At 65.3% G+C, this 55,803-nt stretch carries 58 protein-coding genes, 3 tRNA genes and 3 pseudogenes (2 of these 64 running past the window's edge); 34 read left to right on the forward strand and 30 right to left on the reverse strand.

Features of this window, described 5'->3' with window-relative positions; all coding sequences use genetic code 11:
* The 3 genes in view from GFY24_RS17310 to GFY24_RS17320 are tightly spaced (each overlapping or abutting the next) and all read right to left on the reverse strand, a layout consistent with a single transcriptional unit that may run on beyond the window.
* Positions 1–1,297 carry the 5' portion of a serine/threonine-protein kinase gene (locus GFY24_RS17310; RefSeq protein WP_153806069.1) on the reverse strand. Its footprint begins 884 nt before the window's first position, so only the first 1,297 of its 2,181 coding nucleotides appear in the window; its start codon is at positions 1,295–1,297; its stop codon lies off the left edge, out of view.
* Positions 1,294–2,550 (reverse strand): hypothetical protein, encoded by a 1,257-nt coding sequence (locus tag GFY24_RS17315; protein ID WP_153806070.1) that lies wholly within the window; start codon positions 2,548–2,550, stop codon positions 1,294–1,296. The genes GFY24_RS17310 and GFY24_RS17315 overlap by 4 nt, the downstream gene beginning before the upstream one ends.
* On the reverse strand, positions 2,547–2,981 hold the full coding sequence (locus GFY24_RS17320; RefSeq protein WP_153806071.1) for a hypothetical protein: 435 nt from the start codon (positions 2,979–2,981) through the stop codon (positions 2,547–2,549). Before GFY24_RS17320 ends, GFY24_RS17315 begins: the two co-directional genes overlap by 4 nt.
* 262 nt (positions 2,982–3,243) lie before the next feature.
* Here GFY24_RS17320 and GFY24_RS17325 point away from each other — a divergent pair, with 262 nt between their 5' ends.
* The 7 genes from GFY24_RS17325 to GFY24_RS17355 all read left to right on the forward strand — a co-directional run bounded on the left by GFY24_RS17325 (position 3,244) and on the right by GFY24_RS17355 (position 9,804).
* Complete coding sequence (locus GFY24_RS17325; protein WP_153806072.1) at positions 3,244–3,615, forward strand: hypothetical protein; 372 nt, start codon at positions 3,244–3,246, stop codon at positions 3,613–3,615.
* A gap of 469 nt (positions 3,616–4,084) precedes the next feature.
* Positions 4,085–6,388 (forward strand): FdhF/YdeP family oxidoreductase, encoded by a 2,304-nt coding sequence (locus GFY24_RS17330; RefSeq protein WP_153806073.1) that lies wholly within the window; start codon positions 4,085–4,087, stop codon positions 6,386–6,388.
* A complete protein-coding gene (gene fdhD / locus GFY24_RS17335) occupies positions 6,385–7,197 on the forward strand; it encodes a formate dehydrogenase accessory sulfurtransferase FdhD (RefSeq protein WP_309230962.1) in 813 nt (270 codons plus the stop codon). The genes GFY24_RS17330 and fdhD overlap by 4 nt, the downstream gene beginning before the upstream one ends.
* Positions 7,198–7,293: 96 nt before the next feature.
* Positions 7,294–7,668, forward strand: a complete 375-nt coding sequence (locus tag GFY24_RS17340; RefSeq protein WP_153806074.1) for a nuclear transport factor 2 family protein — start codon at positions 7,294–7,296, stop codon at positions 7,666–7,668.
* 79 nt (positions 7,669–7,747) lie between these two features.
* Positions 7,748–8,299: a hypothetical protein gene (locus GFY24_RS17345; RefSeq protein WP_194852906.1), complete on the forward strand. Its 552-nt coding sequence runs from the start codon at positions 7,748–7,750 to the stop codon at positions 8,297–8,299.
* 237 nt (positions 8,300–8,536) lie between these two features.
* Positions 8,537–9,151 carry a dihydrofolate reductase family protein gene (locus tag GFY24_RS17350; protein WP_309230963.1) on the forward strand — a complete coding sequence of 205 codons (615 nt, stop codon included), beginning with the start codon at positions 8,537–8,539 and terminating at the stop codon, positions 9,149–9,151.
* A gap of 83 nt (positions 9,152–9,234) precedes the next feature.
* The gene (locus GFY24_RS17355; RefSeq protein ID WP_153806075.1) at positions 9,235–9,804 is read left to right on the forward strand and encodes a carboxymuconolactone decarboxylase family protein; all 570 of its coding nucleotides are present in this window, start codon (positions 9,235–9,237) and stop codon (positions 9,802–9,804) included.
* A gap of 192 nt (positions 9,805–9,996) precedes the next feature.
* Here the strand turns inward: GFY24_RS17355 and GFY24_RS43735 are convergent, their stop codons facing one another.
* The 6 genes from GFY24_RS43735 to GFY24_RS17385 form a co-directional block, all read right to left on the reverse strand.
* Positions 9,997–10,233: a hypothetical protein gene (locus GFY24_RS43735; protein WP_194852907.1), complete on the reverse strand. Its 237-nt coding sequence runs from the start codon at positions 10,231–10,233 to the stop codon at positions 9,997–9,999.
* 333 nt (positions 10,234–10,566) lie between these two features.
* Positions 10,567–11,847 (reverse strand): ATP-dependent Clp protease ATP-binding subunit ClpX, encoded by a 1,281-nt coding sequence (gene clpX, locus GFY24_RS17365; protein ID WP_153806076.1) that lies wholly within the window; start codon positions 11,845–11,847, stop codon positions 10,567–10,569.
* Between the two features lie 267 nt (positions 11,848–12,114).
* Positions 12,115–12,732, reverse strand: a complete 618-nt coding sequence (locus GFY24_RS17370; RefSeq protein WP_375336061.1) for an ATP-dependent Clp protease proteolytic subunit — start codon at positions 12,730–12,732, stop codon at positions 12,115–12,117.
* Between the two features lie 95 nt (positions 12,733–12,827).
* A complete protein-coding gene (locus GFY24_RS17375) occupies positions 12,828–13,406 on the reverse strand; it encodes an ATP-dependent Clp protease proteolytic subunit (RefSeq protein WP_153806078.1) in 579 nt (192 codons plus the stop codon).
* Between the two features lie 222 nt (positions 13,407–13,628).
* Positions 13,629–15,032, reverse strand: a complete 1,404-nt coding sequence (gene tig, locus GFY24_RS17380) for a trigger factor (RefSeq protein WP_309230964.1) — start codon at positions 15,030–15,032, stop codon at positions 13,629–13,631.
* 249 nt (positions 15,033–15,281) lie between these two features.
* Positions 15,282–15,839, reverse strand: coding sequence for an FKBP-type peptidyl-prolyl cis-trans isomerase (locus GFY24_RS17385; RefSeq protein ID WP_153806080.1), 558 nt, complete (start codon positions 15,837–15,839; stop codon positions 15,282–15,284).
* A gap of 72 nt (positions 15,840–15,911) precedes the next feature.
* Between GFY24_RS17385 and GFY24_RS17390 the strand changes: the two genes are divergently transcribed.
* Both GFY24_RS17390 and GFY24_RS17395 read left to right on the forward strand, forming a co-directional pair.
* Positions 15,912–17,639 (forward strand): 3' terminal RNA ribose 2'-O-methyltransferase Hen1, encoded by a 1,728-nt coding sequence (locus tag GFY24_RS17390; protein ID WP_153806081.1) that lies wholly within the window; start codon positions 15,912–15,914, stop codon positions 17,637–17,639.
* Complete coding sequence (locus tag GFY24_RS17395) at positions 17,639–20,215, forward strand: polynucleotide kinase-phosphatase (RefSeq protein WP_153806082.1); 2,577 nt, start codon at positions 17,639–17,641, stop codon at positions 20,213–20,215. Before GFY24_RS17390 ends, GFY24_RS17395 begins: the two co-directional genes overlap by 1 nt.
* A gap of 139 nt (positions 20,216–20,354) precedes the next feature.
* On the opposite strand, the gene GFY24_RS17400 is transcribed toward GFY24_RS17395, so the two are convergent.
* Both GFY24_RS17400 and GFY24_RS17405 read right to left on the reverse strand, forming a co-directional pair.
* Complete coding sequence (locus GFY24_RS17400; RefSeq protein WP_153806083.1) at positions 20,355–20,717, reverse strand: hypothetical protein; 363 nt, start codon at positions 20,715–20,717, stop codon at positions 20,355–20,357.
* 48 nt (positions 20,718–20,765) lie between these two features.
* Positions 20,766–21,245: an NUDIX domain-containing protein gene (locus tag GFY24_RS17405; RefSeq protein ID WP_153806084.1), complete on the reverse strand. Its 480-nt coding sequence runs from the start codon at positions 21,243–21,245 to the stop codon at positions 20,766–20,768.
* A gap of 211 nt (positions 21,246–21,456) precedes the next feature.
* On the opposite strand from GFY24_RS17405, the gene GFY24_RS17410 reads away from it, so the two are divergent.
* Complete coding sequence (locus GFY24_RS17410; protein WP_153806085.1) at positions 21,457–22,254, forward strand: hypothetical protein; 798 nt, start codon at positions 21,457–21,459, stop codon at positions 22,252–22,254.
* Between the two features lie 287 nt (positions 22,255–22,541).
* Here GFY24_RS17410 and GFY24_RS17415 read toward each other — a convergent pair.
* Positions 22,542–22,646, reverse strand: a tRNA-Pro gene (locus GFY24_RS17415).
* A gap of 129 nt (positions 22,647–22,775) precedes the next feature.
* Between GFY24_RS17415 and GFY24_RS17420 the strand changes: the two genes are divergently transcribed.
* Positions 22,776–23,312: an NUDIX hydrolase gene (locus GFY24_RS17420; protein WP_309230965.1), complete on the forward strand. Its 537-nt coding sequence runs from the start codon at positions 22,776–22,778 to the stop codon at positions 23,310–23,312.
* Here the strand turns inward: GFY24_RS17420 and GFY24_RS17425 are convergent.
* Positions 23,296–24,663 (reverse strand): hypothetical protein, encoded by a 1,368-nt coding sequence (locus GFY24_RS17425; RefSeq protein ID WP_153806086.1) that lies wholly within the window; start codon positions 24,661–24,663, stop codon positions 23,296–23,298. The genes GFY24_RS17420 and GFY24_RS17425 overlap by 17 nt on opposite strands.
* A 231-nt stretch (positions 24,664–24,894) precedes the next feature.
* Between GFY24_RS17425 and GFY24_RS17430 the strand changes: the two genes are divergently transcribed.
* The 6 genes from GFY24_RS17430 (at position 24,895) to GFY24_RS17455 (ending at position 27,074) form a co-directional block, all read left to right on the forward strand.
* The gene (locus GFY24_RS17430; RefSeq protein ID WP_153806087.1) at positions 24,895–25,086 is read left to right on the forward strand and encodes a hypothetical protein; all 192 of its coding nucleotides are present in this window, start codon (positions 24,895–24,897) and stop codon (positions 25,084–25,086) included.
* A complete protein-coding gene (locus GFY24_RS17435; protein ID WP_153806088.1) occupies positions 25,062–25,331 on the forward strand; it encodes a hypothetical protein in 270 nt (89 codons plus the stop codon). The genes GFY24_RS17430 and GFY24_RS17435 overlap by 25 nt, the downstream gene beginning before the upstream one ends.
* Positions 25,328–25,690, forward strand: coding sequence for a hypothetical protein (locus GFY24_RS17440; RefSeq protein WP_309230966.1), 363 nt, complete (start codon positions 25,328–25,330; stop codon positions 25,688–25,690). Before GFY24_RS17435 ends, GFY24_RS17440 begins: the two co-directional genes overlap by 4 nt.
* A 366-nt stretch (positions 25,691–26,056) precedes the next feature.
* Complete coding sequence (locus GFY24_RS17445; protein WP_153806089.1) at positions 26,057–26,431, forward strand: hypothetical protein; 375 nt, start codon at positions 26,057–26,059, stop codon at positions 26,429–26,431.
* A gap of 10 nt (positions 26,432–26,441) precedes the next feature.
* Complete coding sequence (locus GFY24_RS17450; RefSeq protein ID WP_153806090.1) at positions 26,442–26,684, forward strand: hypothetical protein; 243 nt, start codon at positions 26,442–26,444, stop codon at positions 26,682–26,684.
* A 240-nt stretch (positions 26,685–26,924) separates the two neighbouring features.
* Positions 26,925–27,074, forward strand: a complete 150-nt coding sequence (locus GFY24_RS17455) for a hypothetical protein (RefSeq protein WP_153806091.1) — start codon at positions 26,925–26,927, stop codon at positions 27,072–27,074.
* Between the two features lie 425 nt (positions 27,075–27,499).
* Here the strand turns inward: GFY24_RS17455 and GFY24_RS17460 are convergent, their stop codons facing one another.
* Both GFY24_RS17460 and GFY24_RS17465 read right to left on the reverse strand, forming a co-directional pair.
* Positions 27,500–28,771 (reverse strand): tyrosine-type recombinase/integrase, encoded by a 1,272-nt coding sequence (locus tag GFY24_RS17460; RefSeq protein WP_194852908.1) that lies wholly within the window; start codon positions 28,769–28,771, stop codon positions 27,500–27,502.
* A gap of 21 nt (positions 28,772–28,792) precedes the next feature.
* A tRNA-Pro gene (locus tag GFY24_RS17465) sits at positions 28,793–28,869 on the reverse strand.
* A gap of 220 nt (positions 28,870–29,089) precedes the next feature.
* On the opposite strand from GFY24_RS17465, the gene GFY24_RS17470 reads away from it, so the two are divergent.
* The gene (locus GFY24_RS17470) at positions 29,090–29,902 is read left to right on the forward strand and encodes an alpha/beta fold hydrolase (protein WP_194852909.1); all 813 of its coding nucleotides are present in this window, start codon (positions 29,090–29,092) and stop codon (positions 29,900–29,902) included.
* Here the strand turns inward: GFY24_RS17470 and GFY24_RS17475 are convergent.
* The gene (locus GFY24_RS17475; RefSeq protein WP_153806094.1) at positions 29,899–30,621 is read right to left on the reverse strand and encodes a helix-turn-helix domain-containing protein; all 723 of its coding nucleotides are present in this window, start codon (positions 30,619–30,621) and stop codon (positions 29,899–29,901) included. The genes GFY24_RS17470 and GFY24_RS17475 overlap by 4 nt on opposite strands.
* A 478-nt stretch (positions 30,622–31,099) precedes the next feature.
* Positions 31,100–31,170, reverse strand: a tRNA-Gly gene (locus GFY24_RS17480).
* 403 nt (positions 31,171–31,573) lie between these two features.
* On the opposite strand from GFY24_RS17480, the gene GFY24_RS17485 reads away from it, so the two are divergent.
* From GFY24_RS17485 to GFY24_RS17510, 6 genes are all read left to right on the forward strand, one after another.
* Positions 31,574–32,578 (forward strand): GGDEF domain-containing protein, encoded by a 1,005-nt coding sequence (locus GFY24_RS17485; protein WP_153806095.1) that lies wholly within the window; start codon positions 31,574–31,576, stop codon positions 32,576–32,578.
* An 83-nt stretch (positions 32,579–32,661) separates the two neighbouring features.
* Positions 32,662–33,549 (forward strand): DUF1542 domain-containing protein, encoded by an 888-nt coding sequence (locus GFY24_RS17490; RefSeq protein WP_153806247.1) that lies wholly within the window; start codon positions 32,662–32,664, stop codon positions 33,547–33,549.
* 354 nt (positions 33,550–33,903) lie between these two features.
* Positions 33,904–35,235, forward strand: a complete 1,332-nt coding sequence (locus tag GFY24_RS17495) for a phosphatase PAP2 family protein (protein ID WP_309230967.1) — start codon at positions 33,904–33,906, stop codon at positions 35,233–35,235.
* 10 nt (positions 35,236–35,245) lie between these two features.
* Positions 35,246–36,520, forward strand: a complete 1,275-nt coding sequence (locus tag GFY24_RS17500) for a glycosyltransferase family 87 protein (RefSeq protein WP_153806096.1) — start codon at positions 35,246–35,248, stop codon at positions 36,518–36,520.
* A 40-nt stretch (positions 36,521–36,560) separates the two neighbouring features.
* A complete protein-coding gene (locus GFY24_RS17505; RefSeq protein WP_309230968.1) occupies positions 36,561–37,127 on the forward strand; it encodes a sigma-70 family RNA polymerase sigma factor in 567 nt (188 codons plus the stop codon).
* A gap of 37 nt (positions 37,128–37,164) precedes the next feature.
* Positions 37,165–37,641: a peroxiredoxin gene (locus GFY24_RS17510; protein WP_153806097.1), complete on the forward strand. Its 477-nt coding sequence runs from the start codon at positions 37,165–37,167 to the stop codon at positions 37,639–37,641.
* Positions 37,642–37,646: 5 nt separating this feature from the next.
* On the opposite strand, the gene GFY24_RS17515 is transcribed toward GFY24_RS17510, so the two are convergent.
* Entirely contained in the window at positions 37,647–38,765 is a 1,119-nt protein-coding gene (locus GFY24_RS17515; protein ID WP_153806098.1) for a serine hydrolase, read from the reverse strand.
* A gap of 7 nt (positions 38,766–38,772) precedes the next feature.
* Complete coding sequence (locus tag GFY24_RS17520) at positions 38,773–39,639, reverse strand: helix-turn-helix domain-containing protein (protein WP_309230969.1); 867 nt, start codon at positions 39,637–39,639, stop codon at positions 38,773–38,775.
* Between the two features lie 135 nt (positions 39,640–39,774).
* On the opposite strand from GFY24_RS17520, the gene GFY24_RS17525 reads away from it, so the two are divergent.
* Positions 39,775–40,230 (forward strand): hypothetical protein, encoded by a 456-nt coding sequence (locus tag GFY24_RS17525; RefSeq protein WP_153806099.1) that lies wholly within the window; start codon positions 39,775–39,777, stop codon positions 40,228–40,230.
* A 158-nt stretch (positions 40,231–40,388) separates the two neighbouring features.
* Here the strand turns inward: GFY24_RS17525 and GFY24_RS17530 are convergent, their stop codons facing one another.
* Positions 40,389–40,871 carry a hypothetical protein gene (locus GFY24_RS17530; RefSeq protein ID WP_153806100.1) on the reverse strand — a complete coding sequence of 161 codons (483 nt, stop codon included), beginning with the start codon at positions 40,869–40,871 and terminating at the stop codon, positions 40,389–40,391.
* A 264-nt stretch (positions 40,872–41,135) separates the two neighbouring features.
* Between GFY24_RS17530 and GFY24_RS17535 the strand changes: the two genes are divergently transcribed.
* Positions 41,136–41,411: a hypothetical protein gene (locus tag GFY24_RS17535; RefSeq protein WP_153806101.1), complete on the forward strand. Its 276-nt coding sequence runs from the start codon at positions 41,136–41,138 to the stop codon at positions 41,409–41,411.
* A 13-nt stretch (positions 41,412–41,424) separates the two neighbouring features.
* Here the strand turns inward: GFY24_RS17535 and GFY24_RS17540 are convergent.
* The 4 genes and pseudogenes from GFY24_RS17540 to GFY24_RS17555 all read right to left on the reverse strand — a co-directional run.
* Positions 41,425–41,757: pseudogene (locus GFY24_RS17540) on the reverse strand (zinc finger domain-containing protein); the annotation flags it as partial.
* Positions 41,758–41,790: 33 nt separating this feature from the next.
* On the reverse strand, positions 41,791–42,216 hold the full coding sequence (locus GFY24_RS17545; RefSeq protein WP_153806103.1) for a PIN domain-containing protein: 426 nt from the start codon (positions 42,214–42,216) through the stop codon (positions 41,791–41,793).
* The gene (locus GFY24_RS17550) at positions 42,217–42,432 is read right to left on the reverse strand and encodes a hypothetical protein (RefSeq protein ID WP_153806104.1); all 216 of its coding nucleotides are present in this window, start codon (positions 42,430–42,432) and stop codon (positions 42,217–42,219) included.
* A 626-nt stretch (positions 42,433–43,058) separates the two neighbouring features.
* Positions 43,059–43,394 (reverse strand): annotated as a pseudogene (locus tag GFY24_RS17555) (zinc finger domain-containing protein); the annotation flags it as partial.
* A gap of 189 nt (positions 43,395–43,583) precedes the next feature.
* Between GFY24_RS17555 and GFY24_RS17560 the strand changes: the two are divergent.
* Positions 43,584–44,900, forward strand: a complete 1,317-nt coding sequence (locus GFY24_RS17560; protein ID WP_153806106.1) for a tetratricopeptide repeat protein — start codon at positions 43,584–43,586, stop codon at positions 44,898–44,900.
* A gap of 9 nt (positions 44,901–44,909) precedes the next feature.
* Here the strand turns inward: GFY24_RS17560 and GFY24_RS17565 are convergent, their stop codons facing one another.
* Both GFY24_RS17565 and GFY24_RS17570 read right to left on the reverse strand, forming a co-directional pair.
* Positions 44,910–45,722: a DNA-formamidopyrimidine glycosylase family protein gene (locus GFY24_RS17565; RefSeq protein ID WP_309230970.1), complete on the reverse strand. Its 813-nt coding sequence runs from the start codon at positions 45,720–45,722 to the stop codon at positions 44,910–44,912.
* Between the two features lie 81 nt (positions 45,723–45,803).
* The gene (locus tag GFY24_RS17570; protein WP_153806107.1) at positions 45,804–46,277 is read right to left on the reverse strand and encodes a ribose-5-phosphate isomerase; all 474 of its coding nucleotides are present in this window, start codon (positions 46,275–46,277) and stop codon (positions 45,804–45,806) included.
* A 104-nt stretch (positions 46,278–46,381) separates the two neighbouring features.
* Here GFY24_RS17570 and GFY24_RS17575 point away from each other — a divergent pair, with 104 nt between their 5' ends.
* Positions 46,382–47,389: a M48 family metallopeptidase gene (locus GFY24_RS17575; RefSeq protein WP_153806108.1), complete on the forward strand. Its 1,008-nt coding sequence runs from the start codon at positions 46,382–46,384 to the stop codon at positions 47,387–47,389.
* Positions 47,390–47,489: 100 nt separating this feature from the next.
* Positions 47,490–48,473, forward strand: coding sequence for a M48 family metallopeptidase (locus tag GFY24_RS17580; RefSeq protein ID WP_153806251.1), 984 nt, complete (start codon positions 47,490–47,492; stop codon positions 48,471–48,473).
* 60 nt (positions 48,474–48,533) lie between these two features.
* Here GFY24_RS17580 and GFY24_RS17585 read toward each other — a convergent pair whose 3' ends face one another.
* Positions 48,534–49,178: a DsbA family protein gene (locus GFY24_RS17585; protein ID WP_309230971.1), complete on the reverse strand. Its 645-nt coding sequence runs from the start codon at positions 49,176–49,178 to the stop codon at positions 48,534–48,536.
* Between the two features lie 162 nt (positions 49,179–49,340).
* Between GFY24_RS17585 and GFY24_RS17590 the strand changes: the two genes are divergently transcribed.
* From GFY24_RS17590 to GFY24_RS17600, 3 genes are all read left to right on the forward strand, one after another.
* Positions 49,341–50,561 (forward strand): NAD(P)/FAD-dependent oxidoreductase, encoded by a 1,221-nt coding sequence (locus GFY24_RS17590; RefSeq protein ID WP_153806109.1) that lies wholly within the window; start codon positions 49,341–49,343, stop codon positions 50,559–50,561.
* 104 nt (positions 50,562–50,665) lie between these two features.
* Entirely contained in the window at positions 50,666–51,067 is a 402-nt protein-coding gene (locus GFY24_RS17595) for a YciI family protein (RefSeq protein ID WP_309230972.1), read from the forward strand.
* Between the two features lie 9 nt (positions 51,068–51,076).
* On the forward strand, positions 51,077–52,345 hold the full coding sequence (locus GFY24_RS17600; protein WP_153806110.1) for an RNA polymerase sigma factor: 1,269 nt from the start codon (positions 51,077–51,079) through the stop codon (positions 52,343–52,345).
* Positions 52,346–52,419: 74 nt separating this feature from the next.
* Here GFY24_RS17600 and GFY24_RS42955 read toward each other — a convergent pair whose 3' ends face one another.
* Together GFY24_RS42955 and GFY24_RS43740 are read right to left on the reverse strand one after the other, a co-directional pair.
* On the reverse strand, positions 52,420–52,674 hold the full coding sequence (locus GFY24_RS42955; protein WP_309230973.1) for a helix-turn-helix transcriptional regulator: 255 nt from the start codon (positions 52,672–52,674) through the stop codon (positions 52,420–52,422).
* Positions 52,675–52,840: 166 nt separating this feature from the next.
* Positions 52,841–53,344 (reverse strand): annotated as a pseudogene (locus GFY24_RS43740) (cupin domain-containing protein); the annotation flags it as partial.
* A 114-nt stretch (positions 53,345–53,458) separates the two neighbouring features.
* On the opposite strand from GFY24_RS43740, the gene GFY24_RS17610 reads away from it, so the two are divergent.
* Complete coding sequence (locus GFY24_RS17610) at positions 53,459–54,139, forward strand: NAD(P)H oxidoreductase (protein ID WP_228566393.1); 681 nt, start codon at positions 53,459–53,461, stop codon at positions 54,137–54,139.
* Between the two features lie 168 nt (positions 54,140–54,307).
* Here the strand turns inward: GFY24_RS17610 and GFY24_RS17615 are convergent, their stop codons facing one another.
* Positions 54,308–55,180 carry a phosphoribosylaminoimidazolesuccinocarboxamide synthase gene (locus GFY24_RS17615; RefSeq protein WP_309230974.1) on the reverse strand — a complete coding sequence of 291 codons (873 nt, stop codon included), beginning with the start codon at positions 55,178–55,180 and terminating at the stop codon, positions 54,308–54,310.
* 128 nt (positions 55,181–55,308) lie between these two features.
* Between GFY24_RS17615 and pepN the strand changes: the two genes are divergently transcribed.
* Positions 55,309–55,803 carry the 5' portion of an aminopeptidase N gene (pepN, locus tag GFY24_RS17620; RefSeq protein ID WP_153806113.1) on the forward strand. The gene runs 2,094 nt beyond the window's last position, so 495 of the gene's 2,589 nt are visible here — the first part of the coding sequence; the start codon lies at positions 55,309–55,311; its stop codon lies beyond the right edge, outside the window.

Raw genomic sequence — 55,803 nt, forward strand, 5'->3', positions numbered from 1 at the left:
GAACCCGCGGGCCGATCGGGTGATCCGAGCCTGCCGGGGGTTGACCGGTGCGCGCGGCGGGATCCAGTGGATGGCCGGGGCGGGGCGGGGTTTGAGGGCCGCCGAATCCACCGGAGGGGTTGGGGGTCGGCCGGAATCCGCGACCGAATCCGGGGCGGAGTTCGTGGGGCGCAGGGGTTTCGGGAGGGGGGACCGAGTCGCGGGTCATCCCCTGGTTCGAGTGCGAAATGGGGCTGCGGCCGGCTGGATTCGGGATGTGGCCCAGGCCAGAGGGATTGGGGGTGCGGCCGGGATCGCCGGAGGGGTAGGGGTCGACGCCGGATTGTGGGCGGGGGAAGGGTGGGGGCGTCAAGGGGCGGGGGGTGCCGGTGGCGGCGGCGACTATGGTGTCGGCGCCTATCAGGGGGATGCCTACGGGGGTCAGCCAATTGGTGCCCCAGCAGAGGGCGGCGGGTTCGGCCAGGGCTATGCCGAAGGATTCGGCGGTGTCGAAGCGTTCGGCCGGATCGGGGGCGAGGCCGCGCATGACGGCCTCGGCTATGGGTTGGGGGACGGTGGGGGCTACCGAGTCGAGGGGGACCGGCTCGCCGTAGGCGTGCGCGAAGAGCATGGACATGGCGTCCTGGCCGGGCGGGAAGGGGAGGGTGCCGGAGAGGAGTTGGTAGAGCATGGTGGCCAGCGCGTAAACGTCCGTGGACGGGGAAAGCTGTTGGCCGCGAACCTGTTCGGGCGCGATATAGGAGGGCGTGCCGATAATCTCGCCCGCACGCGTGACCAGGGTGTCCTCGCCGCCGACAATCTTGGCTATGCCGAAATCGGTGAGCTTCAGCGTCCCGTTGGCGGCGAACATGAGATTGGAAGGCTTCACATCGCGGTGCAGGATCCCGTTCCGGTGCGCCGCGTCCAGCCCGGCGGCACAGGACAGTGCGACCGCGACCGCGGCGGTGGCCTCGAATCCCGCTGTGATGAACCGTGTTTCGACCGTTCCGCCCGGCAGGTACTCGAGCACCAGCAGGCACATATCCTCATGCTCGATGTAGTCGTACACCGGCACCACATGCGGATGATCCAGTGCCGCCATAACTCTCGCCTCGGCGACGAAGCGCCGCCGCACCTGCATATCGTCGGCGAACTGCGGCGGAATCTGCTTGATCGCCACCCGCCGATTCAGTCCGCGATGCGTCCCCGCCAGCACCACCCCGCAGCCGCCGCGCCCCACCTGCCCCTCCACCACATATCCGGGCAGCGCGGCCCGCACCCGTGCGATATCCCCCTGATTCAAATCCCGCACACTCATCGCCCCGCACCCCCTGGCCGAAACCGCCACTCCCCCGGCGTATCTCGAATGGTCGGCTCGTCCTCCCCGGCCGGAACCGGCTTGCGGACAACAGGATCGCGGGCGATGGTCTCATCCGTGCCGCCCGCCGGAACAGGCTTACGGTCGACGGCCTCCCGGCCGATGGTCTCGTCCGCGCCGCCCACCGGGTAGCCGAGGATCTCCAGTTCGTCGGGCGAAAGGATCGGGGTGCCGCCGGGCGGCGGTGTGGTGGAGCGGGGATGCTGCGGGCCGGGGCCGCCGACGATCGGCATCGGCCGACTCGGCGTTCTGCCCGGATTGAAGCGGACCGGCTCCGGGAGGACAGGGGGCCGATAGCCGGAAGGGCCGGGGGCCATGGACGGCTGGGGGATGAATGGCTGGTAGGGAATGGGAGGTGCCTGATCGGAGGTGGCGGCGGCGTAGCCGTGGGCGTCGAGTTCGCGTGCGGCGGCGAGGTCTTCGGCGTCCAGATTCAGATCGCTGGGTGGGCGCGGGGTGGGTGAGAGGTATCCGGCGAGGAAGAACAGGGTGGCGGTGACGCCCGCCAGGGCCAGCCAGAGCGGGGTGCCCGGGACCCACCAGCGGCCCACCGAGGCGGTGAATCCGATCATGAGGCCGAGGCCGAGACCCGGGGCCAGCAGCCGGAGTCCACGCTGCCAACGATTGACCGAAAGACGGTGTCCGGCAACGGTCAAGGCGGCATCGGCTATGGCCAGGGCGGTCAGCACGGCCAGGATGATGCCGAAGAGGCCGTAGACCGAGAGCAGCGAACCACGCACATCCACAACGGTGTGCGCACTGGTCAACGGTTTACCGTCGGCACCGATCAGCGTGAGATCGGCACCGATCAGGCCGGTGGCCTGGCCGTCCAATCCGGCGGGGTCCAGGCGATAGGTCAGCTTGTCGGATTTGCCTGCGGCCACGGTCAATTCGACCGAGGTGGAGTACGAGAAGAAGTTCAGGCCCAGGACATGACCGGCCAGGTCGACCCGGCGCACCGTCACCGGTTTGGCGGTGCCGTTGACGACCTCGACCACCACCTGACTGACCTTGCCCGGATCCAGGCGGACGGGATTGCGGGCATCGGCCCCGGAGATGGCGCGGCCTTCAATCGTGACATTGGTCCGCACCCCGCCTTCGGCGCTACCCGGTCCCGCACCGAATATCAATGCGGCACCGAGTAATACGGCCGAAACCCCGGCCAGGACGCGGCAGCAGCGACGGATATTCATCGGGGCCTCCGGGCGGGCAGATGGGATACCAGTCGGTGGCCGTAGAACCAGCCGCCGATGAGTAGGAAGAACAGCAGCACGGTCGCGGTGGCGGCACCCCCGCCGACCTGGCTGACCAGTACGACATCCAGCGCCGCCGCGAGTTTGGGCCCGCACTCCGCGGTCACCTCATGATGACCGATTTCGGTTGCGCCCGTTGGCAATGTGGCATCGAAACCACCATCGGATCGGGCGCGGGTATCCGCGGCGCTCGTACCGCCTATGGAGAGCTTCACGTTGGCATTCGGATCGCAGCCGCGACCCGTCACCGTCACCGGCGCGCCGGGGGATACCGCGACCGGGTTCACGGACAGGCCGGTGTTGACCGGGAACACATCATTCGACTTCGGGTTCGCGGGCTGGGTGGTGCCCGGATCCGGTTGCGGCACCACACTTTCACTCGGATTCGTGGTCGGGGGCGGAGTAACCGGCGGCTGAGTGGTCGGCGGATTCGTTGTACCCGGATTCGGGTTCCCACCACCGGGATTGGGGTTCCCGCCGCCGGTATCGCACTTCCCATTCGCAGGTTGAACTGACCCGTCCGGGCACTTTTTCGGCGGCTCGGTCGTCGGGCACACACCATTCGCGGGCACCACCGAACCGTCAGCGCACGTCTTCGGCGGATCCGTAGTCGGACAGACACCGCTCTCCGGCATGACCGAACCATCGGCACACCTCTTGGGAGGCTCCGTAGTCGGGCACGCACCCCTCGCGGGCACCACCGAACCATCCGGGCACTTCCTCGGCGGATCCGTCGTCGGACAGGCACTGTTCGCGGGCACCACCGAACCGTCAGCGCACGTCTTCGGCGGATCGGTTGTCGGACACACACTCCACGCGGGCACCACCGTGCCGTCCGGGCACTTCCTCGTAAAATCCGTTGTCGGGCATACGCCGCTCTCCGGTACTACCGAACCGTCCGGGCATCTCGGGCGTGGCTTCGCCGAGGGGCATACACCGTTCGCGGGCATCTCCGAACCATCGGTGCAGTACTGCTTCGGCTTCGACCCGCCCGTGCCGTCGTGAGTTCCGCTGCAGTCCGAGCTGTCGCAGCCGTTGTAACCGGGATCGGAGGTGGGGCCGGGCGCGATTGTGGTCACCGGCGAATCCAGCAGGGCGGGAGGCATTTTCGCGGGCGATAACGCGCCGACCGGTTCGGATGTGGTGAGAATCGGGGCGGCAGTACCGATCCCGGTGACCACGGTCAGGGCGAGCAGCGCGAAGAACACCGCGAGAAGACCGCGAATGCGGCCCGAATTCCGTACGCCGCGTGGAAATTTCACACGCCGGGGCTGTGCTCCGGCACGCGGACCGAATATTGCAGGTGTGTCCATCCGGCGTAACCTCGCTGGTTAGATGGTACGGCCCTGCGCCCCCCGGTGCGCGCATGATTCCGTCCTCCGTTTATCGCGGAGCGGACGCCGAGTGTTCACCGACCTAGGATTCATGGGACCATTCGGGACACCCGACCGCGCCGCAAAGGAGAATGGCCGTCATGCATCGTGCCGCGCCGAAAAAAGACATCGATGAGGCCGCACTGACCGTCACGCCTCCGAAAACCGAGGCGGCGGGCATCAAGGCGGTCGCCGTGGCCCTGGAACGCGCCGTCGAGGAGATGGGTGTGGTTCGCACCGCCCGCACGCTGACCCGGGTCAATCAGCGGCACGGCTTCGATTGCCCGGGTTGTTCCTGGCCGGAGCCGAGCGGTATGCGACGGCCCGCGGAATTCTGTGAAAACGGGGCCAAGGCGGTCGCCGAAGAGGCGACCCTACGCACCGTCACCCCGGAATTCTTCGCCGAGCACTCGATCGCGGACCTGGAAGGCAAATCCGGCTACTGGCTGGGCCAGCAGGGCCGCATTACCGAGCCAATGGTGTTGCGCCCCGGCGATACCCACTACTCCCCCGTCTCCTGGGATGACGCCTACCGGTTGATCGCCGAGCATCTGCGCGCACTGGACTCCCCGGATGAGGCGGTGTTCTACACCTCCGGCCGCACCGCCAATGAGACGGCATTCCTGTATCAGCTGCTGGTGCGCAGCTTCGGCACCAACAACCTGCCGGACTGCTCGAATATGTGCCATGAGTCCTCGGGTACGGCGCTGGTCTCCTCGATCGGTATCGGCAAGGGGTCGGTGACGATCGACGACTTCAAGAAGGCCGACCTGATCATCGTGGCCGGGCAGAATCCGGGCACCAATCATCCGCGCATGCTCTCCGCGCTGGGTGAGGCGAAGGCGCACGGCGCCAAGGTGATCGCGGTCAATCCGCTGCCCGAGACCGGGCTCATCGGCTTCCGCGATCCGCAGACCGTCAAGGGCCTCACCTCCGGCATCACCATTGCCGACGACTTCCTGCAGATCCGCCTGGGTGGCGATATGGCGCTCTTCCAGGGCCTGGGCAAACTGCTCTTCGAGGCCGAGGACCGCCGCCCCGGCACCGTCGTCGACCACGAATTCGTCACCGCGCACACCGCCGGATTCGCCGAATACGAAAAGCAGGCGCGCGCCGTCGATCTCGGCGTGGTCGAGGAGGCCACCGGCCTGACCCGCGCCGACCTGGATCGCACCGCGGCGCTGCTGGCCGAGTCCAAGGCCGTGATCATCTGCTGGGCAATGGGTTTGACGCAGCAGGTGCACGGTGTCGCCACCATCGAGGAGGCCACCAATCTGCTGCTCATGCGCGGCATGATCGGCAAACCCGGTGCGGGCGTCTGCCCGGTGCGCGGGCATTCGAATGTGCAGGGCGACCGCACCATGGGCATCTGGGAGAAGATGCCGGACGAGTTCCTGGACGCCCTGGATCGCCGGTTCGGAATCACCAGCCCGCGGGAACACGGCTGGGACACGGTCGATTCCATTCGCGCCATGCGGGACGGGCGCGGCAAGGTCTTCTTCGGCATGGGCGGCAATTTCGTCTCCGCCACCCCAGATACCGGGGTCACCGAGGCGGCATTACGCAATTGTGCGCTCACCGTGCAGGTTTCGACCAAACTGAATCGCAGTCATGTGGTGCACGGTGCGACCGCGCTCATCCTGCCGACGCTCGGCCGCACCGATGAGGATATGCAAGCCGGTGCGCGCCAACAGGTTTCGGTCGAGGACTCGATGTCCATGGTGCATCTGTCCACCGGACGGTTGCGGCCGGTCAGCGGTGCGCTGCGCAGCGAGGTCGCCATTGTGTGCGAACTCGCCCAGGCGCTGTTCGGCCTTGCACATCCGGTGCCGTGGGCGGAGTTCCAGCGCGACTACGACAAGATCCGCGACGCCATCGCCGCAGTGGTGCCGGGTTGCGCCGACTACAATGCGAAAGTCCGGGGGCGCAATGGTTTCCAGCTCCCACACCCGCCGCGCGATGCCCGCGAATTCCGCACCACCACCGGCAAGGCCAATTTCGCGGTCAATGAACTGCACTGGCTACCGGTCCCCGAAGGCCGCCTGATTCTGCAGACCCTGCGCAGTCACGACCAGTACAACACCACCATCTACGGCCTGGACGACCGCTATCGCGGGATCCACAACGGCCGCCGCGTGGTACTGCTACATCCGGAGGACATCGCCGAATTCGGTTTTGTGGAAGACGAACTCGTGAATGTCATCTCCGAATGGACCGACGGCACCGAACGCCGCGTCGAGGGTTTCCGCCTGGTCGGATACGCCACCCCGCGCGGAAATGCCGCCGCCTACTATCCCGAGACCAATCCCCTGGTCCCCCTGGACCATGTCGCGCTGCGGTCGAATACCCCTGTCTCCAAGGCGGTTACCGTTCGCCTGGAGCGTCACATCCATAGGCCGTCGTGAGCCGAGTAACCGCCCGCCGCCGCACGCTGCGCATATCCCCCAACGGTACGGTCGAACGCCCCGACACCCTCGCGGTCGAGGAGCCGCTCGAAATCCGTACCGGCGGTGAGGCATTGACCGTCACCATGCGCACACCCGGCGCGGATATCGACCTCATCCACGGATTCCTGTTCACCGAGGGCATTATCGAAACCGCCGAGGATGTGCACACCGCACGGTACTGCGCGGGCACGGACGAGAGCGGCCAGAACACCTACAACGTGCTCGATGTGCGGTTCCGCACGCCGATTCCGGTGCGCCCGCGCAACTTTCTCACCAATAGCGCGTGCGGGCTCTGCGGTAAGACCGCCCTGGACGAGGTGCGCACCCGCACCCGCCATCCGATTCCCGCCGCGGGTATCGAGGTGAAGCCGAGCGTGCTGAGCACGCTCCCCGCCGAACTCCGTGCCCGCCAGGACCTTTTCGACGCCACCGGCGGCCTGCACGGCGCGGGCCTGTTCACCCTCGACGGGGAGGCCGTGGTGGTGCGCGAGGATGTCGGCCGGCACAATGCCGTCGACAAGGTTATCGGCTGGGCGCTGCGCGAAAACCGTATCCCCGCACACGATTTGATTCTCATGGTCTCCGGCCGGGCCTCCTTCGAACTGGTCCAGAAGGCCGTCATGGCGGGCATCCCGGTGCTGGGCGCGGTCTCCGCCCCCAGCTCCCTGGCCGTGGACCTCGCCGCCGATTCGAACCTGACCCTGGTCGGTTTCCTGCGCGGCGAGTCCATGAACGTCTATACCGCTACGCACCGGATCGTCCTTTGACCGCTGTCTCGGAGAGCGGGGCGGATACGGGCGTGGGCGGCCGGTCGGCTGCTACTCTCCGGAGTAGAACACGTTCCAATTCTTATGGGAGATGCCATGGCAGCGCAGGTCCGCGATGTGGTCGAGCAGTATGTGAAATTGGTGGCCAGCGGGCCCACCGAAGATGTGGTGAATCTGTATGCCGCCGATGCCGTCGTGGAGGACCCGATCGGCAGCGAGCCCCGCAAGGGCCACGCCGCCATTCGCGAGATGTACGCCGCGCTCGAGCATATGCAGGGCCGCGAGACCGAGGTGCACTCCATCAAGATCGCGGGCAAGCACGCCGCCATCTCCTTCACCCTGGTGGGACATTTCGGCGATCAGAAGATGACGCTCTCGCCCATCGATATCATGGAGTTCGACGACGAGGGCAAGATCGTCTCGATGAAGGCGTACTGGGGTCCGGACAATATGGTCATGGGTCCGGCCTGATCCCGACCGGCCTATTGCTCCCCTCCGCTTGCCGAATTACGGTGGCACCGAATGATTCGGCAACGGAACGGGAGGACCGATGCGAATCTCCTTGCACGGCACGGGGAGTGGCATTCGGGTGCGATTGCGCCTGGAGGTGAATCGGCGGCGCTGGCTGGCGCTGCAGATCATGCTGGCGATACTGACGCTGCAGGCCCTGATCGTGGGGGCATGGGCGGTGTTCGCGCCGCACTCCTGGTACACCAGCTTCCCGGGCTTCGGCATGCACTGGGTCGCCATGGACGGCCCGTACAACCATCATCTCGCCTCCGATGTCGGGGCGTTCTTCCTGGCCATGGCCGCGGCGACGGGGGCCGCGCTGTGGTTCATGGACAGCCTGCTGGCCCGCGCCGCCGGACTCGGCTGGCTGGTATTCGGCATTCCGCACCTGATCTATCACACCTTCCACCGGCCCGAGGCGATGGGCACGGCCAGCTTCACCCTCAGCGTGATCGCCGCCATCCTGCTGCCCGCCCTCGGCCTGGCCTGCATACTGGTCGCCCCGCGCGAACGCCGGCCCATTCCGGAGCCCGCCCCCTTCACCCTGAAATTTCCCCGTCGCAGCAGATCAGGGACTCGCCCACCGCGATGAATTTCGCTGCCCGGCACCGTCGTAACAGGTGTAGCGCGAGCACCGATTTCCAAGCAAAGGGATAAAGGTTCAATGGCGAACCACGGGGAGTCAACGGCGATTCCCGGCCCGGGCGCGATCGAGCGATCGATCGTCACCGATTCCACGCATACGACACCGATGAGTTCGGGACGCCCGCTTCGTCAAGACACTCGAAGCGCTCGCACCCGGCGGGCGGACAACCCGCAGGAGGCCCTCGTGGAGCTCTCGGTCACCCAATTCATCACCCTCGACGGCGTGTATCAGGCGCCGGGCGGGCCGCAGGAGGATTCCAGCGACGGGTTCACCCACGGCGGCTGGTCGGCACCCTACGATGACGACGCCTTCGGCGAATTCATGGTCTCGGTCTTCGAGAAGGTGGACGCCTTCATCTTCGGACGCAAAACCTACGAGATCTTCAACAGCTACTGGCCCGAGCACAATGATCCGGCCAATCCCATTGCCGGCAAACTGAATTCGCTACCCAAGTATGTGCCGACCGCAACCCTCGACACCGCCGAATGGCCCGGTACCGAGCTGCTGCACGGCGATCTCGTCAAGGAGGTCACCGAATTGAAGTCGCGGCCGGGACGCGAATTGCAGGTGCACGGCAGTGGCGAGCTGGCGCAGTCGCTATTGGCGAACGGCCTGGTCGACACATTGCACGTGCTGACCTTCCCGGTAATCTTGGGCAGTGGTAAACGGTTCTTCGTCGATGGTGCCGAGCCCGCCGGGCTCGCCCTCACCCAGACCCACGGCACCTCGACCGGAGTGGTGATCAGCAGCTACCGCAAGGTCGGTCCGCCGACCTACGGCAACTTCGAAGCCGAGTGACGCAGGACATAATCCAGCGCGCGTCACGTCCGGCGAGCCTGTCTCGTCCAAGGGATAACACCCACGGATCGAAGGAGACCACCATGGGCGTCACCCGCATTCCCGTCGTCAGCCCCGACAAGGCCGGGCCGCTGACCCGAATCCTGTACTGGTACATGAAACGTCGCTTCGGCGTGGTGCCGGAGCCGTTCGCCGTCATCGCGAATCATCCGGGCATTTTCCTCGCCGCGTCGGTGCACGAGGGTCTCGTCGAACGCGCGTCGACGGTGCTGCCCGCGAATATTCGCGAGATCGCCGTTTACCAGGTGGCACGGACGGTCGGATGTTCGTGGTGCGTGGACTTCGGCACCATGCTCATGCGACTCTCCGATCTGGATGTCGACAAGCTCCGCAATATAGACGAGTACCAGACGAATCCGGCATACAGCGCGGATGAGCGCGCCGCCATCGCGTACGCCGATGCCGTCACCGCCACCCCGCCGACCGTCACCGACGAGCAGGTCACCGATCTGAAGCGGCGCTTCGGCACCAAGGGGGTCATGGAGCTGACCTATCAGATCGCGCTGGAGAACTCCCGCGCGCGCGGGTATCACGCGCTCGGCATTACCGATCAGGGCTTCAGCCAGGATTCCTGCAGAGTGCCCTGGGCTTGACCCGCGGACTGCCGGCCCGAGTCCCGTTGCGCGCGAGCGGGACTCAACTCCGATAGCCACGAGTTTGCCCGATATGTAAGGATCGGAGCATGTCAGCCGATTCCGCACCGCTGTCCGCCCGCTCCGACGACGGCCGATCATTCATGGTCGGGAACGCGGCGGGCAGCGCCTTCGTCGCCGGATCGCTCATCGTCATTGTCGGCGACGGCAGTCCAGCATGCGCTGCGGGACAAGGCCGATCAGCACTGCGGCGAGCGCGAACAACACCAGAATGACCACGGCCGCACCGATACTGCGGCTGGTGAGCAGCACCGACATGGCCACCACCGGACCCAGCTCACCCACCGCACCGTGCGCGAGAATGGCTCGGCCCAAAGGTTTGTCGAGCAGGCCCTCCTGCTTCACGATCGGCAGCGGTGAAATCGGCATTCGAGGCGGACAGGGTGACCATGACAAGCGCGAAAACCAGACACACCACCCAGGTGAACCATGCCGTGCGACCCGAGCGACCACCCAGCAGTCTGGGATCCAGCCCATAACCGGCCAGCAGGAACAGCATTCCGAGCCCGAGCTCACTGATCAGATCCACGCCGCCGGCGGTGCCCGCCCAGCCGAGCGCATCGGTCAATGGTGGCACAGCACCGGACACGCGCGCAGATCCAACTCGCAAGCGACACTCCGGATCTGCCGCCGAACACACGGTGCTGAACGCAAAGCGGCCCCGCGAGAGGGATTCTCGCGGGGCCGTTCGCAGGGCTCGAACTACGCGGACTTCTCGCGGCGCTCGGGCGACTGACGCTTACGCGGGACAATCGTCGGCAGGACATTGTCGTTCACGGTGGCCTCGTTGACGACGACCTTGGCCACATCATCGCGGCTGGGGATGTCGTACATGACCGGCAGGAGGACTTCCTCCATGATGGCGCGCAGGCCACGCGCGCCGGTGCCACGCAGAATCGCCTGATCCGCAACGGCTTCCAGGGCGTCCTGGGTGAATTCCAGGTCCACGCCGTCCATTTCGAAGAGGCGCACATACTGCTTGACCAGTGCGTTCTTCGGCTGGGCCAGAATGCGGACGAGGGATTCCTTGTCCAGATTGGTGACCGAGGCGACGATCGGCAGACGACCGATGAATTCGGGGATGAGCCCGAACTTGATCAGATCCTCCGGCATCACATCGGCGAAGTGATCGGCGGTGTCGATCTCCGACTTGGACCGCACCTCCGCGCCGAAACCGATGCCGCGCTTGCCGACTCGATCCTGCACGATGCGCTCCAGGCCCGCGAACGCGCCCGCGACAATGAAAAGCACATTGGTGGTGTCGATCTGGATGAATTCCTGGTGCGGATGCTTACGACCACCCTGCGGCGGCACCGAAGCCTGCGTACCTTCCAGAATCTTCAGCAGCGCCTGCTGTACGCCCTCACCGGAAACGTCACGGGTGATGGACGGGTTCTCCGACTTGCGGGCGATCTTGTCGACCTCGTCGATGTAGATAATGCCCGTCTCGGCGCGCTTGACGTCGTAATCAGCGGCCTGGATCAGCTTGAGCAGGATGTTCTCGACATCCTCACCGACATAACCGGCTTCGGTCAGTGCGGTGGCGTCCGCGATCGCGAACGGCACATTCAACATCTTGGCGAGAGTCTGCGCCAGATAGGTCTTACCGCAACCGGTCGGACCCAGCATGAGGATGTTGGACTTCATCAACTCGACTGATTCACCACGCGAGTCACGGCCCTTGTCCCCGGCCTGAATTCGCTTGTAGTGGTTGTAAACAGCCACTGCCAGGGTTCTCTTGGCGGCGTCCTGCCCGATCACATACTGCTCGAGGAAGTCGCGGATCTCCGCGGGCTTCGGCAGCTCATCGAGTTTGACCTCGCTGCTTTCAGCGAGCTCCTCCTCGATGATCTCGTTGCAAAGATCGATGCACTCGTCGCAGATGTACACCCCTGGTCCCGCAATGAGCTTTTTGACCTGCTTCTGGCTCTTCCCACAGAAAGAGCACTTGAGCAGATCGCCGCCATCACCGATGCGCGCCATCTCCTGGGTCCCTACTTCCTTGTCCGCGTGCAACCATCTGTCTCGGTTGTCGGCGAATTGCCACCTGTAAAGCGTATGCCGTCCCCGGTGATTGCGGGTACGGCCGGTACGGCGGGTGCCGACAACCACGAGCAAAGGTCCCTAGAGTGACCGTACCCGTTAAGCGCGACCGAGGTCGACAACTTGGGCACGTTTCTCGTTGGACATGTGCGTGGACTCACCCCTGTCCGGGTGACGGGGACGCACCTGCCCCGCCACCCGCCCGCCTCACTTCTGTGCGCTGAGCTTGCGGTACTCGAAGACCTGATCGATGATCCCGTAGTCCTTCGCCTCCGCGGCGGTGAGGATCTTGTCGCGATCGGTGTCCTTGCGGATGACATCCGCGGCCTTGCCGGTGTGGTGCGCCAGCGTGGCCTCCATGAGACGGCGCATGCGCTCGATCTCGGCGGCCTGGATCTCCAGATCCGAGACCTGACCCTGGATACCGCCCGAGGTGGACGGCTGGTGGATCAGCACACGGGCGTTCGGCAGCGCGGCGCGCTTGCCCGGCGCGCCGGCGGCCAGCAGCACCGCGGCGGCCGAAGCGGCCTGACCCAGGCAGACCGTCGCGACATCGGCGCGCACGTACTGCATGGTGTCGTAGATGGCCATCAGCGCGGTGAACGAACCACCGGGCGAGTTGATGTACATCGTGATATCCCGGTCGGGGTCAAGGGATTCCAGCACCAGCAGCTGCGCCATGATGTCGTTCGCGGAGGTGTCGTCCACCTGCGCGCCGAGGAAGATGATGCGCTCCTCGAACAGCTTGTTGTACGGGTTGGACTCCTTGACACCGAAGCTCGAGTGCTCGACGAACGACGGCAGGATGTAGCGCGACTGCGGCATCTGAGAACCGGCAGCCGCGAAGGTGATGCCCGCGGACCGCGGATCCATCATGTTCGACATATGCGTCTCCAAAAAAGTCAGGTGGGTGGGCGACTTCAGCGGTTGGTCTGCGCGGCGCTGGTGATCACCCGGTCGATGAAGCCGTACTCGAGCGCCTCGGCGGCGGTGAACCAGCGGTCGCGGTCGGCGTCGGCGGTGACCTGCTCGACGGACTTGCCGGTGAACTGCGCCTGCAGCTCGTTCATCTCACGCTTGGTGTACGCGAACTGCTCGGCCTGAATGGCGATGTCCGCGGCCGAACCACCGATACCGGCGGACGGCTGGTGCATCATGATCCGGGCGTGCGGCAGTGCGAAACGCTTACCCTTGGTGCCCGCCGCGAGCAGGAACTGACCCATCGACGCGGCCAAACCCATTCCGACCGTGCGGATATCGCACTCGGCGAACTGCATGGTGTCGTAGATGGCCATACCGGCCGTCACCGAACCACCCGGCGAATTGATGTAGAGCTCGATGTCCCTGGTCGGATCCTCGGCCGAGAGCAACAGGATCTGAGCGCACAGCTTGTTGGCGATGTCGTCGTCGACCTGGGTGCCCAGGAAGATGATGCGCTCACGCAGGAGCCGCTCGTACACCGAATCACTGAGGTTCAGACCAGCAGTCGCGGATGTCATGTGCACCCCTGCCTGATTGATTGTCACGGATACCTGCCCTCTCTCACCGGCTCGGTCCCACCAAGCCCTACTGATTCGCTGACACAGACACTAACGAAGCAGGGCGGCACCGAACTCCCGGTACCGCCCTGCTTCGCTCACAGCGCAAAACTTACGGGGTCTTCGCCTCCGCAACCTACCCGGCCTGAGCCGAAACCGGTTGCCCAGCACTGACCTCGGTCTTTACTCGGCCTCGGCCTCGGCGGCTGCGGTGGCGTCGGCGACCTCGGCCAGCTCCTCGGCGGAGATCTCCTCGGCCTCTTCGGCCGGGTTGCCGAACATCTCGGCGGTGTCCACGGTGTTGCCCGCGGTGTCGGTGACGGCGGCCTGTACGACCACACCGGCGAGGGCCTTACCGCGGCGCACATCGGCGAAGACCGCGCCCAGCTGACCGGCCTGCTGGATCTGCTGGATGAACTGATCGGGCGACATGCCGTAGCGCTGCGCCTGGAAGATGATCCGCTCGTACAGCTCGTCCTGGCCGACCTGGGTGTTCTCCGCCTCGGCGACGGCATCCAGGAGCAGCTGGGTCTTGACCGACTTCTCGGCCGACTCCTTGGTGTCCTTGTCGAACTCCTCGCGGGAGGAGCCCTGCGCCTCGAGCGCCTCGGCCAGCTTGTCCTCGTCGTGGTCGAAGCCGTGCACGGCGTCGTGGACGACGGCATCGATCTCGGCCTGGACGACCTTCTCCGGCAGCGGGATCTCGATGGTCTCCAGCAGGGTCTCGAGGACCTTGTCGCGGATGGCACCGGCCTGCTCGACCTTCTTGGTGCGCTCGACGCGACCCTTCAGGTCTTCCTTCAGCTCGTCGATGGTGTCGAATTCGCTTGCCAGCTGGGCGAACTCGTCATCGGCCTCGGGCAGCTCGCGCTCCTTGACCGACTGCACGGTCACGGTGATGACGGCATCCTTGCCCGCGTGCTCACCGGCGACCAGCTTGGAGGTGAAGTCCTTGGACTCCTCCGCCTTGAGGCCGATCAAGGTCTCGTCGAGGCCCTCGATGAGCTGGCCGGAACCGACCTCGTGCGACAGGCCGGTGGTGCTGGCCTCTTCGACCTCGACGCCGTCGACGGTGGCCGACAGGTCGATGGAGACGAAGTCGCCGTCGGCGATGGCGCGCTCGACCGCGGTCAGGGTGCCGAAGCGCTGACGCAGCGAGCTCAGCTGCTCCTCGATGTCCTCGTCCTTGATCTCGATCGGATCGACGGTGACGGCGATGGTCGAGAAGTCGGGGAGAGCGATCTCCGGGCGGACATCGACCTCGGCGGTGAACGCCAGCTCTTCGCCGTCTTCGATCTTGGTGATCTCGATCTCGGGCTGGCCGATGACCTTGACCTCGGTGGCGATGACGGCATCGCTGTAGCGCTTGGGGAGGACGTCATTGACGACCTGCTCCAGCACGGCGCCGCGGCCGACACGGGCCTCGATCAGCTTCGCGGGGGCCTTACCCGGACGGAAGCCGGGGATCTTGATCTGCCCTGCGAGCGCCTTGTATGCCTTGTCGAAATCCGGCTTCAGCTCCTCGAAGGGCACCTCGACATTAATCCGGACCCGGGTCGGGCTCAGCTGCTCGACGGTGCTCTTCACGGACATGCTCCTTGTTCGTTGATTCTTGGTTGACGTCTAGGTTCCCCCCGAACGCATCCCGACCAGGTTAGTCGACCGTTCCGGGCCCAATGCAATCGGATGTGTCAGGGGATCGCGACAACTGATTTGGCAAGTTGGGGGTAACTCCCCGGGTACCCCCAGAACCCAGCCCCGAACCTACCGGCGGCCCGGAACGATGCTGGTGGGGGCACCCAACGACCGGCAAAAGTCACGGGGAGGCGGAGGAGCTCAGACCTTGACGGCGTCGGTGACGAAGACCAGCGTCTCGTACGGCTTCATACCGCGGCCGCCCGCGCCGTAGCCCAGGTCCGGCGGCACGATCAGCAGTCGGCGCGCGCCCTGCTGGACGCCGACCAGACCCTGATCCCAGCCCTTGATGACCTCGCCCGCGCCCAGGGTCAGTGTGAACGGCTCACCCCGGTCGAAGGAGCTGTCCAGCTTCTTCTTGTCGGACCAGGTGATCAGCGAGTAGTTCATGGTCAGCTTCTGACCGGACTGCGCGCCCGGACCGCTGCCCGGGGTCAGGTCCTTGGTGATGAGGGTCTTGGGCGGATCGCAGTCATCCGGGATGGTGATGGTGGGTGCCTTGCCGAAACCGCCGTCGACCTTGATGTCATCGGCGGTGCATTCGCGGCCCTTCGAACTGGTCTGCGCCGCAGCCGAAGTCGTGGCCTTGGCAGTGGTCGTCGCAGCCGCCTTGGTGTCGTCACTGCTTCCGCAGCCCGACATCAACAGCACCGCGGCCACCACCACGCCGATCGCACCGACCTTGCCAACCACGCGCATACCCGCTCCTGCCCAGTCACCGGACGCCGCAAGCCTTGCGGCACCGCGCCGAAACTACACGGTCGTCCGGAAATGCGTTTGCCGGGTTTGCAGGGGTACGGGAGCATCGACCGGGTGCTGCTGACAATTACCTGTACACGACCGGACGGCGCCGCTTGGGCGGCGAGTGAACTGGGGTACCTGCTGCACAAGAATCCCGGGAAGGCGCAGACGTTCGAGCAGTCGTACGGGGTGGCGCACGTGCTGTATCCCGAGGCGAGCGAGGAACGGTGCACGGCGGCGCTGCTGCTGGAGATCGATCCGGTGCGGCTGGTGCGCGGAAAGACCAAGGGGGCACCGGAATTCAGCCTCGGACAGTATGTGAACGATCGGCCGTACGCGGCGTCCTCGCTGCTGTCCGTCGCCATCTCGACGGTTCTGGGATCCGCTCTGCACGGGCGCTGCACGCAGCGGCCCGAACTCGTGGAGACCGAACTGCCGCTGCGAATCGAACTGCCCGCGGTGCCGTGCAAGGGCGGACCCGATACCGCCGAACAGGTCTTCGGCCCGCTGGGCTGGACGGTCGAGGCCACTCCCCTGCCGCTGGATCCGGCCTTTCCGGAGTGGGGCGATTCGCACTATCTGCGACTCGAACTCACCGGGGCCATGCGGCTTTCCGATGCGCTGTCGCATCTGTATGTGCTGCTGCCCGTGCTGGACGGGAGCAAGCACTACTTCCTGGATGCGGGCGAGATCGACAAGCTGCTGCGGTTCGGGGCGGGGTGGCTGAATACGCATCCGGCTCGGGACTGGATCACCCGGCGCTATCTGGCGCGGCGGCATTCGCTGGTGCGGGCGGCGCTCGCCCGGCTCGCCGAATTGGACGACCTCGAGCCGGAGCAGTTCGGGGCGGTCGATGTGAATATCGACGATCTGGCGCGCGAAGTCGCCGCTGCCACAGCGGAAGTCGCACGGGCGACGGCCGCGGCCCTACCGGATGCGGACCTGGGCGCGCCGAACGACGCGACCACATCCGGCGGAACTTCCACGCCGGACGGGACAGGGTCGCCGAGCGGGGCGGACGCACCGGACGGGACAGAGTCAGCCGGCGGGGCAGCCGCGCCGGATAAAGCGGCTGGGCCGGCTGACCAGACAGCCGGGCCGGCGGACGGGGTGGACGGCGAAGCCGAAGCGCCGGTGCGGTCGCTGGCGGTCATGCGGCGGGCCGCGGTGCTGGAGGCACTGCGCGCGGCGGGAGCACGGCGCGTGCTCGATCTCGGCTGCGGCGAGGGTGCATTGCTGCGCGAACTCGTGGCCGATCGCACGTTCGATGAGATTGTCGGCATTGATGTTTCGGTGCGGTCGCTGCGCATTGCCGAGCGGCGGATGCGGAGGTTGCCGCTGTGGCAGACGCAGCGGGTCAGCACTCGGCAGGGTGCGCTGACCTATACCGACGCCTCGCTGCGTGGGTACGACGCCGCCGTGCTCATGGAGGTGATCGAGCATGTCGACCTGACCCGCCTGAATGCCTTGGAACAGGCCGTATTCGGTGCCGCCGCACCCGGAGCGGTCCTGGTGACCACGCCGAACGGGGAGTACAACACGCTCTACGAAGGCCTGGCGGACGGCGCTTTCCGGCACTCCGATCACCGATTCGAATGGAGCCGTGCGGAATTCACCGAATGGGCGGCGCGGGTCGGCGAAACCTACGGCTACACCGTGCGATTCGAGCCCATCGGCATTGCCGATGACGAGCTCGGCGCACCCACGCAGATGGCGGTCTTCACCAAGACCGCGAACGACGAGAAGGGAGCCGTGTAATGGCGGAGCTCTCCATCCCCGCGCTGTCGCTGGTGGTGCTGATCGGCAGTACCGGTTCCGGTAAATCCACCTTCGCGCGCAAGCATTTTCGGGAGACGGCGATCGTCTCCTCCGATGCCTGCCGCGGCATTGTCAGCGATGACGAGAACGATCAGGCGGCCACGCCCGAGGCGTTCGCGCTACTGCACCACATTGCCGGGGTCCGGCTGCGGCGCGGGCTGCGCACCGTGGTGGACGCCACCAATGTGCAGCCCAAGGCCCGGCAGGAGCTGATCGAACTGGCGCGGGCGCATGATGTGCTGCCCGTGGCCATTGTGCTGGATGTGCCCGAACAGGAGTGCGTGCAGCGCAATGCTTCTCGACCGGATCGTGATTTCGGGCGGCACGTGGTTTCCCGGCAGCAGCGGGATCTGCGGCGCAGTCTGCGGTTGCTGGAGCGTGAGGGCTTCCGCCGGGTGCACGTGCTGCACGGGACCGCCGAGATCGACGCGGCGAGCATTGTCGATGAGCGGCTGTGGAACGACCGCCGCGACCTGACCGGGCCGTTCGATGTGATCGGCGATGTGCACGGCTGCCGCTCCGAATTGGAGACGTTGCTGGGCGAACTCGGCTACGCACTGGCGCGGGATTCCGTCGGGCGGGCGGTGGACGCGCGGCATCCCGAGGGTCGGACCGCGGTCTTCGTCGGCGATCTGGTGGATCGCGGGCCGGACACGCCCGGTGTACTGCGCCTGGTCATGGGAATGGTGAATTCTGGAAATGCGCTGTGCGTCACCGGAAATCATGAATTCAAGCTGGTGCGCGCACTGGACGGGCGCAAGGTCAAGACCACGCACGGGCTGGCCGAATCGCTCGCGCAGCTGGAGGGCGAGGATGCCGAATTCCGGAAGGCCGCACAGGAATTCATGCGCGGCCTGATCAGCCACTATGTACTCGACGAGGGCAATCTCGTGGTGGCGCACGCCGGGCTGAAGGAACAGTTCCAGGGGCGTGCCTCCGGCCGGGTCCGCGAATTCGCCATGTACGGCGAATCCACCGGTGAGACAGACGAATACGGGCTGCCGGTGCGCTACCCGTGGGCCAATGACTACCGGGGCAAGGCGCTGGTGCTGTACGGGCACACACCCATGGCCGAACTGGTGTGGGTGAACAACACCCTCTGCCTCGATACCGGTGTGGTGTTCGGCGGGCGGCTCACCGCGCTGCGCTATCCGGAGCGGGAACCGGTTTCGGTTGCGGCCGAACAGGTCTGGTACGAGCCGACCCGGCCGCTGGAGACGCCCAGCGTCGTCCCCGGCATCGGAATGGTGCACCGCGATCCCGGCGTGCTCGACCTCGACGATGTGATCGGCCGCCGCGTGGTGGAGACCCGCTACCTGCCCCGCGTCGGCGTGCAGGAGGACGCGGCCAGCGCGGCCCTGGAAGTGATGAGCCGGTTCGCGGTCGACCCGCGCTGGCTGGTCTACCTGCCGCCGACCATGTCGCCCTGTGCGACATCGACACTCGACGGGTATCTGGAGCACCCGGCGCAGGCGTTCGAGTACTACCGCTCCGAAGGCGTCGAAACCGTGATGTGCGAGGAGAAGCACATGGGGTCGCGGGCCGTCGTGGTGGTGGCGCGCTCCGCGGCCGCCGCCCGGGACCGGTTCGGGGTGACCGACGGCAGCACCGGCGCGGTGTACACCCGCACCGGGCGGCCGTTCTTCGACGATGCCGAACAGGGTGAGACGCTGCTGGCGCGGGTGCGGGCTGCGGCCGAAAAGGCCGGGCTGTTCGAGGAATTGGCGACCGATTGGCTGGCCTTCGATACCGAAGTGCTGCCGTGGTCGGCCAAAGCGCTCGGGCTGCTGCGCAGCCAGTACGCGGCGGTCGGCGCGGCGGCCCGGGCCTCGCTCGGCGCGGCTGCGCGGGTACTGGACGCGGTGCGCGAAAGAGGTTTGGACGTAGGCGATCTCGCCGAACGCACCGCCGATCGGGAGACCGACGCGGCGGCGTTCACCACCGCGTACGGCCGGTACTGCTGGCCGGTCGACGGGCTCGATGGCGTACGCCTGGCTCCATTCCAGATCCTGGCGGCGCAGGGCATCAATTATGCTGTGCGCGAGCACAACTGGCATTTGGAGCGGATCGACCGCCTGGTGGACGCCGATCCGGAGCTGTTCACGCCGACGCGGCGCATGCTGGTGAACCTGTCCGACCCGGACAGCGAGTCCGCGGCAACCATTTGGTGGACCGAACTCACCTCGGCAGGCGGTGAAGGCATGGTGGTCAAACCGACCGGATCACTCGTCACCGGAACCGGCACCCGCAGCGGCCGACCAGTCCAGCCGGGCGTGAAATGCCGTGGCCCGGAATACCTCCGGATCATCTACGGCCCCGAATACCTCCGCCCCGCCAACCTCAGCCGCCTGCGCCAGCGCGGCCTCGGCGGCAAACGCTCACTCGCCCTGCGCGAATACGCCCTCGGCCTGGAGGCCCTGGACCGCTTCGTCACCGGCGAACCACTATGGCGGGTGCACGAAGCCGTCTTCGCCGTCCTCGCCCTGGAAACCGAGCCCATCGACCCGCGCCTGTAAACGCAGGCCCTCTCGTCATCCCGGCATGCTTTCGGCCGGGATGACGGAGCACCCCACGGCGGGGCGTCCGATCCGCCCGTGTGGCAGGCGGATCGGACGCCGACGCAACCCGGTGCGGACCCCTTGCCCACACCGCCCCTCAATTCACCCGGTTGTGCGGGGATGAGGTCAGGTCGTAGAGCGTGACCTCATCCACCTGAACCGCGGTGTAATGATCGTTTACCCACGCGGTGATCTTCGAACCCTCGGACGTGCTGGAGTCACCGGGTCCACGGCCCGCTCCTGCGACGAAGTAGTGGATTCGGCCCTCGGTCACATCCCGCTGGAACTGTTCGAGGGTGGGCGCGGGGTCACCGCCGCCGAATCCGCCGACCGCCATGACCGGATAGTTCGCGGCCAGCTGATAGTTCGCCGCGCTGTTCGAGTCACCGTAGCGCAACAACGGCACGAAATCCGTTGTCCGCAAGAGCAATACGAAGGCGGTGAGGGCGGTCAGGACCACGCTCGAAATAGCCGGACCCAGGAAAGCGGCGGGCGCCGGACGCGCAAGTCAGGGGGTGGTTGCCAGTTCGGCGAGGCGGTCGAGGAAGGGGAGTTGGCCCTTGCCGAGTTTTTCGTGGGCGAGGTCGAGGGGGAACCACTCGGCGCGGTCGATTTCGGGGAATTGCTGGATGCGGCCGGAGCCGGGTGGCCACTCCATATCGAAGGTGCCGGGGATGACTTGGGCGGGGTCGAGGTCGCCCGCGACGGCCCAGACGGTGACCTGTTTGCGGCCGCGGCCGGAGCCGTATTCGACGTCGCCGAGCGGGAGCCAGTCGCCCGCGGGGACGGGCAGGCCGAGTTCTTCGGTGAATTCGCGGCCGGCGGCGGCTTGCGGTTGCTCTTCGTCCGGGTGGTATTCGCCCTTGGGGATGGACCAGGCGGCCGCGTCCTTCTTCGCCCAGAAGGGGCCACCCATATGTCCGAGCAGTACTTCCAGGGTGGGGGTGTGGCGGAAGAGCAGCACACCCGCGCTGTACCTGAGGGTCATGAGCGCAGTTTGCCTCGTTCGGTTCGCGTGTGTACACGCGGGGCGCTAAGGTGAGCGGCGCGTCAGCGAACCGGTCGGACGGATAATTTCTCGATCAATGCCGGATCATTTCCGCTGCATTCGCTGCGATCGAAACCTGGTCGGCCCCTGCACGTTCCATTAAGCTTCGCAAGTTGGATCTTGCCCAAACCTGACGACGATTGGATACCGCATGGAGTTCCGCAGCGCCACCGCGGCAGCCACCCTCGTGATCGGTGCACTGACCGTGGCAACCGGCCCGGCGAATGCCGAGCCCGCTGCGCCCCAGCACATCGCGTACTCCGCGAAACTGGTGGACAAGACGGTCGTCACCACTCTCAAGGGTGGCACCTTCGAGCTCTCCAAGGCCCTCGGCGCCGACCTGGCGTCCGGAGCCACCACTCGACTCACCGAACATGACGGCGTGGTCGCCGATTCCGACGGTAAGCCCGTCGACACGGCCGACATCGTGAACGTGGTCGATGTGAAGGACGACAAGGGTGGCGTCCTGCTCACCCTGCCGCTCGAATTCCACCTCGCCGGTGTGACCGTTCCGGTCAAACCCGAGGTGCAGAAAGACAATACGGTCCTGGTACTGACCCCGGACAAGCCCGCCGGTGTCACGGTCGCCCAGCCCGTCACCGTGAAACCCATTGCCTCGCCGATCGAGAACAACCGGGCGATGGGTGATTTCAGCTCCCAGTTCGGTCTGGCCACCACCATCGGCACCTTCGTCGGCACCGCACTGGGTGCGGTTGTCGGCTGTTTGGTCACCCTGCCCGCCGGTTGCGTGCCAGGGCTCACCGTCGGCGCCTCCGTCGGTGGCATTATCGGCTCGATCGCCATCGGCGGCCCCGCGCTGGTCGCCACCGGCATCGACCTGCTCACCACCATGCAGGCCGCCGACGGCACCAGCAAGTGGGCCGACAAGCCGACGGTCGCGCCGACCGCCGCGCCGACGACCACCCTGCCGGTCGATCAGCCCAAGTAGTCACCCGTCGTGCGCTGGGCGCACGGTCCGCGGATTCCCTCCGCCGCCCGAATCGCCCAGCGCACGTACATTTCCCGGGTTCGACACTCCGCCACTACGAGTGCCCCCACGCCATATCCCAAACACTGTGCGCGCCTGCGGATCTGCTGCTGAGCCAAGGTTTGGCGCACACGGTCGAACGCCGCGGAACCTGCGGCGCCGCTCGACTCGATTTGATGCGGCCTGCTCCGGAGCGCGAAAGGAAAGCCCGGCAAAGGCCGGTCACCGAACCTGATTGAATCGAAAGATGGTCGGGGTGACAGGATTTGAACCTGCGACCCTCCGCTCCCAAAGCGGAGTATCCTTACTATACATAGCAGGTCAGAGGCATTTTTTGACCCAGTTGTAGCCCGAATTGCAGGCTGAAGAAAAGAATCTGCGATCTTGGCCATGACTCGTGGTACGGCGAGGCCGAGCCCAGAGATCACCAGGGTTGCCCTGATTTGTGCGGAGTTCTGACGCGGCTCAGTAGGCTCGGGAGAGTGAAGCGCACCCAGTGGACAATCCACGGCGAGCACGTGGTCGACGAGAATCGCCATATCAGACTCTCGACTGTCGATGTCGAACTGCCGGACGGAGTGAAGTTCACCCAGTACGTCGTCAAGATGCCACGTTGCGCGATGACGTTGGTACTCAACAAGAACCGCGAGGTCCTGCTGATGTACCGGCATCGGTTCATCATCGACCAGTGGGTGTGGGAACTGCCGGGCGGGTATGTCGACCATGCCGAAGACGTTGCTACTGCGGCAGCACGCGAGGTGGAAGAGGAAACCGGCTGGCGTCCGCAGTCCATGGAGCAGCTCGTGACATACCAGCCATCGATCGGCACCTTGGATCAGCCACAAGAGATCTATCTCGCTCGCGGCGCTGACCTTACGGACACGCGCCCGGACATCAACGAGGCCGAAGAAATCCGATGGGTGCCACTGGACGAGGCTGCGGCCATGATCGAACGGGGCGAGATCGTTGGCGCGGCAACGGTGGTAGCGATCTATCGGGCGCTCAGCCTCGCTGACTGAATTCCAGAACCTGCTGACGGAACTCGGCGACCTCGGTGAGTCCGTTGAAGGGCCGGAGTCGATAGCGCAGATCGCGCAGGTACGACAGGCTCCGGCGAGATGCGAGGTCGGTCGCGATTTCGAGTGCATTGCGGCCGATCCGAACGGCCTCACGGGGGTCGGCGGGGACCAGAGCCGAGGCGAACAGGCTCAGGTTGAACGCACGCCCGCGCTGGTATCCGTCCGACATTGTGAGCGACAGCTCGGCGAAATGCGCCGTACGCGCGTTGTCGCCGAGCTCGCGGAAGCAGTGCGCGGTCTTCGCCGAGATGTAGGACTGGTCGAAGTAGGCAAGCCAAACCGGTTGCTCGCCAGGCTTGGCGCGGTCGAATGCCCGTTCTGCAGCGTTCAACGCCAATGTGCAGGACGTTTCATCCAGTCTGGCGGCGTGCCCGTGCGCCTCGACCATGTGGCATTCGGATTCCAGTGCGCCCAAACCCGCGCCGCGGGCAGCGATTTGCGCGGCGCGGGCAAGGTCGACGGCATCGCCGGGACGGCCGACATAAGTGGCCTGGTGGCTCATGGCCGCCATGATTTCCGCGCTAAGCGCTCCGTCGCTGGCAGCGCGGGCCAGCCGTAGCGCTTGGATCAGGTAGCGCTGGGCAAGCCCGTGGTCTTCCTGGTCGTAGGCTGCCCAGCCCGCCAAGCGCGCGAGTTCGGCGGTCGAGCAGAACAGCTGGCGGCCTATATGCTCGTTGAAGCTACCGCGCAGCAGCGGCGTGACCGAGCTGTGCAGGTACTGCACGATGGTCGAGCGGACTTTGCCGCCGCCCACTTTGTTGTCGAGATCACGGAAAGCCGTTGCCATCGTTTGGACGGCGTCGACGTCGATCTGACCGACGCGTCGCGAGGATCCGGTCGAGACAGGATGCTCAGGTCCGGGCAGGGTCAGCCATCGCATAGACGCGGCCGGGTAGACGGCAACCGCGTATGTAGTGTCCTGTAGGAATCGGCGGTGCTCAACGTCGCTGCGCCACAGTGCCGTAGCGGCGTTGACCGCTCCGGAGAGGCTAAGCGAGAAGTCGAGGCCGAGATCTGCCGAGGCGTCGTGTCCGCTGGCCATTCCGCACATGGCGGGTGTGACTTTGCGACCGAGTAGCTCCGTAAGGACTTCCGCGATCAACTCAGGCCCGGGCGATTGCGGTTGCTCACCTGAAAGCCAGCGACCGACCGAGCTGTGGTCGTACTTGAGCTTGAGACCGCGAGCGCGACCTCGTTCAACGACCCGGCGGGCCAGTGGCTTTCGAATGCCGCCAGCTTCCTCGAGCAGCTCCTCAAGCTGGCGATTCGGTTGCTTCGGACGGCGTCCCATGTCGGAATTTTCGCAGGTATGACACAGACACGCTATGAATCGCCGATTGTGCACGCCCCTTCTGCACACACCCGCCCGCGCTGCGCGCCTTCCGGCGTTGATCGCACTGCAGTGCACTGAAACCCAGCCCCGGTGCCGGGAGGAACCGCACTACCACCGCGACGCGCTAGTCGGTAAACCCTCGGCATCGGGTGCACTCCACGACCGTCCAGGGACCGGGAGGCACCCGATATGGAAATCATCGTCCTGATAGCCGCGCTCGCGCTAGTCCTGCTCGCCGCAACGGCCACATTCCGCAGTGTCAGCCGCGCTCATTTTGACCGAGACCATCTGACAGTCAACAAGATTCAGGCGCGGCTAGCGGCAGAACGCGCGCGCGCCGTTCCCGCCGTCATCGGATGGCGGTCGCCGCAATGGCATTGAGCGAATCGGAGACGAAGATCCTTACCGCGCTTGCTGCTGAGCAGCTCACCGTGCAGCGACTGGTAGCGGTCACCGGTTTGACCGAGACCACGGTCCGCAACGCGCTGTACAAGATGACATACGACGGCCTCACCGTCGGCCGGGGTAGTCGCCCGGCAACTTACGAGATCAGCGACCTGGGCCGGTTGGCGAATAGTCGCCGCCTGGGGCAGTTCGTCCCCGAACCGCCGGCGGCGACATCGTGAACGCCGACCCGACCGCGATCGGATATTTGCGCGCCGATGTGTCTGGGCCGCAACTCGAATGGGACAAGAGGCGTATTCGCCGCCTCGCGAAACGACTCGGATACGCGCTGTTGAGAATCGTGGTGTTCGCACCGCAGACCGACGACATGACCGCGCGCCTGGTGAACGTGACCCGTCACTTGCATGTGGATGCGGTGATCGTGCCCAGCGTCGAACACTTCGACGGTGCACAGGCTCCGGTGCCGCTGGTACAGGCGGCCGATGTGATCTGCGGGGATTCCGAACACACCGAAGCCAGGTGGTTCATCCCACCGCTTCCCATAGCGAAGCCCGAGAACAGAGCGGGGGTGAGTAAGTGAACGAGATTCTGAATCCGGGCCAACACGGCGGCTCGCACGACAACTGGAACGTGCCGGTCAACGCCGACGACGACGGCAAGGACGACTGGAAAGCCTACCGCCGATAGATAGGCCGCTATGCAGGATCAGGTTCGACCCGCCCCCGGGTTCACCGCCCGGGGGCAGCTTCCACAGCGGGTCGGGAAGCGACCCGTAGCCCGTAGCCCGACCCACATTACCGACCCCGCTGCAATCACGAGATTCCTTACTGCGCTGCGGAATTGGAATTCCGAACAAGAGAATAACAACTAGATAAGGTGAAATGCCTTGTTACGAAACACATTTAGAGCCTGCGTCGCTGCCGTCATCGCTATCGGCACCGCCTCGGTGATCAACACAGGGACCGCAGAGGCGTGGCCGGGCGTCAACTGGTGCTCTTTCAGCTTCACCTACAGCTACCCGACTGTGCTGCCTCCGTCGATCGAGAGCTACGGCAAAGCCAGTTGCACCACGCCACCGAGTGAGCACGTGGGCACGTTGGCGCTCGAGTATCAGGACGGTGGCCAGTGGATGGTCGGGTCAATCTCCAACCCGTATACCGATATTCCGAACCCTGAAGTCGACTACAAGGTGAGTGCCGCCTGCTACAACGGGACTTGGCGCATGACCGTCCGGATCCGAGGCACGGACAGCAAAGGGCCGTTCAGCTACGACGAGCACTCGGACACGAAAACGGTCACCACGTGCGAGAACCGGCGATAGGAGCCAGGTTATGCCGACGGAACCAAACACACCCCCCGTGCTGGAACGAGCAAAAGCACAGGAACTGTGCGACCGAATCCAAGCCATCATGGAGGAGGCGTGGCCGTATCTTCGGGGTGCGGGCGAGTATGACCACGCGCCGATGGAGCACCCCGTCATGCGGGCGCTGCACGGCGCGGCGGAAGAGCTAAGCGCTGCCGCAGCACCCGGGCCGCGCACCTACGGCAATTACGAACCGCGAGAGCCCGAATAGGCGATCGGCGAGGCCCTCGACCGTTCCGGTCGGGGGCCTTCGCGTTTCTTACGCTGGGCGGCCCGCGCATCGCGCGGTAGTGTGACCGCCAGCAACCGAGGGGATTCCAAATGAAAACAACTGCTGCCCTGCTTGTTACGGTCGCTGCGCTGGCCGCGGCTTGCCGTCCTTGAAGAGCGAATCGTCAGCATCATTGCGGCAAAACGGCTCATCCTGCTGGCCGCCCTCACTGAGGCCCTAATGTGGGCGTCGCCCGGCGACCCGTATGGGCTGGCCGAGGAACTCTGGGTCGACGTACAGACGCTCCGAATCCGGTTGCGGCACATCACGCCCGCCGAGGTCGTCCACGTCAACGACGCACTCGACCGGTGGCGGCCATGGCACCGATGATTCCGACTCCCGCCTCCCAGGAGTGTGTCGCATCTCGATGCCGACACATACCGGTTCGAGAACTCCAGCGGCTCGAAAGCAGTGATGATTACTCTGCAACCGATCGGTACAACCACGGTCTCGGTCGTCCCGAGCAACGGGATGGACGCGCACGCGGTCGCCACACCAGTCGATGAAGGCGCGAGCTTCGACTGCCGGGTGAAGGGAACAGGCGTGATCATTACCTGGACCGCCCCCGCTCTGCGCTCCCACGCAACCGGGGAATTCCGCCCGTAATCTGGTAAGTCCCAACGACGTTCGGCACCAGCATCAACGGTGGTCGCGGTGCCGTCGCCGTTGTCATGCACCCCAGAAGGCGTAGCTCCCTCGTGACTACTCCAGTGACAGCAGGCCGTCGAGGTTTCCGAGGGCCTCTCGGGCGAGCTTCAGGTCGGCGCCAGCAGCGCGTCCAGGTTGCCCAGCGACTTGCGTGCCGCCGCGAGGTCGACGTGCTGATAGCCGCGTGTGGTGACCACATTCGAGTGCCCAAGGATCGCCTGAATGATCCTGGCGTCTACTCCTGCCTCCATGAGGAGGGTCACGGTGGTGTCCCGCATGGCGTGCACCTTCACCTTCGGTGCGCCAGCGCGGGCCAGCGCTGCCGCCCATCCGTCGCGGTCCGCGTTGTCCGATACCGGCGTCGAGATCTTGCGCCTCGATTTCTCGGTCGGCACTGTCACCCACACCAGATTCCACGGGTTCGCAGGTGCGTGTTTGCGGTGCTCGGTCAAGATTGCCGCCAGTGGTGCGGGGATAGGGATAATCCGCTGCGACAGCGTGGTTTTCGGCCGGGTGAGTGCCGCGCCGCGCCACAGTGGGGTGTGCTCGAAACCGGGGCGCACGTCAAAGCGCTTCGGGTCGTCGGCCTTCGCGCCCTTATGCATCGGCAACCATTCCAGCTGCCACGCCAGATCCAGCGTGCCTTTCTCCAAATCGACACGGTCCCACTGCAACCCGAGCAGCTCGCCCTGCCGGCCGCCGAGCATGAGCCCAGCCGCCCATCGGGTCACCATGGCGTCGTTGTCGCGCATGGCCGCCAGCAATACCTCGCGCGCCTGGGCTGCGCTGAGCACACCGTGGCTACCTGAGAGCACCTGCGGCTTGCTCACCAACTCGCATACATTCCGATGTGTCTTGCCATCGGATACCGCGTCGGTCAGTGCCGCGCTCAGGACGTTGTGCGCCTCCTCCACCGACCTGGTGGTGTAGGTACCGCCGCGGCCGTTGCTGGCCGCGAGGATCCACTTGTGCATGTTCCGAACGTCGTCGGGCGAGAGCGCTTCCAGCCGCCTGCCATCGATGGACGGCACGATGCGTGTACGGATCGCCGACCGGTACGAGCGCCAGACATGGGGGCGCAGACGGGTTTTCGTGACATCCTCGATCCATGTCTCGATGTAAACCTTCACCGTGAGGCGGCGGTCTTTCTGCTCGACGCCCTTCTCTACTTCTTCCTTCAGCTTCTCCAGTTTCTTCACCGCCTCGGCGCGGTCGGCCGAGTACACGGGCTGCGATTTGCGCCGCTTGCCGTCAGGTCCGCGTTCGAGCTCAATCTGGCCTACCCACATGCCATCTCGATTGCGTTTGAACAGAGACATGACGAGGACTGATTCAGCGATTCGACGATTTTGGTGCAGATACAAGAAAACCCCCGTCACCTGGGGGTTTGATTCGAATTGTGGTCGGGGTGACAGGATTTGAACCTGCGACCCTCCGCTCCCAAAGCGGATGCGCTACCAAGCTGCGCTACACCCCGTTACCTGATACGACCCTGACGGCCGATGCTCCCTATGAACGGGAGAAGGGCGGGTGACAGGAGTCGAATCCTCGCACCGTTCCACCGGCTACAGTAATTGGCTACTGCTGCCATCGCCAAATCGGCGGTCTGAGCGGCCGGTCCGAGAAGGCGACGGCTAGAACCGGTTACAGCGGTCGGGTATGTTCGCGCACACAACCTAGCGATGGGGAGCGCCGCCATGCCGTTTTTGACCGTGGACGACGGGACAAAGGTCCACTACCTCGATACGGGAACCGATGGCCCCACCCTGATGCTCGGACATGGGTTCTTCATGGACGCCGAGATGTGGCGGCCCCAGCTCGAGGCGCTCGCCGACGAGTACCGGGTGATCGCGGTGGATGCTCGCGGCCACGGGCTCACCGAGCAGGCGCCTGGCGTGTCGTTCGACTTCTGGCGGCTCGCATGGGACTGCTGGCAGGTCGCCGACGCTCTCGGGCTCGACCGGATCGTCGTCGGAGGGTTGAGCCAAGGCGGATTCACGGCTCAGCGAATGGCCCTGCTGCAGCCGGGCCGGACCCGTGGCCTGGTTCTCATCGGCACCGGCGCGGATGCTTATACCGAGAAGGAGCGCGCGGGCTACGAACAGGTGATCGTTCGCAACTGGGTCGAGCGCGCGGTCCCGATCGAGACCATGGCACTCACGATGGCACCGGTCATGATCGGCGGCGATCGGGACGAGCATCAACGCGCGTGGATCGAAAAGTGGTGTGCCAGTGACCCCACCCGACTCGCGCTCGCCGCGCGGTGCCTGATCGACCGCGAGGATCTGTCCTCGCTGATCGGGGATATCACCGCACCCGCACTGCTGATCCGGGGGCTCGGAGACCAGGCGTTCTCCCCCGCGCGAATGCAGGATTTGGCCGATGGGCTCGGCGGTCCGGCGCGATTCGAGACGATCGTCGCCGACAGCGTCACGCACATCTGCAACTGGACGCACCCGCAACTGGTGACGCCGCTGATCCGCGAATTCCTTGGCGGACTGACGAATTAGGCGATTCCGGCGACCGGGAATCCGATGATCAGCAGTCCGACGGTGCTCACCGGAATCAAGGATTCCCGGATAACCCGCATGGTGCCCGTTCGCGGCATCCAGACCCGCCTGTTCTCGTAGGGACGGCGGGTATAGACGACACCCGACTCCCAGAGCCTGCGAAACTCGGGTACTACGAGCAGCTCGCGGACGACATCTCCGGTACTGCCCCGACCTCCGGCGACAGCGAGCAGGTGGCGCATCAGGCCGGTGACGACAGCGGCTTCCAACTGCCAGTCGGGCAGCACCAAATGCGATCGGGCATCGTTGAACAGCCAGTGCGGCAGACTCCGCGCCTCGGCCAATCCGGGCATCAACTCCCGATAGCCGTCATTGAGGGCCTCGATGCGCCAGTCGACCAGCCAAGCGGCGGGCATCGGAGCGAGTCTTTCGATCAGGATCGCGATGTCATCAACCGCTGCGACCTCGTTCAGCCCCCTCGAAGGACGGCCGGCCAATGCCTTCAGATGAGCACGCTCATGATCGTTGAGCCGCAGCGCATTTGTGAGGTCGTGGAGCACATCGTCGCTGACATCATCGGTGCCCTGCTCCAACTTCTCGATGTAGCGGCGCCCCTTGTGTACTTCGAGTGAGAGCTGCACCTGAGTCAGCCCCCGGTCCCTTCGAAGGTGTTTTACGAAGGCCGCCAGGGTCGGCTCCGCGAAATCCTTTGGGTCCAACGAAAACTCCTCGGGGGCAACGGGTTCAGCTACACATCATCAGGGGTACGCCTTGCGGCGCTACACGTGAAGTCGGGTAGGCCAAGTGCTTGCTCCGGCCGCAAATGGGCTGCTTGACTGTTGATCACGCAGGCGACCTGCACTAATGCACGGAAACCCGCATAGGCGGAAGAGATGTACATCACTATCGATGGATTCACGACGAAGCCCTTCCCCCGGGTCGGCCGCGATCGGCGTCCAGGTGTGGAGGGGTCTCCTGGGGCCGGTCGCCGTCGACCTTCCCCCCGTGACGGACCGTGTCGAGGATGCCCTGTAGCGCCACAGCGGGTTCGGCTCGATCGCCCGGCGAATTGCGTTACGGCCGTACGGAATTGATATCCGGCCTGCGACACGATTCGTCGAGATCATCGGCCGCGGTTGCGACTTCCATCGGAGACAGAAGAAGGGCCCCTGCCGGTCAGAGGCCCTTCTCGGGAAGAGCGGGTGACGGGAATCGAACCCGCGCTATCAGCTTGGAAGGCTGAAGTTCTACCATTGAACTACACCCGCGTGCAGCGTCCGGAGTACCGGTGCATGCGTTGAGCACTGTACCTAATCTCACTCATGCAATGCCAATCGGGCTGGATTCGGGCAGGTCGGGCGGGCGTTCGGCGCGTCGGGGAGACTCGCGGAAATTGGTTGTAACACCGAGCCCGCCGCAGCGATCACACTTCCGATCGCCATTCGCGAGGTGTCGGGAACCCGTTCTGAAACAGCGGCTTTCGATGCCGAGTGGCTTGCTAGGATCCTTTTTGTCCGGACGGGGGTATCTGGAAAGGGGGCGGTGAGCGTGCACCACACATGCCAACCGCGAGTTAGTGAGTTCGATCCGAAGGGCAATACCGGCGCGGCCGCTGGTACCGCCGGCACCGGCTGCGCCGGGCCAGACATCACGTTCGCAGGGTGAGCGGATATGCCCATCCGAATCGACACGCGAACCAACGCCGTCGTGACGGCCACCGTCCGGGAATGGGCGCGGGCCGCGCATCCCGGCGGAGCCGGTTCCATCGTGCCCGCACTCGAACCCGACGATATGGAGCGGATATTCGGCCGCATCATCGGTGAGCTACTGGAATTGGCCGGGTCCGAACCGTTTCCGGTGCCCGCGGCCCGTGCCATCGGGCGGCGGCTCGCCGAAGCACCGTTCGAACGCACCCGCATGCTCGCGCCCGCCAGTCGCGCACTGCTCGGGCTCGCACCGGGCGAACCGGGATCGCTGATCGCCACCCGGTGGCCGTTCATCGCCAGCCAGGCCATCGACAGTTATGCCGAGGCGCTGCAGCAGCGGGCCCTGGCACAGCAGGAGCGCAGCCTCTCCGAGGCGGTCTCGGTGCGGGTGCAGGAGATCGCGGCACTGCAGACCAGGCTGCGGCATGAGGCCACCCATGACGCGCTGACCGATCTGGCCAACCGCTCACTGCTCAAGGAGCGGGTGCGGATGATGTCGACCGATCCGGCGCGCGGTGTCGGATTGCTGCTCATCGATCTCGACGATTTCAAGCAGATCAATGACGGGTACGGGCATTCGGTCGGCGATGAGGTGCTGGTCACCATTGCCCAGCGGCTGCGCTCGGCATGTCCGGCCGAAACGGTCATATCCCGTTACGGCGGTGACGAATTCGTGGTCGCGCTGCCCGTGCGCCGCAATTCGCTGGGCGAGCTGGCCATGCGGGTGCTGGCGGCGCTGTGCGAACCCGTACATACGGCGGCGGGACCCGTCCCGGCCTCGGCCAGTGTAGGCACCGCCTTCTGCCCGCCCGGCCGGGATTGCGATTTCGCCGATCTGCTTCGCAGCGCCGACCGCGCCATGTACTCGGCCAAGACGGCGGGCAAGCGCCAATTCGCGGTTTCCGAGCTCGACCCAGAGGAGGTCGACTCAGCGCCTACTGCCGGAAGATTCGCAGCAGTAGCAGGCTGAGCGACCCGCGCCACAGCAACCGCTCAGCAATTGGTGCCGCGTAGGGTGGTGACGTGGCTACGGTTGTCGTACTACTCGTTCTCATGGTGGTCGTGCTGCTGGCGGTGCTGTTCGTCAGCCGCGGTCGGCAAACCCGCGCGAATACCCAACTCGCCGATGCCAGAGCCGATGCCAGGCGTGTCATAGAGCGCCTCGGCGGGCAGGTGTACAACCTGACCGGCAGTGACGAACCCTCCCGGCAGGCCCTCGCGGACGCGGGCGAGCGATTCAATGCCGCCGGATCGCAGATCGAACAGGCGAGCACACCGGCGCAGGCGCGACTGGCGAAGGAGACCGCGCTCGAAGGGCTCTACTACGTGCGCGCCGCCCGCTCGGCCATGGGCATGGACCTCGGCCCCGCCGTCCCCGAACTCGATGGGCAGCGCAGCGCGGGCAAGGTCACCGAGGACCGCACCGTCGATTACAACGGCCGACGTATCGAAGCCTCGCCCGATCCTTCGGCGCAGACTCCCAACTACTACCCCGGTGGTCGAGTCGCGGGCCGACCCGTCCCGGCCGGTTGGTACTCCGAACCCTGGTGGCGCACAGCCTTGGTCGCCGGAGTGTGGGGCGTCGGCTCGGTCCTGCTGTTCGATGCTCTCTTCACCGGAATGTCCGGAATCGGTTATGACGCTGCGGCATTCGAGAGCGGCTATGGCGACGGCTATCAAGCGGGCCTCGACGCCGGCGACACTGGCGGCGACTCGGGCAATCAGAGCAGCGACTCCGGCCAGCAAGGCTCCGGTGCGAGCGCGGGCGATCAAGGCTACGACTCCGGCGATCAGAACTACGGTGACCCGGGCTACGACTCCGGCGACCCGGGCTATTCCGATGCGGGCTTCGCCGACCCTCGATCCGACCTGGGCGGCAGTGATTTCGGCGACTACGGCGATTTCGGTGGCTTCGACGGTTTCGACGGCGGCGGCTTCTAACCCCGCCACCTACCGACCGGCAGGGCGCTCGCCGAGCGTGCACCCATGGTGGAGATATGTCGTGTTGAGCCGCAGTAGGTGCACGCTCGGCGAAGGACGCCGCTGACTTCGATCGGCTGGACCGAGGCGGCGGGGTCGAGCTGCGCAGCGGGGAGCGCGGGGGCGCGATGTGGCGTTGGTGTCGGCGGATCAACCCGTTCGCCCACCGCCGCGAGACGGCCGGCGAGCGGGCCCATCGAGAAGGCGGCTCGAGCGGCTCGATCACACAAGATCTTTGTTTCCTGCACGTTTGCCTGGCCCGCCTTCCAGTAACCGGAAGTTGTGCCTCCGTTTGCCCTGTGTTATCGATTTACAGTGCTGGTCGACCACGAGGTGAATGATCCCGGCTCGTCGGTCGGCGGCGGGCTCGGTTCTCGACTCATACCCGTGGCCGGATTACTCGCGGCGGCGGTGCTGCTGATCGTCACCCAGGTGTGGGCGTCGACGCACGAAACCATGGGTCCGCTGCGGAGTCTGCTCGCCGACTACCTGCTGAATCCGCAGTCGGCATTCGTGTCGTGGGCGGGGTTGGGGCTGGCCTGCGTCGGAGTGCCCGCACGCACGCGGATCACGAGCCTGAGCGCGGCGGCGGTGCTGGATCTGCTGGCACTCGCCATACAGGCGATGTGCGGGTGGCATGTGTCCATCGGCACCGGTCCCACCCTCGCGCTGACGGCCTTGGCGGTGACCGTGTCCCGCTGGCAGGGTCGGCCGCGGCGAACCGCCTTGCACGCCATCGCGTTCGGTGTCCTGTTGATCATGGCCTCGAAGGTTGCCGATACCTGGCTGATGGTCAGCATTGTCAATGGGCCGCAGGTGCTGGACCGGTACGTCGAACTCGCGGACAGAGCGCTGGGCGAACCGGCGTGGCTGGTGGGCCGGGCCCTGGACGGTCTGGGTCCGATCCCGGCGAATGTGCTGCACGTGGTGTACATCCAGCTGCCGGTGGCGGCGATGGCGGTGGCGGTGTGGCAGTTGCGCAATGTGACGACCGAGCCGTGGCCGCGGCACAGCCTGTTGCGCACCTTCCTGGCGCTGGGTGTGATCGGCCCGCTCGGGTATGTGCTGTTCCCGGTGGTCGGTCCGGTCTTCGCCTATGGTCCGCTGGGGCACGGGCTGCAACTCGCCGATTGGCCGCATACGCTGCCCGCCTGGAATTTCGCGCCGCAGCCGATGCTCTTCGATGCGGTGACCGCGCGGAACTGTATGCCGTCGATGCATACCGCGTGGGCGACAGCGCTGTTCATCCACACCCGGGACGCACCGCGCTGGCTGCGCTGGGCGGGGGCGGCGTGGCTGGTGTGCACGTTGCTGGCGACGCTGGGTTTCGGCTATCACTACGGCTGCGATCTGGTCGCGGGCGCGGTGCTGTGTATGACGGTGGAGTCGGCATTGCGCGATCCGGAGCGCGGCTGGGATCGCGGTCGCGTGCTGATCGTGTCGTTCGGCGCGGCGGTACTAGCCGGATTGTTGCTGTCCTATCGTTTCCTCGCCACGACCATGGCGGAGTATCCGTTGCCCGCCGGCTTCGCCATCCTGGGTTCGCTCGCTGCGGTTACATTCGTCTTCTACGGCTCCTGGTTCGGCCATCGAACAGCCACTCCCACAAGGCAATCCGGACAACTTGCGCGAAAGCCGAAAGGTTAGTGTCTGCTTGATGATCACGACGCGGGCGGGGCAGCGCGGCTTGCTGCGTATACCGAAATCGGACAATCGAAGATTTGTCATCGGGCTTCCGGTCGTGGTCGGAATTCTGGTCTCGGTGTCGATCGCGTTGATCTTCTCCAAACTGCACGGATTCCTCGATCTGCAGGTGTATCGGGTGGTCACCCGGTCCTGGCTGCATCACGGCTCCGCGCTGTACGGTCCGACACTGCCGGTGGCCGGGCACACCGATCTGCCGTTCACCTATCCACCGTCCGCGGCCATATTCATGATCCCGTTGGCGGTGATGCCGCTGTGGCTGGCGGAAGTGCTGATCACCGCGAGCTCGCTGAGCTGCCTCGGGGTGACGATCTGGCTGGTGCTGGCCCGGGTCCGGCCGGACCTGGACCTGAGTGCGAAAGCCGCGCTCACCACCACCGCCGTCGTGGTGCTGCTGGCCATCGAACCGGTGCGAACCACCTTGTGGTTCGGGCAGATCAACCTCGTGCTGATGGCGGCGGTCGCGCTCGACTGCCTGACCGAGAAGCCCCGCTGGCCGCGCGGAGTACTGGTCGGTATCGCCGCGGTGACGAAACTGACGCCCGCGGCCTTCGTGCTCTACTTCCTGATCCGCAAGGACTGGAAAGCCGCGGCCACCTCGGCGGCCACGGCCGCGACGGTCGTGCTGTCGCTGTTCGTACTGTTCCCGCAGGAATCCAAGGACTACTGGCTGCACGCGGTCGGCGACACCAATCGGATCGGCTCGCCCGACTATGTCGGCAATCAGTCCATCAAGGGCATGGTGTTCCGCCTCGGGTTGACGCACACTCCGGCGGTCGCGGTATGGCTGGGCATCGGCATGGTTGTCGTATTTGCGGGCGCGGCCTTGATGCGACATCTGTTCACCGTCGAGCGAACCCAGCATGCGGACACCAGCACGGTGACGATCCTGTCCGTCACCGCCCTGTTCGTGAACGCGGCTGTGCTGCTGCTGATCTCCCCGGTGTCGTGGACCCACCACTGGGTGTGGGCGGGTCCCGCGCTGGTCGCCGCCATCGCATGGTCGACCACCAAATCGAATTCGGCTCTCGTCACGACCATTGCCGTATTCGCGGCGGTATTCCTGATCGGCCCCGGAATCGTCCCCAACGGGAGACATCAGGAACTGAATTGGTCCTGGTGGCAGCACATTCCGGGTGACGCGTACGTCATCGCCACGGCCATTCTGATCGGCGCCGGCGTAGCGCGGTTGTTCAGGATCCGGACCCGCGCCGTCGCCGTGGGGTAATCGGTTCGAATCCTTTTCGATCGCGCACGCTCTTATAGTGGTGACAGTCGAATCAGAACGAAGGACCGCCCCTGACGCGGGGAGCTGGGCCGGTGCGCGGCTCGTCGAGGCGGCTCAGCACGGCGACCGTGAGGCGATCGCCGCGGTGGTACACGGAGCGCATCCGCATGTGCGGCGCTTCGCGCACCACCTGTGCGCCTCCTCCGACGACGCCGAAGACGCCGCGCAGGAGGCGTTGATCATCCTGTATCGCAAGATCGGAACCCTGCGCGCCACAAGCGCAATCGCCTCGTGGATGTTTCGGATCGTGCGCAACGAATGTCTGCGCCGCGCCCGGGCCGCGCTCGCGCCCCGAGCCGAGCTGGGCGGCATCGACTTCGCCGCCTCCGCCGAGGATGAAGTCCTGCGCCGCCTGGACGCTGAACAACTCACGCAGGCGATCACCGAATTGCCCATGGTGCAGCGCCGAGTGCTGATCATGCGCGATGTGCTCGGCTACTCCGGGCGCGCTACGGCCGACGCGCTCGGATTGAGCACTGCGGCAATGAAATCGCAGCTGCATCGTGCTCGCAGCGCAGTCCGGGACAGCCTCGTCCCCACTCGGTAATCCCACTCCCCCGCTTCGAATCGAAGGAAGCCGCACCATGCTCACATCCGGATCCCGCGCGCCGAGAATGGAATTCGAAGACACCGCCGGCCAGGTTTGGCGGCTGTCCGATTATCGGGGCACGCACTCCGTTCTGCTGTATTTCATGCGGTCGACGTCGTGTCCGATCTGCAACCGGCATGTCCGCGATCTCATCGCGCGACAAAATGAGTTCGCCGACAACAACATCCAGGTTTGCGTAGCGGTGCCGGAGGACCGCGAGACCGGAGCGGCATGGAAGACCAGGCACGACATACCGTTCCGGGTCCTGGTCGGTGCGTCCGCGCGCCCACATGAGTCGATCGGATTGAGCCGCAAGCTATTCGGCACGATGCAGCAGTCGGGCACCCTGCTGGTCGACCCAGACGGCATTGTCCGCCACGCCCACGGCGGCACCCTGCCCGTCAACAGCTACGACAGGAAGGGCATCATCGCGGCTATTCACTCGATACAAGCGGGCCGCGCCACCGCGTGACAGGTTCAACCACACAGCGCCAGCTGGATGAGAGCTTGCAGGGCGTGGTCGATGGGATGGGGTTGCGGCCTTCCCACGGCATCGAGTTGATTCCAGCGCTGCAGGTTCACCGCGATGGACATTTGACGATTGCCGTCGGCGCTGGTCATGGATATCGCGCCGCCGCCCCAGACGGAACCGTCATGGCCCCAGAAGATTCCGTGATGGGGCACCGTCAACTTGTGCAGGCCGAGACCGTACTCGATGGTCTTGCCCTCGAACGAGATGACCGGCACGGTGCGTTGCATCTCGGCCAGCGACGATCGGCTGATGATCTCACCGGCCAGCAGCAGGCCGAAGAAACGGTTCAGGTCGGCGACGGTCGATATCAGCGATGCCGACGGACCCACCCAGGACATGTCGAAAACGCTGTAGTCGCGTGGCGGGTCGATCATGCCGAACCAGGACTCGTAGTGCAGGGAGTGCGGGCCGTCGATCTCCGTTCCGTCCGGAAAACCGGTGTCCCGCAACCCGGCTCGCTCGATGATGTCGCTGGTGATGTATTTCTCCGCCGAGGTACCGGCCACCGACTCCAGCAGTTCGCACAGGAGTAGGTAATTGGTGTTCGAGTACACCCCGGGTGCGCCACCCGGGGTTCCGGTGGCGGGAGCCGCGACGCCCATCGCGATCAGCTCGGTGGCGTGAAACCTGGTGAACCGGTTGTCATCCAAGCTTTGCGGCGTCGTTTTCGCCAGGACGGGAAAGGCCGCGAGGGAAGGGTAGGCGTGCGGGAGGTACTCGGCGAGGCCGCTGGTGTGGTTGATCAGCATGCGTACGGTGATCGCCGCACCTCGTTCGCCGGGAACCAGCCGGGGCAGGTAGTGGCCGATCGGTGTGTCGAGATCTATTGCGCCACTGTCGACCTGCCGCAGTACGGCGGCCGCGGTGAACGTTTTGGTGATGCTGCCGACGCGGTGTCGCATATCGGCGGCGACTGGCCGTCCGGTGGCGAGATCGGCGACTCCGGCTGCGCCACACCAGGTTTGGCTGCTATCGCGTATTTCGGCGAAGACTCCGGGCATGCCCGCGCGATGCAGGGTCTCCAGGGCGGTCTGTAGCTTCGCTGGGTCAAGGGTATTGGTCATGGAACGACTATCGACCGACGGGTTCCGCCCCGTATTGGAAAAATTCTCCCCACGCCCGATGCCGCTGCCGGGCGATCGGCGGCAGATAGTGTGCCCGCAGCGCCCCCGGCGTGTGGTCCGCGAATATCGACACATCACGGCACAGATGAGCCTGATCCGTGTACCCACACTCCATCGCGACATCGGCGGCAGCCCGCCCCGCCACCAAACCATCTACCGCAGAGCGGAATCGAACCAGCATCGCCGCCCGCTTGGGTGTCAACCCGATCTGCGATTCGAACCGCGCCCCCAACCGCTTACGACTCCAGCCAACAGATTCCGCGATCGCCCCGATCCGCACCTGCCCACCGGAGGCGACAATCCGATCCCACCCGTGCAACACCTCCGGATCAGGCGTCCGCATCGACCTATCACACTGCGCCAGAAACGATTTCGTCACCGCGAACCGCTCATCCCAAGTCCGGCCGGCCGCAAGTTGCTCCCGCAACAGCCGAGCCCGCCCTCCCCAGAGATCCTCCAGCGCGACCGCACCCCGCCCGAAATCGCTTGGGGCAACACCTAACAGCGAATAAGCCCGCACGGGCGACAACCGAACCTCGACACACTCCGCCCGCTCACTACGAACCCGCATAGCTTCGACAGGCAGCCCGACCACGAACCCCCCGAGCGCCCGCCGCCCGACAGCATCCTCGACGATCACCTCACTATCCCCGAATCCGATCACCACGGTGATCGCCGCCGTCCCGGCCACCCGAAGATCCAACCCCGAGCCCCCCACATCGCGGTAACCGATGATCGCGGCCCCCGACGGCCCGCCCTCCCCCGGAACCGCGAAATCCCACTCCACCCCGGGCTCGAGCCGCACAGCATCCACCCATCCAGGCTACGGAAAAGTCCGAACCTTGGGCACGATGGACGGGCAGCCTCCCCAACAACGCCAACGATGGCCACCGGACGAGTTCGGGCATGGATGGGACGAAGAATTGGCGCTCGAGCGATGGAAGAACGAATGATCAGCGTGATCTCGTACCTGAAGGATTCGGACGGCGCGTTCGTGCCACTGGGAGAAGTCGACTTCGCACCTTCGAATCCCCGTCACGTGGAGGGCGCCATCGATTTGAAGATCAACGGAGTCACCATCCTCGACAAGACGCTGTGGGACGACGTCGATCAGCTCTGGGCGTACATCGTCGATGCGATACGCGATCTCCGCACCAACGGCGAGAGCGACACTTCATTCCCGGATCAGCCGATAGATCTGTCTTTTCGCCGGACAGGCGGAGGCCGCGTTCTCGTGACGCTGGAAAGTGGAACCATCAAGCAGCGCAAGGTATCCGTGGATGAATCGGAATTGACCGTCGCACTATGTGGCGCCGCTGACGCTTTCCTTGCCCGATTGAGTGAAATCCTCCCGATGAACAGGCTCGCGTACGAGGCCGCGTTGAGCGGACTGGCCGATACCTGAAATATCGGCGTCCAGCTCGCGCATATGTGAAATATAAACAGTTCGCAGATGCCGGGTTTGCGGCGAAGCCGACTCGAGGAGATTTCCATTACCACCGCCCCTTGTCTCCAGCAGCCGCCGAACTCCTTGCCGCGCAGTAGGTTCAGCGAGGCTGTTTTTCAGCTGCGAGCCGCGCCGTCGGGCCAGACGATATCGACAGGAAGGTTGTTGTCTCTGGCGAGTTCTACGACTGTGCCGGTGCCGCCCTGCTCGCTGGGCTGACCGTCCCAAACCGCGATCAGCCGGTCACACGTTCCGACGACGGCCGCGTTGGCTGCTTCGTAGGCTTCCTTGCCGGCGTCGTCGAACTCCATCACGTGCACGGTATCCGCGCGGGATATCAAGGTGTCGAATAGTTCGGCATGGTCCGGCTTGACCTTGCGCTGCCGGTAATTACGCGACGGTAGAACAACTTCCAGTCGTCCACCGGCATCAAGCACGGCTTGGGCGAATATGCTGTCGGCTCCGCGCGCGATACAGCTGACACCGACCAGTTCTGCCGGATCGCCCGCCTCGGCGAGCAGGCGGGCGATCTCCGCGTAGACCAGTGAGACCGACTCCGCGGTGATGTTCATGTGCCCGGTGACGCCGATGCGAGTCATGGTCACTTCTATACCGGTCCGCGACCCAGTCGGTGCATCCTGTCCCGCAACTCCGCCACCGCGCGGACATTCGCCACGTACTCGGGGTGCCGTAGCTGATCGAGACCGGTGGGCGCCGCGTGATCGAGTCGGCGCTTCGATCTCGGATCAAGACCGGAACGTGCTGTCCCGTGACGGGATCGGTTATATAGCTCAAAGCTATTGTCGCAGGTAACGCGTAGCCTGGGCATTGTCGATCATTACAACGACGTTTGGATCGAGCTCGTGTCCGGGAAGTCCCAAAGCTGGTGGCGCGGTGCCCTATTGTCTCAGCTGGCTCGATCATCGGGCAGCGCCGCGGTGCTGTTCCTCGTGCTGGACGACGGCACCGAAACCTTTACCTTCCCGCGCCTGAATTGGCTGATCGTCCTCATCGCCTCGATCTCGGTGATCGGCCTGGCCGTGCTGATCGCCATCGCGGTCAGCAGCGCGCATTTCGACGAGCCGTCCACCCCGAATCCGCCCGCCACCTGCAGCCTGTTCTGTCCGACGCCGACGTGATCGCGCCGCAGATTCAGCGGGGCTGACAGGTGGGGCACCAGAACAGGTTTCGGCCTTCCAGGACCGAGTGCAGGACTGTGGTTCCGCAGAGGCGGCAGGGGTCGCCGGCTCGGCGGTAGACGTAGGTGCGGGGGCGGTCGGCGGCGTAGGAGGGGGCGCCGTGGTCGTGTTCGGGGTGGACTACGACCATTACGCCTTCGCGGACGCCTACCTTCATCAGGACCACCAGGTCGGACCAGATGGCTTGCCACTCTTCGTGACTCAGCTGCTTACCGGGGCGTTGGGGGGATATGCCGTGACGGAAGAGAACTTCGGCTCGGTAGACGTTGCCGACTCCGGTTAGCATTGAATTAGTTCACCCTTGCCGACATTGGTTCGGCTAGGAATCGTATGGCAAGAGAACGAAGCTATCGAAGCCCCATAACGGACGCAGCGTCCGAAAATGGCGCTGGTCGAGCGTCATAATTCGGTCGGTACGTTCCCGATCTGCGATAACCACATTCGAGGCATCCGTGATGCCGACGTAGTCCTGGCTGTATCGGTCGAGGATGGTCAAAGCCGCAGCGTGATGGTTGGACGTCCACGCCGCCAGGTCATACGCGCCGCCGGCCACATCGGAGGCGAAGTCGTGCGCCGCGCGGGACCCGAGCCGGGTGTAGAGCATGTAATCCGCCTCAGCAACAACCATCGGTGAAACCACAAGTCGCTCATCGGCTTTAGCGATGATCTGCGCCAGTTGCCTATGCTCCGCGTACGCCTCGTCGAACAAGGCGAGGATTGCACTCGTATCGACAATTATCGTCATTTAGGCCCCGAAGCCCTGGCCGAGCTCACGGTCGATCTCTTCGGCCGAAAGTGGACGCTGGCTGCGATAGCCCCCCACAGTAGGCTTCGGCCGCGCACCGACCTTGCCCAGCAGGTGGTCGAGCGCCTGCCCCAGAGTTAGCCCGTTCGACGCCGCGACCTCGAGCAGGCGATCTCGGACGGCTTTGGGCACCTTAATGGTGGTCATATCAGACATACCACTAGTATACCGCCATACTCACGGTAGTCCCGCAGTTCAGCGGGCAGTCAACGGGCCGCCGAATACAGGACGGTCGTGCCACACAGGCGGCAAGGTTCGCCCACACGGCGGTAGGCATAGGCGCGGGAGCGGTCTGCGGTCTAGGACGGGGTGCCGCACCCGGGGCGAACCCTGACCATCACCCACAGAGGACGTCTACCTTCATCAGCGCGACTGGGTCTACCTAGAGGCAAGCGGTTCAGTGCACCCGCCACACAGCACGGCGATGCGACCAGAGGTCGTCGACCGTCAGTTGGGAACGATTCAGCAAGAGACAGCACCTCGACAGAAAGCCGCATGTGCTCGGGTATCCGATTGCGCTTGGTGAATCCCGGCCCGGTCTGGAGAAATACCGGGAAGTCGCGGGAATCCCAGTCAATCAATACAGCCCCAAAATCGCCTGCGGTCGAAGTGTCCGACATTTTCCTCCGCATCTCTCTGGTAGCCCGAAGGTAGTCGCCTATTGGGCTGTCTGACCACCGACTTTGCGCCAACAGCAGGCCAAACCGGCCCCATTCGGGTACGTCTCGCGGAGCGGCCCGCCCACGATACCCGAGTAGACCCTAAGATCGAGGTCGGTGCACTCAGCCAGGCTGGCAGGTGGGGCACCAGAACAGGTTTCGGCCCTCCAGAACCGAGGCCAGCACCGTCGTCCCGCACAATCTGCACGGGTCGCCCGCCCGCCGGTAGACATAGGTCCGGGGGCGGTCGGCGGCGTAGGACGGTGCACCGTGGTCATGTTCGGGACGGACGACGACCATGACTCCGCGGCGGACACCGACCTTCATGAGATCGACCAGGTCGAACCAGATGGCTTGCCACTCTTGGTGACTCAGCTGCTTACCAGGGCGCTGCGGCGAGATACCGTGGCGGAAGAGAACTTCCGCGCGATATACATTGCCGACTCCGGCTAGCATCGAATAAGTTCACCCTAGCTGACCTGGGATAACAGTGCTACGGCCAAGATGGAGCGGCTCGCCTTCGAGCACTCCGGTCCCTGAGACATCAAAGTGCGCCCCGCACATACGCTGTGCACCGAATGCTGGGGTCTTGAAGAGCATTTGGCGGGCCGGTAGCGTCGAATCCGCCCAGGTCAGGATGGAGATGTTGTGGGAATTAAGGCGTGGTTGACGACCGGCAAACGATCCATCGATTTTGTCCGGGCAGCCGGTAGGGAGGAGCCCGAGGCGCTGTTCTCGATCGGTGGCTATTACTTCCGACGTGGTAACAAGGGCAAGGCCGAGCACTGGTATCGGGCGGCAGCAAATGCGGGCGAGGCCAACCATGCCGGATCGGCCTTCAACCTGGCCGTGCTGCTCGATGAGCGGGGAGAGGATGGCGATGCCGAGCAGTGGTATCGCAAGGCCGCCGAACGAGGTCACATCGATTCGACGTTCCAGGTGGGATTTCTGCACCATCAGCGGGGTGAGGACGAAGCGGCCCGCGAGTGGTGGCTGCGCGCTGCCGAATCAGGCAACGTCACAGCGATGTTCAACTTGGCCACGATCGCGGCGGATGAAGAGGCTGAATCGTGGTATCGCAAGGCAATTGAAGGCGGGGATGCCGACGCGATGAACAACCTCGGGCGGCGCTACGAGACGCGCGGCGACCATGCCGAAGCCGAGGCGCTCTACCGGGCGTCGGCAACGGCAGGCAATGTATTTGGAATGAACAGCTTGGCACTCCTGTGCGAAGAGCGAGGCGAAATCGCGGAAGCTGAGCAGTGGTATCGCCGGGCAGCCGAACAAGGGGGAATCGCCGCGGCCGCCAATCTCGGAAACCTGCTCAATCGGCGCGGAGAGCGCGCATCGGCCCGCGAGTGGTGGCTGCGCGCGGCGGAAGGAGGCAACAAGACTGCGATGTTCGATCTGGCCTTGACCGCACCCGATGACGAGGCCGAAGCGTGGTACCGCAAGGCAACCGAAGCCGGTCATGCCGACGCGATGAACAATCTCGGTGCGCTGTACCGCAAGCGCGGCGACAATGCCGAAGCCGAGTCGCTCTACCGGGCGTCGGCAGCGGCAGGCAGTGCGGTTGGGATGAGCAACTTCGCCGACCTGCTCAGGAATCAGGGTGACACCGTTGAAGCCGAGCAGTGGTATCGGCGTGCTGCGGAGGGCGGCCATCTGAACGCTATGAATGGTCTGGCAGAGCTGTTGGTCAGTCGAGGCGACTGTGCTGAAGCCGAGCAATGGCACCGCAAAGCGGCAGAGGGAGGGCACGCTCCGTCGATGTACGAATACGGCAAACTTCGCCTCGACCATGGCGATCACGCCGAAGCGGAGATTTGGTGGCGCAAAGGTGCCGCGGCAGGAGATGAGTTCGCGATCTGCAACCTCGCGACGCTGCTCGGCCAACAGGGACGAGACGACGAGGCCGCGATATGGCGTGCGCGCGCCGCAGAGCTAGGCCACGAACCTCAATAGCAACCTGGTTCAACGAGGCTGACAGGTGGGGCACCAGAACAGGTTTCGCCCCTCCAGTACCGAATACAGGACGGCAGTGCCGCAGAGGCGGCAGGGGTCGCCCGCGCGGCGGTAGACGTAGGTGCGGGGACGGTCCACGGCGTATGAAGGTGCGCCGTGGTCGTGTTCGGGGCGAACCACGACCATCACGCCGCCGCGGACGCCCACCTTCATGAGGCCCACCAGGTCGGACCAAATGGCTTGCCACTCTTCGTGACTCAGCTTCGCGCCGGGGCGCTGCGGTGAAATACCATGGCGGAAAAGGATTTCCGCGCGATATACATTGCCCACCCCGGCGATGACCTTTTGGTCCATGAGGAGGGAGCCGATGGAGCGCTGGGAGCGGCTGATTCGGTGCCAGGCTCGGTCGGGGTCGGCGTCTGGGCGGAGGGGGTCTGGGCCCAAACGTGCTGTGAGAGCGTCTACTTCGGGGTCGAGGAGGATTTCGCAGGTGTTGGGGCCGCGCAGGTCTACGCCGTAGGGGTCGCCGGTGTTGCCCGCGCCGATCAGGCGCATGCGGACCTCGCCTACGGGGGCGGGCATGGGGACGGGGGATTCGTAGAATTTGCCGTAGAGGCCCAGGTGGATGTGGACTACGAGGCCCGAATCATAGTGGTGCAGTAGGTGTTTGCCCCAGGCTTCGGCGCCGGCCAGGACTTGGCCGTCCAGGCGTGCGGCCTCCGCGGCGAAGCGGCCCTGTGGGCTGGAGACGCGCACCGGCGCGCCGGCCAAGCGCTGCTGATGCAGCTCGGCCAGGCGATGCAACGTATGCCCTTCGGGCACGGATCACCAGCTTTCTGGAGGCGATAAGGGCGCCGCCGCGGACCCAAGTTCGCGGCGGCGCAGCGTATTCCGGGTGAGCGGTCAGTACGCGGGGACCTCGGGGGCGATGCCGGTCTTCTCGTAGTCGGCGAGGATGTCGATGCGGCGCTGGTGGCGGGCCTCGTCGGACCATTCGGCGGCCAGGAAGGCGTCGACGATGGCGAGCGCCTCTTCGGTGCTGTGCATGCGGCCGCCGACGCCGATCAGCTGTGCGTTGTTGTGCTGACGCGCCAGCTGCGCGGTCTCCACGCTCCAGGCCAGGGCGCAGCGGGCGCCGGGGACCTTGTTGGCGGCGATCTGCTCGCCGTTGCCGGAGCCGCCGAAGACCAGGCCGAGGCTGCCGGGATCGGCGACCGTGCGGCGGGCGGCCTCGATGCAGAAGGCCGGGTAGTCGTCGACGGCGTCGTACTCGAGTGCGCCGCAGTCGACGACATCGTGGCCCTGGGACTCCAGGTGGGACTTGACGTTGTTCTTCAGTTCGAAGCCGGCATGGTCGGCACCCAGGTATACGCGCATGGCAGCGATTCTCTCAGGGCCTGCCGGACGGCATTAACGGTGGGTGAGCGGGTGCGCGAATAACAGGGTGTCCACCTACCCGGCCTCCGACTCGAGGGTGTGCCATGCCGTCCCATGACCGCGAAGAACGACTGCCCACTTTGACTGCCCGGCACACGATCAGCGGTCCCGCATGGAATCCCGTCTCGGGGATCACCGGATGGGATCCCGCGACGGGTCCGCCGGGATGGGGGCCGGTGGTGCCCGATGAGACGCGACCGCAGCAACTGCCACCGCGAATGCCGATGGATCCGCACGTGCGGGGGTTGTCGCCGTTCGGCTTGCCCGCGCGGCACAGCTGGGAGATTCCGCTACTGGTGATCATCGTCGTACTGACCGTATTCGCTTATCCCTACGCGGTTTACGCCGTAGGGCGCGGCACCGACAATGTGTACCTGTCGATTCTGGCGTTCGCGCCGATTCTGGTGTGGTTCCTGCGCGGATCACAGTGGGGGCAGGCCCGGGTGCAAGGAGTCAAGATGTCCCCGACACAATTCCCGGACGCGTATCGCATGGTGCAGGAGGCCGCCACCCGATTCGGTATGAAACACAGCCCGGACGCGTATGTGGTGCTCGGCAATGGTCAGATCAATGCGTTCGCGGCGGGTCACGGCTTCCGGCGGTTCGTGGTCGTCAACAGCGATCTGTTCGAAATCGGCGGGGCCGCAAGGCAACCCGAGGCGCTGGCCTTCGTCATCGGTCACGAGGTCGGGCATATCGCGGCGGGGCACACCTCGTATTGGCGGCAATTCGGCACGGTGCTCATGCAATTCGTGCCGGTGCTCGGTCCGGCACTGAGTCGCGCGCAGGAGTACACCGCCGATAATCACGGCTACAGCTACTGTTTCACCGGCGCGGCCGGAGCCATGACCACGCTGTCCGCGGGCAAATACCTGGGTGTCCTGGTCGGTTTCGATGAAATGGCCGATCGCGCCTTCACCGAAACCGGCTTCTTCGTCTGGCTGACCAATCTGCAGGCGAGTCATCCGGTGAACACCTGGCGCATGTGGGCGCTGCGTGATCGCAGCCGGCACGGGAAGCTGTTTCTGCGGCCCGCTCCCTCTGCCACATAGAGTTCTGTCCATGACGTCCGACGATCAGTCGCAGCCGCCGAACGCACCGCAGGGGATTCCAGCCAGCACCGGTCATCCGGGATGGAATCCGGTCACGGGGATGTCGGGTTGGAATCCGCAGGTGGGCCCGCCGGGATGGGTTGTGCAGCCGGGGTATTCGCCGCCGCAGATCCCACCGCATCAGCAGACCCGCGGTCTGTCCCCGTTCGGTATGCCCGCCCGGCACAGCTGGGAGATTCCGCTGCTGGTGGTCATGGTGGTGCTGACCGTGCTGGCCTACATGTTCGCGTTGTTGCTGCTGTTGACCGGCAGCCTGGATCAGTACGTGCTGCTGCTGGTGTTCGCACCGCTGCTGCTGTGGATCGGGCGTGGCATGACCTACTCGACCCAGCGCGTGAATGGCGTGAAAATGTCGCCGACACAGTTCCCCGAGGGTTATCGCATGGTGCAGGAGGCGGCCGCGCGCTTCGGAATGCAGACGGTTCCGGACGCGTATGTGGTGCTCGGCAATGGGCAGATCAATGCTTTCGCCTCCGGACACGGTTTCCGGCGCTTCGTGGTCGTCTACAGCGATCTGTTCGAAATCGGCGGCGCAGCACGGCAACCCGATGCCCTGGCGTTCATCATCGGGCACGAGGTGGGGCATATCGCGGCCGGGCATGTGTCGTATTGGCGGCAGCTGGGCATGTTCCTGGGCCCGTTCCTGCCGATCATCGGCAATTCGCTGATTCGCGCGCAGGAGTACACGGCCGACAATCACGGCTACTGCAACCGGCATGTGGGTGCGCCCACCGCCATGCAGACCCTGGCCGGCGGCAAATACCTCAATACCATTGTCGGATTCGACGAAATGGCCGATCGCGCACCGCAGGAGAAGGGCTTCTTCGTGTGGATCGTGAACGCCATGTCCAGTCATCCGGTGCTGACCTGGCGCATGTGGGCGCTGCGGGATCGCCGTAAGCACGGGCAGTTGTTCCTGCGCCCGGCCCCGCCGCAGTCCGCGCAGCCGCCCGCACCGTACGGCGGTTATCCGCAGTCGCCGCCGAGTGGATACGGCAGCACCACAACATATTTCCCGCAGTGAACGCCTGCCGGGCCCGCAGCGATCGGCGGACCCGGCATTGTTCTGCCCAGCCTGCGAAACTCAGTCGAACTCGGGATCCTCGTTGCGCGTGCGCTTGATCTCGAAGAAGTGCGGGTAGGAGGCGAGCGCGACCGCGCCGTCCCACACCTTGCCCGCGACCTCACCGCGCGGAATCCGCGACAGCACGGGTCCGAAGAACGCGACGCCATTGATGTGAATGGTCGGGGTGCCGACATCCGGCCCGACCTTGTCCATTCCGGCGTGATGCGAAACCCGCAGCGCCTCGTCGTAATCGGTGCTGGTGGCGGCGGCGGCCAGGTCGGCGGGCAGGCCCGCCTCGGCGAGGGATTCCGCGATGATCTTGGCCAGCATGTCCTCGCGCGGGCCGTCCGTCTCGTAGTCGGCGCGGCGGTTGTGCAGCCGGGTACCCATGGCGGCGTACAGCGCGGGCAGCACCTCGTCACCGTTCTTCTGGGCCGCCGCGATGGCCACCCGCACCGGACCCCAGCCGGTCTTCAGCAGCTCCTCGTACTGCGGCGGCAGCCCCTCACGGCCCTCATTGAGCACGGACAGGCTCATCACATGGAAGTTCACATCGATATCGCGGACCTGCTCGACCTCGAGGATCCAGCGGGAGGTGATCCAGCACCACGGGCACAGCGGATCGAACCAGAAATCGACCCGGTCCTTGTTGGTGTCACTCACGAGTAGTCCCTTTCGCAATCGTCGGCCGGGCATGGCCGCCCTTAAGCGCAACAATGCACCTTCTTGCCGTTATTTCCGCCAAGGCACACCTGTTCCGGACTAGGGTCGGATCATCAGCCTTCGTCGTCGGCAGCCGCGGATGGGCGGCGCAGGGAGGTCCACATGACCACGGCATCAAGGTTCGTCATAGCGGGTGGTGGGCTGGCTGCGGCCAAGCTCGCGCAAGCCCTGCGCGCCAATGATTTCGACGGGACGGTGACACTCGTCTGCGCGGAGGAGTTACTACCTTACGAGCGGCCACCGCTGTCGAAGGAGTGTCTGCTCGGTAAGAAGACGCCCGAGGACGCGATCGTGGAGCCCTCGCAGTGGTATCGCGATCACCATATCGAGGTACTGCTCGGCACCACGGTGACCGGAGTGGATCGCGCGACGAAAACCATTGCGCTGCCGGATGGTACGACCATCACCTACGACAAATTGGCTCTGGCCATGGGATCTCGGCCGCGACGCCTGCCGATTCCGGGCTCCGACGCTGCCGGGGTGTACACGCTGCGCAATGCCGAGGATTCCCTCGCGCTGCTCGAAATGTTCGGCACCGCAACACGACTCGTGGTGATCGGCGCCGGATGGATCGGCCTCGAGGTGACCGCCGCCGCCCGCAACGCCGGACTCGAGGTGACCGTACTCGAAGCACTGCCGATGCCGCTGCAAACCGCGCTCGGACCGGAGATGGGCGCGGTCTTCGCCGACCTGCACCGCGAACACGGCGTGGACCTGCGCTGCGACACCAAGGTCGCCGCGATCACCACCGCCGAGGGCCGCGCCACCGGGGTTCGACTGGCCGATGACACGCTCATTCCCGCCGATGCGGTGCTGGTCGCGGTGGGCGCACGGCCGAATATCGAACTGGCGGTCGATGCCGGACTGGCCACCGGCGACGGTGTCCTGGTGGACGAGAGCCTGGCCACCAGCGATCCCGATATCGTCGCCGTCGGCGATATCGCCGATCAACAGCATCCGATACTGGAACGGCGAATTCGGGTGGAGCACTGGGCGAATGCGCTCAATCAGCCCGAAGTGGCCGCCGCCACCATGCTCGGCAAACCCGCCGTGTACGACCGGCTGCCGTACTTCTTCACCGATCAATACGACCTGGGTATGGAGTACACGGGGTATGTCGCGCCCAAGCAGGCCGCGCGGGTGGTGGTGCGCGGGGATCTGGGCAAACGCGAATTCGTGGCGTTCTGGCTGGACTCCGCGAATCGGGTGCTCGCCGGGATGAACGTGAATGTCTGGGATGCGGGCGACCGGATCAAGGAGATCATCCACGGCGGGGAGGCTGTCGATCCCGATCGGCTGGCCGACACCTCCTTGCCGTTGTGACAGACCTCCCATGACGACCATCACATCCCCGCGGTCCGAAGTGTGTCGAAATCGCGAGCCGGGCTCCGACCTATCCGTGAAAGCACCGAACATAGGAGACGACCGTGAAGTACATGCTGCTCAAGACGTACAGCCCCGCCGCCTTCTGCGATACACCGATCAGCGAGTGGGCGCCCGAGGAGATCAAGGCACACATCGACTTTCAACGCGCACTCGGCGAGGAGCTCGCCAAATCCGGTGAACTGGTGGACGCGCAGGGGCTGGCCTGGCCGGATGAGGCGCGCGTGGTCAGCTCGGACGGGCGGTCCGCGGCCGTGGTGACCGACGGGCCGTTCCCGGAGACCAAGGAATTCCTGGCCGGATACTGGCTCATCGATGTGGATTCGCCCGAACGGGCACTGGAGATCGCCGCCCAGGCTTCGGCCGGGCCGGGACCGGGCGGGACACCGATCGGCGAGTACATCGAGGTGCGTGCGGTCATGGGCGCACCCGCGAGCGATTCGTGACCATCCGGAATGGGGCACGGATCGACCACGTATGAAATCGAGGACCTGCTGCGCGAACTCGCGCCGCAGGTGCTCGGCGTATTGGTGCGGCGATACGGGGATTTCGACACCGCCGAGGACGCACTGCAGGAGGCGATGCTGGCGGCGGCGACACAGTGGCCCGTCGAAGGAAAGCCGGACAATCCGCGCGGATGGTTGATTCAGGTGGCATCGCGGCGGCTCGTGGACACCGTGCGAGCCGAAGTGGCGCGGCGCAATCGGGAAACCGCGACCATGCTGCGCGAAGTACCCGCGGCGGCGGAACTCTCGGACGCGGTGGACGGGCGGGATGACACGCTCACGCTGTTCTTCCTGTGCTGCCATCCGGTGCTGTCCCCGGCGAGCGCCATCGCATTGACGCTGCGAGCGGTCGGCGGACTCTCGACAGAGGAGATCGCGCGCGCCTTCCTGCTACCGGAATCCACCATGGCACAGCGGATTTCGCGCGCGAAGAAACGACTCGCCGCAGTGGACAGACCCTTCGCCTCCGGCGAAAACCATTCCGCCGCCGGGGAATCCGGATATCCCGGGGCCTGGCGCGAGCGGGTCGGCACCGTACTCCAGGTGCTGTACCTGATCTTCACCGAAGGCCACACCACGACCGGATCGCAGCTGCGCCGCAATGACCTTTCCGCAGAGGCGATTCGGCTCGCACGCGCACTGCATCGACTGCTGCCCGATGATTCCGAGGTCACCGGTCTGCTGGCGCTGCTGCTGCTCACCGACTCCCGGCGGGCCGCTCGGACCGGGCCACACGGCGAGCTCATCCCGCTGGCCGAACAGGATCGCGGCAAGTGGGAGCACGGGAGCATCACCGAGGGGATTCGGCTGGTCACCGGGACGCTGCCCGGCCGGCTCACCGGGCCGTATCAAATCCAGGCCGCGATAGCCGCGCTGCATTCGCAGGCATTGCGCGCCGAGGACACCGAATGGGATCGAATCCTGTTGCTGTACAGCAGGCTTGAACGGTTGACGCCCAATCCGATGGTGACGCTCAATCGTGCGGTGGCACTGGCCATGGTCGAGGGACCGCGGGCGGGATTGGATCTGGTTGCCACCATCGAGAACGCGCTGAGGGGGTCGCATCGACTGGAGGCTGTTCGCGGCCACTTCTATGAAATGGCAGGCGATTTCGAGTCGGCCATCGCCTCGTACTCGGCCGCCGCGCGCCGCACCACCAGCATGCCGGAACGTGATTACCTGATGCTTCGCGCTGCGCTGCTTCGGAACTCATTGTGAGAGGTGGATCCCGGCCGAGAGCATGCCGGGGATGGAGTGGGTCGTCGCGATTCTCGATCCGATTACCGTCGGGCTCAGGCTGCGGCGCGGAATCCGGTGGGGCTCATGCCCTTATGGCGTTTGAAGGCCGCGCTGAAGCCGAAGGCATCGGCGTAGCCGAGAGATTTCGCGATCTGGGCGACGGTGAGATCGGTTGTGGCGAGCAGTTCTTCGGCCTCGTCCATGCGGAATTCGGTGAGGTAGGTCAGGGGCGGGGTGCCCATGATCGCCGCGAAACGCTTGGCGAACAAGGCTCGGGAGACGCCCGCCTGCGAGGCGAGCGATGCCACGGTCCACGGTACGCCCGGGCGGGTGTGGATCGCCTGTAATGCGGGCGCGACCAGGGGATCGTTGACGCCGCGATACCAACCGGGCGCATCGGTTCCGGCCTGCTCGAAACCAGCTGCGCAGGGTGCAGACCAGGCCCCAGTCGAGTAGGCGGTCCATCATGGCCTGCGAACCCGCGCTCTGGCCGACGGCCTCGGCGGCGGCCGCCTCCATCCACGGGCACATATCCGTATCGTCGCTGACGACCAGGACCGGTGGTAGTGCGCGGACCAGGCGTTCATGGCGGCGGGCGGAAGTCTGGTACGCGCCTACCACCAGCGCGGTCGCCTGATCGGATTCGGAGTTCCAGGCGATTCCGCTCAAATCCGCTGCATCGCAATCGGGTTCGGTGAAGCAGGCGATCTCGTAGTCGGTGTGCGGTACCCCCACGGACCCGGGTTGATCGGCGAAGTGGAAGGGTTCCGGACCGCGAATAATGGCGGTGTCATTGGTGACCAGCGATGTGCGGGTCCCATCCGCCAGGACGAGCGTGCCACCGCCGCGCAGCACGGTGACCATGGTCATGGGGGCGCAATCGGCGAAGCGGATGGCCCAGGGCGCGGCCAGCACCGCATGCGTAACGACCGATCCTTCGGCGCGAATACCGCCCAGCAGCTGACTCAGAGGGTCCACGGCTCGACTGTAGACGAATTCCTATCCACTGGAGGGTTCCGGCTATGGATCGTCTATCCGATCACGGGTGTACTGGAGACACAGCGCAAGCACCACACTTCAGGAGGAATTCCCTTGTCGCACAACGATACCCGGCGGCCGACCGCACTGGTCGTGGTCTCACATCACCGCACCGACTCGCTCACCGCGCACATCGCGCGCCGCACGGTCGCGCAGCTGGAAGCCACCGGGCACCGCGTCGACCTGCTCGACCTGCATGCGGAGGGCTTCGACCCGCGCATGAATGTCGCGGATCAACCCGACTGGAACGACCGCGAGAAGCCCTACTCCCCCGAGGTCGAAGACCATATGCGCCGGGTCCTGGCCGCCGACCTCATCATCACGGTCTTCCCCATCTACTGGGCCTACGTCCCCGCCCTGCTCAAAGGCTGGATCGACCGCGTCTGGAACTACGGTTTCGCCTACGGCCGCAGCAAATCCCGCCTCGCGGGCAAACGCATGCTCTGGATCGGCCTGGCCGGCGCGACCGCCGACGACGCCATCATCCCCGCCATCCACACCATGCTCGACACCCAACTCAGCGGCGGCATCGCCTACTACTGCGGCCTCTCGGACTCGAAGATCGCAGTCCTGCCCGACGCCGAAGAACGCCCCCAGCGCCTCGACTCCGCGGGCAACCTCGAAATCGGCGAAGCCATCTCGGGCGCGGCCCGCGACACCCACTACGCCGACTTCGAACGCAAGGTCGCCGACCACATCACGAATTTCCTTGCCGCAGACCGCATCCCAGCCTGACGCACCCGGGCCGAGCGAAACCCGCCACCCCATCCGTCCAGGTCCACCCGCCCTCGTCATCCCGGCGCGTTTTTGGCCGGGATCCACCCCTTCAGCGAGGTCCCGGCCAAAAGCATGCCGGGATGACGAGGTGGGGCGGGATGAAGATGGCTGGTGGGCGGCTTGGGGTTACTTGGCGATCCCGGTCCAAGGGCTGCCGGTGATGAGTTCGTAAGCCTGCATGTACTTCTGGCGGGTCACGTCGATGACCTCGGCCGGAATCTCGGGGCCGGGGTACTCCCTGTTCCAGCCGGTGCCGGTGGACCAGTCGCGCACGTACTGCTTGTCGAAGGAGGCTTGCGGGCGGCCGGGGGCGTAGTCGTCGGCGGGCCAGAAGCGGGAGGAGTCCGAGGTGAGGACCTCGTCGCCGAGGGTGAGAACGTCTCCGTCCCAACCGAATTCGACCTTGGTGTCGGCGATGATCACACCGCGGGCGGCGGCGTGCTCGGCCCCGCGCGAGTAGATCTCCAGGGTCAGGTCGCGGAGCTTGTTCGCGACCTCCGCGCCCTCCTGGTTGATCACATCGGCGAACGAGATGGGCTCGTCATGCCCCTCATCGGCCTTGGTGCTGGGCGTGAAGAGCGGCTCGGGCAGCTTGTCGCCGTCCACCAGCCCGGGCGGCAACGCGATTCCGGAAACCGTTCCGCTGCGCTTGTACTCGGCCAGCCCGCCGCCGGTGAGGTAACCGCGCGCGACGCATTCGACCTTCAGCATCTTCAGCGGCTTGACCCGCACCCCGCGCCCGGCGAACTCCGCGGGCACATCGGTGGTGGAGAGAATGTGATTGGGAATGCCGTCGAAGAACCCGAACCACCAGTTCGACAACTGGGTGAGCATGGCCCCCTTGTCCGGAATCGGGGTGGGCAGCACCACATCGAAGACCGACACCCGGTCGGATGCGACCAGGATCAGCGAGTCGCCATCCTCGTACAGGTCGCGCACCTTACCGGCGTGAATGTGCTTCAACTTCTCCTCCTCGGACTGGGATCGCTGCCGGTGCACACCCTACCGACGTGCCGATTCGGGTCGGCACCCCGCCATATCCAGCAGCGAACCGACGGGTGGACATGGCATTGTTGGCACCGTCGCATCCCAACACGGCACAGAGTTCCGAGAGCGAAGGAGCACCCTTGTCCGCACCGAATCTCACCCGCGAGCAGGCGATCGAACGCGCCGCAACGGTCCAGGTGGAGAACTACCGCGTCGAATTGGACCTGACCGGACAGCCCACCAGTGCCGAAGCGGCGACCAATGACCTGTTCTTCTCGCGCTCCACGGTGACATTCACGGCGACACCGGGCGCGCGGACTTTTATCGACTTCGTGGGCGCGGGGCTGCGCTCGGCCGTGCTGAACGGTGTCGCGCTGGATGTGAGCGATTACGACGAGTCACAGGGCCTGGTCCTGCCCGATCTGGCCGCGAGCAATGAACTGGTCGTCGAGGCCGACGCCGAGTACTCGCACACCGGTGAGGGTCTGCACCGTTTCGTCGATCCCACCGACGACAAGGTGTACCTGTACTCGCAGTTCGAAACCGCCGATGCCAAGCGCATGTTCGCCTGCTTCGACCAGCCCGACCTCAAGGCCAGTTACGACGTGATCGTGACCGCGCCGCAGGATTGGGAG

This window comes from Nocardia sp. SYP-A9097 (assembly GCF_009649815.1).
Classification (GTDB): domain Bacteria; phylum Actinomycetota; class Actinomycetes; order Mycobacteriales; family Mycobacteriaceae; genus Nocardia.

Excerpts from the sequence above, each read along its gene's own strand:
- GFY24_RS17345 (WP_194852906.1), top strand. The coding sequence starts at position 7,748 with ATGCGAATCTCCTTGCACGGCACGGGGAGTGGCATTCGGGTGCGATTG.
- clpX (WP_153806076.1), bottom strand. The coding sequence starts at position 11,847 with ATGGCGCGCATCGGTGATGGCGGCGATCTGCTCAAGTGCTCTTTCTGT.
- GFY24_RS17515 (WP_153806098.1), bottom strand. The coding sequence starts at position 38,765 with ATGACCAATACCCTTGACCCAGCGAAGCTACAGACCGCCCTGGAGACC.
- GFY24_RS17470 (WP_194852909.1), top strand. The coding sequence starts at position 29,090 with ATGCCGTTTTTGACCGTGGACGACGGGACAAAGGTCCACTACCTCGAT.
- GFY24_RS17525 (WP_153806099.1), top strand. The coding sequence starts at position 39,775 with ATGATCAGCGTGATCTCGTACCTGAAGGATTCGGACGGCGCGTTCGTG.
- GFY24_RS17455 (WP_153806091.1), top strand. The coding sequence starts at position 26,925 with ATGTGGGCGTCGCCCGGCGACCCGTATGGGCTGGCCGAGGAACTCTGG.
- GFY24_RS17355 (WP_153806075.1), top strand. The coding sequence starts at position 9,235 with ATGGGCGTCACCCGCATTCCCGTCGTCAGCCCCGACAAGGCCGGGCCG.
- GFY24_RS17550 (WP_153806104.1), bottom strand. The coding sequence starts at position 42,432 with ATGTCTGATATGACCACCATTAAGGTGCCCAAAGCCGTCCGAGATCGC.
- GFY24_RS17510 (WP_153806097.1), top strand. The coding sequence starts at position 37,165 with ATGCTCACATCCGGATCCCGCGCGCCGAGAATGGAATTCGAAGACACC.
- GFY24_RS17545 (WP_153806103.1), bottom strand. The coding sequence starts at position 42,216 with ATGACGATAATTGTCGATACGAGTGCAATCCTCGCCTTGTTCGACGAG.
- GFY24_RS17395 (WP_153806082.1), top strand. The coding sequence starts at position 17,639 with ATGGCGGAGCTCTCCATCCCCGCGCTGTCGCTGGTGGTGCTGATCGGC.
- GFY24_RS17500 (WP_153806096.1), top strand. The coding sequence starts at position 35,246 with ATGATCACGACGCGGGCGGGGCAGCGCGGCTTGCTGCGTATACCGAAA.
- GFY24_RS17325 (WP_153806072.1), top strand. The coding sequence starts at position 3,244 with ATGACCGAACCATCGGCACACCTCTTGGGAGGCTCCGTAGTCGGGCAC.
- GFY24_RS17450 (WP_153806090.1), top strand. The coding sequence starts at position 26,442 with ATGCCGACGGAACCAAACACACCCCCCGTGCTGGAACGAGCAAAAGCA.
- GFY24_RS17430 (WP_153806087.1), top strand. The coding sequence starts at position 24,895 with ATGGAAATCATCGTCCTGATAGCCGCGCTCGCGCTAGTCCTGCTCGCC.
- GFY24_RS17485 (WP_153806095.1), top strand. The coding sequence starts at position 31,574 with ATGCCCATCCGAATCGACACGCGAACCAACGCCGTCGTGACGGCCACC.
- GFY24_RS17340 (WP_153806074.1), top strand. The coding sequence starts at position 7,294 with ATGGCAGCGCAGGTCCGCGATGTGGTCGAGCAGTATGTGAAATTGGTG.
- GFY24_RS17370 (WP_375336061.1), bottom strand. The coding sequence starts at position 12,732 with ATGCCGCAGTCGCGCTACATCCTGCCGTCGTTCGTCGAGCACTCGAGC.
- GFY24_RS17410 (WP_153806085.1), top strand. The coding sequence starts at position 21,457 with ATGGAGTTCCGCAGCGCCACCGCGGCAGCCACCCTCGTGATCGGTGCA.
- GFY24_RS17425 (WP_153806086.1), bottom strand. The coding sequence starts at position 24,663 with ATGGGACGCCGTCCGAAGCAACCGAATCGCCAGCTTGAGGAGCTGCTC.
- GFY24_RS17435 (WP_153806088.1), top strand. The coding sequence starts at position 25,062 with ATGGCGGTCGCCGCAATGGCATTGAGCGAATCGGAGACGAAGATCCTT.
- GFY24_RS17530 (WP_153806100.1), bottom strand. The coding sequence starts at position 40,871 with ATGACTCGCATCGGCGTCACCGGGCACATGAACATCACCGCGGAGTCG.
- GFY24_RS17390 (WP_153806081.1), top strand. The coding sequence starts at position 15,912 with ATGCGTTTGCCGGGTTTGCAGGGGTACGGGAGCATCGACCGGGTGCTG.
- GFY24_RS17330 (WP_153806073.1), top strand. The coding sequence starts at position 4,085 with ATGCATCGTGCCGCGCCGAAAAAAGACATCGATGAGGCCGCACTGACC.
- GFY24_RS17590 (WP_153806109.1), top strand. The coding sequence starts at position 49,341 with ATGACCACGGCATCAAGGTTCGTCATAGCGGGTGGTGGGCTGGCTGCG.
- GFY24_RS17375 (WP_153806078.1), bottom strand. The coding sequence starts at position 13,406 with ATGACATCCGCGACTGCTGGTCTGAACCTCAGTGATTCGGTGTACGAG.
- GFY24_RS17490 (WP_153806247.1), top strand. The coding sequence starts at position 32,662 with ATGGTGGTCGTGCTGCTGGCGGTGCTGTTCGTCAGCCGCGGTCGGCAA.
- GFY24_RS17575 (WP_153806108.1), top strand. The coding sequence starts at position 46,382 with ATGCCGTCCCATGACCGCGAAGAACGACTGCCCACTTTGACTGCCCGG.
- GFY24_RS43735 (WP_194852907.1), bottom strand. The coding sequence starts at position 10,233 with ATGCCGATTTCACCGCTGCCGATCGTGAAGCAGGAGGGCCTGCTCGAC.
- GFY24_RS17580 (WP_153806251.1), top strand. The coding sequence starts at position 47,490 with ATGTCGGGTTGGAATCCGCAGGTGGGCCCGCCGGGATGGGTTGTGCAG.
- GFY24_RS17315 (WP_153806070.1), bottom strand. The coding sequence starts at position 2,550 with ATGAATATCCGTCGCTGCTGCCGCGTCCTGGCCGGGGTTTCGGCCGTA.
- GFY24_RS17405 (WP_153806084.1), bottom strand. The coding sequence starts at position 21,245 with ATGACCCTCAGGTACAGCGCGGGTGTGCTGCTCTTCCGCCACACCCCC.
- GFY24_RS17570 (WP_153806107.1), bottom strand. The coding sequence starts at position 46,277 with ATGCGCGTATACCTGGGTGCCGACCATGCCGGCTTCGAACTGAAGAAC.
- GFY24_RS17600 (WP_153806110.1), top strand. The coding sequence starts at position 51,077 with ATGGGGCACGGATCGACCACGTATGAAATCGAGGACCTGCTGCGCGAA.
- GFY24_RS17385 (WP_153806080.1), bottom strand. The coding sequence starts at position 15,839 with ATGCGCGTGGTTGGCAAGGTCGGTGCGATCGGCGTGGTGGTGGCCGCG.